This window comes from Croceicoccus pelagius (assembly GCF_001661915.1).
Lineage (GTDB): Bacteria > Pseudomonadota > Alphaproteobacteria > Sphingomonadales > Sphingomonadaceae > Croceicoccus > Croceicoccus pelagius.
Window position 1 is genome coordinate 278,467 of record NZ_LYWY01000006.1, and the last position, 49,224, is coordinate 327,690.

Here is a 49,224-nt window from a genome sequence, read left to right on the forward strand (position 1 = left end):
AGCGCACCCGCCGATCCGCAGACACAGGCCGCGGTCACCGAGATGCGCGCCGCGGTTGCCGAAACGCGTGCGGTCGCGGCGAAACAGGGCGAACTTGAAACCCGTGTCGCCGCGGTAGAGACCTCGGACAAGTCGGGCTTCCACATCGGCGATACGAAGGTCACGCTCGGCGGCTATGTAAAGATGGACGCGATCACCGCGCGCACCAGCGCAGGCCAGCTTGGCGGCGACACGTTCCTTCGCGACTTCCTGGTCCCCAGCACCGTGCCCGTGGGCACCGGCGCCGGTTCGGGCTGGGATACCGACTTCAGCGCCCGCCAGACCCGCTTCGCCATCAAGACCGCGACGCCGGTTGGCGGCAAGACGCTGGGCACGACCATGGAAATGGACTTCATGGTCACCAGCGGCGGCGACGAGCGTATCACCAATTCCTACACGCCGCGTCTGCGCCATGCCTTCGTAACTTACGACGGTTGGACCATCGGCCAGACCTGGGGCACGTTCTTCAACGTGGGCGCCCTGCCCGACACGCTGGACTTCATCGGCACGACGCCGGGCACCGTCTTCGTCCGTCAGCCGCTCGTCCGCTATACCACGAAGAGCGGGCTTTCCATCGCGGTCGAACAGCCCGAAACGACTGTCACGACCGCAACTGGTGGCCGCGTGACGCCGGGCGACGATGCCCTGCCCGATGTCGTGCTGCGCTTCGACAAGAAGGCCGGCAAGAGCGCGTTCTCGATCGCCGCGATCGGTCGCCAGCTAAAGGTCGCGAATGACGACTTCGGTCTCGGCAGCGACAGTACGCTGGGTTACGGCGTTTCGGTGTCAGGCACGATCGGGGTCGGCGCGAAGGACGACTTCCGCTTCATGGTCAACGCGGGCGAAGGTCTGGGCCGATACATCGGTCTCAACATCGTCAACGATGCCGCGATCGATCCGGTTACCGGCGATCTCGATGCCATTGCCAGCTACTCGGGCTTTGCCGCCTACCGCCATGTCTGGAGCGACAAGCTGCGCTCCACCATCGCGGGCAGCTATTTCAAGGCGGACAACCCGGTCGCGCTGACGTCGGCGTCGCCGACCGACACGGTCTGGAACGCGCTTGCGAACGTGATCTACACGCCCGTCCCGAAACTCGATCTGGGCGTGGAGTACATGTACGTCGAACGCGAGAACGAGGCGGGTCTCGACGGCAATCTGCAGAAGGTGCAGGTTTCCGCCAAGTACAGCTTCTAGGGCACTTTGGAACAAGCAGCGGTACCGCTGATTGTGCCATGATGACGGGCCATGGGGCGTTCGCGGATGTCGGACGCCCCATCGGCCATTACGAATCGACACGTCTTGAGGGAGACTCCAGGTGGCATACGAAAAGGCTTTCGAAACGGCAGACCGCGATCCGCAAGGATTCTGGATGGACGTTGCGAAAACGCTGGACTGGGACGTTGCCCCATCCACCGCCCATGACGAGGCTACCGACGGTTGGTTTCCCGATGGCAGGATGAACACTTGCGCCAACGCGGTCGATCGCCACGTCGCGGCAGGACGCGGCAGCCAGCAAGCCCTGATCTACGAAAGCCCGATCACCGGAAAGTCATCGACCTACACGTTCGACGAACTGCTTAAGCGCGTGTCGCGGACCGCGGGCATGCTGGTGCAAGCTGGCGTGAAAACCGGCGACCGGGTCGTCATCTACATGCCGATGGTGCCCGAAGCGGTCTTCGGCATGCTCGCCTGCGCGCGCATCGGTGCGATCCATTCGGTCGTCTTCGGCGGGTTTGCAGCGCCGGAACTGGCCAAGCGCATCGACGACTGCAAGCCTGCCGCCGTTCTGTCGGCGTCCTGCGGGCTGGAGCCGGGGCGCACGATTGCCTACAAGCCGCTGCTCGACAAGGCGATCGAACTGTCCTCGCACAAGCCGGACGTCGCCATCATCCTCCAGCGCGAGGAACTTCACGCCGATCTCGTCGCCAATCGCGATATCGACTGGCAGGCAGCCTATGATGCGGCCAGCCCCGTCGATCCTGTTCCGGTGGCGAGCACCGATCCGCTTTACATCCTCTACACCTCGGGCACGACCGGCACGCCAAAGGGCGTCGTTCGCGACAACGGCGGCCATGCCGCGGCGCTGTCGTGGTCGATGAAGAACATCTACGGGATCGAGGCGGGCGACGTCTTCTGGGCCGCATCCGACATCGGCTGGGTCGTGGGGCACAGCTACATCGTCTATGGCCCGCTTCTGGCCGGCGCGACGACGATCCTGTTCGAAGGCAAGCCCATCGGCACGCCCGATGCGGGCATCTTCTGGAACCTGATCGACAAGCACCGGGTAAAAGTCCTGTTCACCGCCCCCACCGCGATCCGTGCCATCCGCCGCGCCGACCCCGATGGCGAATTCATTGCCAAGGCCAGCCTCGCCAGCCTGACCGCGCTGTTCCTTGCTGGCGAGCGCGCCGATCCCGACACGCTGCTGTGGATCGCGGAGCAGCTGGGCAAGCCGGTGATCGACCACTGGTGGCAGACCGAACTGGGCTGGCCCGCCATCGCCACGTGCTTCGGCCTTGGCGAAACCCATATCAAGCCGGGCAGCGCAGGCCGTGCGGTTCCGGGCTATCGCTTCAAGGTGAAGGACGAGGCAGGGACCGACGCAGAACCCGGAAAGGTCGGCACGCTGCTGATCGAACAGCCGCTGCCGCCGGGCAATTTCCGTGCGCTGTGGAATAACCCCGAAAAGTTCGCGTCCGGCTTCGTCGACTTCCCCGGCCACTACACCACGGGCGATGCGGGCATGATCGACGAGGATGGCTTCATCCATATCATGGGCCGCACCGACGACATCATCAACGTCGCCGGACACCGGTTGTCGACCGGCCAGATGGAAGAAGTCGTCGCCAATCACCCCGCAGTCGTCGAGTGCGCCGTCGTCGGCGCGGCGGACGAGCTGAAGGGCGAGATGGCCGTCGCTTTCGTCATCACGCGTCCGGGCGCCGAAGACCTGCCCGCCGTGAAGAAGGACATCGTTCGCACCATCCGCGAGGATATTGGCCCGATCGCATCCCCGCGCGACGTGTTCTTTGCCGATGCCCTGCCCAAGACGCGTTCGGGCAAAGTCCTGCGCAACCTGCTTCGCGCGATCCTCAACGGAGACGAGATCGTCGTGCCCCAGACCATCGAGGATCCCTCGGTTATCGAAGGCCTGATAGACCTTGCCGCGCCTCAGCCCGCAGAGGGCTGAGGCGTCGCGCCCTCCGGCTTCGGCCGCGACAGGATCCGCGAGTAGAACCAGCCGATCCCGATCAGGCTGAAGCCGAGGGCAAGGAAGCTGCCGATGCGGGCCAGCCCGTCCAGCACGGCGGCATCGACGATGAACACCTTGCCCACCGCAAGGATCATCAGGACGAGCGATCCGATGCGCCACGTCCGGTCCTCTGCCCGCGCGCCCCACAGCAGGTAACCGATGGCCAGCACGATCCCGGCGAGCGAGCGGAGCAGGTCCTCGCCCTGTCCCATCGGCACGGCGGTCAGGATCGGTCCGCTGAACCCCTGCCGCAGCAGCGTGATCGCCAGCAGCGGCAGAAGCGCCATGATCGCGATATCCGCCGCGCGTCGCCAAGCCGCATTGCCCAGCGGTTTCAGCACAGCGAGCGCCGCAACTGCCACCGTATAAGCCGCCAGCGCAAGGTTCGCGACCGGCACCGGGCCCACGGCCTGCGCGTTCCAGAGCGGGTTGTGCCAGAGCAGCGTGAACCACCCGAAATGCGCCAGCGCCGCGCCCAGCATGGCAATCGCCGCCGCGCGGGCCGCTCCAAACCGGCCCTGCACTTGCGTCAGCGCGAAGGCGGCAGCGACAAGCAGTGCTTCCCAACCGGTGCGTTCGGCAAGGCCGTAGTTCATAAAGCGGGTGTAACCCTCAATCGCGAATCCCAGCTTGTAGAAGCTGTGCAGTGCGATCACCGCCCCTGCCCCGCCCAGCGCCGCGAGACCGCGCACGACATGGCGCGAACCGATCCCCGCCTGTCGCCACGCGAGGACGAGAAAGGCCAGCGCGCCGGGAACGAGGTAGCGCAGGGTGTCGTCCCAGCGCTCCAGATCGGACAGGTAGAACGGTTCTCCGGCAATGGCGTCGAGGCCGCTGTCGAACCACGCGATCAGCGGGAAGACCGCAAAGACCGCTGCCACGACAGCGAATGTCCGCGCTGCCGCGACACGCCCCGGCAGGCCGAGCGCGAAGCCAATGGCCGCCGTCGCGCAAGCAATCGCACCCCAATCGTCGTGCAGGACCTGCGAGAACGCGACCACGGTAGTCATCGCAGCCAACGTCTCCAGCAGCCAGACTTTCCAGCCCTCGTCAGGCGCAAGGCGCGACGCGGCGAGCGCGGGCAACGCAGCCAGCGCCAGCGACACCGCACCCAGCACCGGCAGGAAGTCATGGAAAACGTCGCCATATTGCCACGTCGCGGCCAGCGCGAGGCCCGGTGCGAAGCAGGCGACCTGCACGACGTCGGCGCGAAAGCGCTCTCCCCGCCAGATGTGGAACAGCGGGACCACGGCAAAAATTGCCGCCATGGCCGCGCCGATCAGGGCGAACTCGGCCTCTTCCGGGTTGGGCCAGAATGCCAGCATGAACACGGCAATCGCGGCGGCAAGCGCCTGAGGATCGCGCAGATCTGGCTTTTTCCATGCAAGGAAGGCCAGCGCGCCGCCAAGCAGGACGTAAAGCCCCCACGCCAGCAGCGAGTATCCGCCCTGATCGATCAAGATCGCCATCTGCAGCGCGGCAAAGGCCCCTGCCCCTGCGCGCAGCCAGTGACGGAACGGCACTTCGCCCAGCGCCGTCGGCAGCACCGCGCCGACACCGATAAGGTAGAAACCAACGAAAAGCTGGTCGGCAAAGGTCAGGTCCTGCGAGTACAGCAGCAGCAGGCCCCACAGCAGACCGCCCCCCATCGCCGCCGCGCCAAGCCAGGGACGCTGCTGGCGATTGCCGGTCAGTACCAGCCCTGCCGAAACAAGCGCGAGATAGATCGACAGGATCGGCAGATTGGATTCTTCTGCCGACACCATCATCGGCGCGGCAAACCCGCCCAGCAAACCCAGCACCGCACAAGGCAATCCGAACCGGAACGACAGGTAGATCGCGCCAGCCGTTACGGCGGCAAGCCCTGCGAAGGCGAACCCCGCCCCGATCAGGCCATATCCGGTGCCCGCAAGGTAGAAGCAGGCATAGAGCGTCGCGATGCCTGCACCCGCCAGCGCCTGCGGCACGCGGATGTCGGCAATGCGCTCTTCCATCTTCTCGGCCACGAAAGCCCCGCCGATCAGCAAGCCGCCGAAGACGAAACCAAGCAGCACGCGCACGGCGGGCGACAGCAGGCCCAATTCGATCGCGTACATGACAAGGAAAAAGCCCGCGATGGCGAGCGTTATGCCGCCCGCCCAGATCGGCAACTGGCGACCGAACAGGTCTTCGAAGTTGAAAGCGATACCCGCCTTTTCACGCGGTGCGTCGTCTGTCGCGGAAGGCGCGGCGATGGCTGTAGCAGCGCCGGTCACGCGGGCAACGGCGCGTTTGACGCGTGGCACCGCGCTTGCCACCGCCGGTTCTGGCGGCGCGGATTGTTCTGCGACAGGCTCGGCCACGGGTGCGGAGGTTTCCTCGACAGGAACGATTGGGCGGCGGCCCAGCATTTCCTGCATCGAGAGCCTTTCCTCCAGCCGCTCGACCCTGCGCCACAACTGGTACAGCGCCACGGCCAGCCCGATGATGACAATCCATTCCATCGCGAATGTCCTTCCCCTTCGTCGCGGCGGAGATAACCGATTACTGAACGGTGTTCAATATATTTATTGGACAGTGTTCATTTGTTCGATTAAACCACCCTTCATGGGACGCAGGTCAGATCATACGCGAGAGGAATTGCGCGCGCTTTTCATAGGCGAAGGTCACGCCCATCTGGCGCAGGTGGGGTTGGCGAAGTTCTCTGGCCGCGAAGTCGCGAAGCGCGTCGGCTATTCGGTGGGCACGATTTCCAACCTGTTCGGATCGGTCGACGGGCTGATTGTCGCGATCAATTCGCGCAGTTTCGAGCTCTGGGCGCAGATCCTGCGCGACAGGCTGGAAAGCGCAACCGATGACCGCATCGCCGCGCTCGTTGATGGCTATTTCGCCTTTGCCGAACAATCGCCTGAACTATGGTCCGCGATATATGCACACCGTCTGCCCGAAGGACTGGACCTGCCCGAAGAGGACAAGGCCCGCCGCGCAGGCCTGACGCAGATCGTCGAGGACGAGATCCGCACCGTTCTGCCTGCGGACACCGATGCCGATGTCGTGCGCCTTGCTCGCTCGCTCGTCGCGGTCGTGCACGGGCATTGCAGTTTCGTGGTTTCGGGCAGCTTCGCGCTGCTGGAAGAACCCGATCCCCAGGGCGCCGCCCTCGCCCGCGTGCGAGAGAGCCTGGCGGCGCACGGGTATTGCGCTGAAGATTTCAGGTCGGATTCGGGTCTGGGCGACAGCGAAAATCGTGGATCGCTGTGACCCGGAGCGCAGCGTACTTCAGTACGTGAGCACCGGAAGCGCATCGATCCGCAATTTGCAGCCGAGCACAGGCCCGAAGGCGATCTGAAATTAATATCCCATCAGGGACAGCACTTCCTTCCGGCTGCGCTGGTCTTCAAGGAACGTGCCCATCATCCGGCTGGTCGTCATCGCGACACCGGGGGTCCGCACGCCGCGCGCGGTCATGCAGGCGTGGCTTGCCTCGATAACCACCGCAACGCCGTGAGGTTTCAAGTGGTCCCAGATGCACTGCGCCACTTCGGCGGTCAGGCGTTCCTGGATCTGCAAGCGGCGGGCATAGCCATGAAGCACGCGGGCCAGCTTGGAAATCCCGACGACATGATCGCGCGGCAGGTATGCAATCGCCGCCTTGCCGATGATCGGGGCCATGTGGTGTTCGCAGTGCGACTGGAAGGGGATGTCCTTCAGCAGGACGACCTCGTCATAGCCGCCCACTTCCTCGAAAATGCGGGACAGGTGAATCGCGGGGTCTTCCTGATAGCCGACGCAATATTCCTTCCACGCGCGCGCCACGCGCTTGGGCGTGTCGAGCAGACCTTCGCGTTCCGGATCGTCCCCTGCCCAGCGGATCAGCGTGCGGATCGCGTCCTGCACATCCTCGGGCACGGGCGGTTTACCCAGCGGGTTATCTTCGTCAGGACCTACGAGGCTGCTCATTCATCTTCTCCCTTTCGGCCCGTCAGGTAGGGACGATTTTCCCGCTGCGCCAGTCGTTCAGCCATTGGGGTGATAGAAATCGAATATCTGCCGCGCGACCGCAGCGGAAACGCCGGGCACGCGGCGCAAGTCTTCCAGCCCTGCCGCACGCACTTTTCCGGCCGTGCCGAAATGCAGCAGCAACGCCCGCTTGCGCGCAGGGCCAATGCCGGGAATTTCATCCAGCGGGCTGGCCTGAATCGCGCGGCTGCGCTTGGCGCGGTGGGCGCCGATGGCGAAGCGGTGAACCTCGTCCCTCAGGCGTTGCAGATAGAACAGCACCGGCGAATTGGTGGGCAGCGTCTTTTCACGCCCGTCGGGGAAGTGAAACACCTCGCGCCCGTCGCGGCCGTGGTGCGGCCCCTTGGCGACGCCGACGACGTTCACGTCCTCGATCCCCAATTCTTCCAACGTGTCCATCACGGCTGACACTTGCCCTTTCCCGCCGTCGATGAGCACGAGGTCCGGCCACATACCGTCACCCTTGCCCTGCGTGGCGCGATCGGGGTCCTCCTTCAGCGCGCGGGAAAAGCGCCGCTCCATAACTTCGCGCATCATGGCGAAATCGTCATTCGACTGCGCCTTCCTGATGTTGAACTTGCGGTACTGGTTCTTCAAATACCCTTCCGGCCCGGCAACGATCATCGCGCCGACCGAATTGGTCCCCTGTATGTGCGAGTTGTCGTAGACCTCGATCCGCTGCGGAATGTCCGGCAGATCCAGGAACTCCGCCGTTTCGCGCATGGTCGCGGCCTGCGTGCTGGTTTCGGCCAAGCGGCGCTCCAGCGCCTCTACCGCATTGCGGCTGGCCTGTTCGAGCAAGCGGCGACGGTCGCCGCGCTGTGGCACGCTGATCGCGACGGCCCGGCCCGCGCTTTCGCCGAAGGCTTCTTCCAGCAATTCGCGGTCGGGCAGTTCGCGGTCGACAAGGATGGTCTTGGCGGGCGGCACTTCTTCGTAGAACTGAGCGAGAAAGGCGGAAAACACGGCCTCTTCCTCCAGCCCCTCGGTATGGCGCGGGAAGAAGGCGCGGTGGCCCCAATTCTGCCCGCCGCGGATGAAAAACGCCTGTATCCCGACCTGACCGCCCTTGGTCGCCATGGCGAAAACGTCCGCATCGCCGACGCCTGCCGCGTTGATGGCCTGGCTGCCCTGGATAAAAGTCGCCGCGCGCAGACGGTCGCGCAGGATCGCCGCGGTCTCGAAGTCGAGCGCTTCGGCGGCCTGCGCCATCTGCTTCTCGATCTTGGCCTGAACCGCGCTCGACTTCCCCGCAAGGAAATCCTTCGCCTCGCCTACGAGTTCGGCATAGCCCGCCTCGTCGATGCGGCCCACGCAGGGGGCCGAACATCGCTTTATCTGGTAGAGCAGGCAGGGCCGGTCGCGGCGTGAGAAGAAGCTGTCGGTGCAGGACCGCAACAGGAACAGTTTCTGCAGCGCATTGATCGTCGTGTTGACCGAACCGGCGCTGGCGAAGGGGCCGTAGTAATTGCCCTTGGCCCGCCGTGCACCGCGATGCTTCATGATCCGCGGGAAAGAATGATCGGACCGCAGCAGGATAAAGGGGAAGCTTTTATCGTCGCGCAAAAGCACGTTGTACGGCGGGCGATAGCGCTTGATCAGCTGCGCCTCTAACAGCAGCGCTTCCGCCTCGCTGTTCGTCGTTACGATCGTCATCGAGCGCGTCTGCGCGACCATGCGCTTCAGGCGCATCGGCAGGCGTTCGACCTGCGTATAGTTCGCAACCCGGTTCTTCAGCGCCCTCGCCTTGCCGACATAGAGCACGTCGCCTCGCGCATCCTGCATCCGGTAGACGCCGGGTTTCGGCTTCAACGTGCGCTGTACTTCGCGGATGGCATTGACGCCTGCCTCGATATCCGGCTGCGACCCGCGCACGGCGGCAGTCGCCTTCTCTTCCAGAAAGCGTTCGCTGCCCGTGGGTGTGGGCGGGGTTCCGGCCTTGGTGCGCGACATGGTCGTTCCAGATAGGAATCGCGCGGGGGAAAGGGAACAGTCGTCGGCCGGTTTCGCCCCGTATTTCAGCGACGAGGACCGGTTTCGGGCCGACCTCCTGCTGCGAAGGGCCGTTGCGGGCGGTGGCTGTTGCCTGATGGCCGCGTCGCCGGTTTCCTGACCAGAGCACTTGCCGGAGGCCCCCATGACCAACAGACCGCTTGCCCTCACCCTTTCGCTGGCCGCTCTGTTCGGCGCGGTCCCTGCCCTTGCCGCACCCGGCCTTGGCGGCGCCGCGTCGGGCGCGAACGTAGAGGAAGGCGAGATCGGCGTGCTGGCCCGATGGGACCGGCTGGTCGGCGATGACCTTGGCGGCGAGGACGTTCTGCGCGGAGAGCTTGGCTATGGCGTCACTGACAGGTTCGGTGTGACCCTTGCCGCCGACTTCGTGCGCGTGCCCGGTGAAGGGCGCGATGCCGATGCCGTGGCCATCGAAGGCGTTTACGAACTCGGTACTCTTGGCAGCGTCGATCTTGCGATGAAGGCCGAATACGTCGCGGTCCTGCATGGCGCGGACGCGACCGCGCTCTCGCTATTGCTGGAGCACGAAAGCGGGCCGGTGGCAGTTCTGGTCGACTTTGTTGCGGCCAAGGATCTTGCGGGCGGCGAACCGGTTGCTTTCGGCTACGCGGTGCTGGCCGACTACTCTGCAAGCGATAACCTGCGGCTCGGCTTCGAGGCGTTCGGCGATCTGGGCTCGACCGGCGATTTCCTGGTCGATGACGCCCATTTCGCCGGCCCTGCCGCGACGCTGGCCGTCGGTGACAGCCTCGAAGCGACGCTCGGCTTTCTGATCCCGCTTTCCGAGTACGAGGCTGACGGGATGGTCCGCGTCAGCCTCGGCGCGGCGTTCTAGAACCGCTTGCGGAAATCGAACTCGATGAAGCGACCCTTGGGGTCGGTGAAGTCAGGCAGATAGCTGACCGGCACGACGCCGAATTCGTCGGTCACCCGCTGCTGTGCATCGAAGATGTTGTCGACGCGGATCGAAAAGCGGCTGCCCTTGAGGAAATCGACATCCTTGAACTGGCGCTCGAGGTCCACGAACAGGCGCGCATCGAACGTCGCGTAATCGTGGAAGTCGAGCGAGGTCGAACCCGCCGACGTGCTGCCGTCGACACTGGAACCGCCGTAATAATTGCCCGACAGGCGCAGGCCGATGCCGTTGTAGAAGACGCCGCCCTGAAGCTCGATCTCGTGCCGCGCGGTCGGGCTGCTGGTCAGCGAATCGCCGTCGAGCAGGTCGAGCGACGGGCCATCGGCGCTGATCAGCACGTCCTGCTGAAGACGCCACGTGTGGTAGAGCGCAACGTTCCAGCGCCCGCCGCTGCGACCACCGGGCGGGCCCATGCCCGGACCGCCGCCGCCGCGTCCGCGACCGCCGCCGCGCGCGCCTTCTTCCTCCTTGCCCGCAATGCGGTCCGAAATGTCGAAGCCATAACGGATACGCTGGCCATTCTCGCTGGCGAAAGTCACCGGGCGCTGGTCGATGGAAACGAGATTGCCGTCGCTGTCGCGCACCACCCGGTCGGGGAAAGCCGTCTCGATCGCAGGCGTCAGGACGGGGAAGGACGATGACACGTTGGTCGAGTTCTCATCGTAATATTCGACGATGAAGCGCGAGCGTTCGAGTACCGGCAGGTCCCAGTTCAGCGAGAACTTCCAGTCCTTCTGCTTTTCCGCGACGAGATCGGGATTTCCGCCCGACAGGATGTCAACCAAGACGGTCTGGCCGGTGGTGAAGTCGTAGACGGTCGAGCCCGTCGTGACGACCTGCGGCGCGCCGAGCTGGCTGAGGCTCGGTGCCGCCTCGCGGTAGATATAGCTCGCCTGCAGGTCGAGTTTCTCGGTCACCCCCCAGTTCAGCCCCGCGCTGCCATCGAATAGCGTGCCGAAGTCGGAGAGGTGATTGACCCCGCCCGACAGGTCGAGCGTCAGATCGCCGATGGCCGAGAGGAAACCTTCGCGGCGGCTGGCGATGGGCACGCCGACGGAAAAGCCGCCGCTGGCATCGCCGCGGGTCAGCTTCGCATCCCTAAGCGGATTGCGCGTGTCGGAGCTGTCGATGCCGTTCCAGTCGTATCCGGCCTTCAGCACCAGCGACAATTCGCCTGCGGGCAGCACTACGGGGTGCCCCGTCACCGTGACGAGCGATGACACGGACTCTGTATTGGTGTCGGCCCGGTAGGTATCGCGAGCCTCGACCAGACCGCTCGACAGCAGGGTCGCGACCGGCGCGTCGTAAGCGATCGTGCCTGCTGCCACCGCGTCTTGCAGCGCGGCCGTATCCGCGCTGGCGTCGGTGAAAGTGCGGGTCTCGTCATGCGCCCAGTTGGTCGTTGCCGTCAGGCCCCAGTCGCCCAGCCGCGTGTCGTAACTCACGCCCAGTTCGAAGCCCTGGCTCTTCGTATCGCGAATGCGCGGGCCGAACCCTGAGTCCTCGTCATAGAGCGTGCGATAGGCGCTGTTGCCGCCTCCATCGGTCAGCGTGACGGCATCCAGCCCGCGCCAAGAAAGGTTGTCCGAACGCGTGGCGGTGGCGCTCAAGGTGATCGCCCCGCCAAGCCCGCCTTCGCCAAGGCTCTTGGTCCAGTTGGCGTTCAATTGCAGGTCTCGGCTGTCCGCCACGAGCGAGCGGTAGGCCGCCGGATCGGCATCGCCGGTCAAAGGCGTTGCGGAAACGGAAGAAACGTCACGCTCCGCTTCGGTCAGCATGGAGCTGTCCTCGGCCTCGAACGCGATGTTGAGCCGGTTGTCCCCGTCGATACGCAGGAACGACCCCTCGATCTCGTTGGTCGAATAGCCGCCGCCAGAGGGAAAGCCGTATTCGACATCGCCGCTGACCGAGACGAAGTTGTCCTTCAAAATGAAGTTCACGACACGCTGGTCGGGCCGGAAGCCGTAACGCAGCGCCACTTCCTCTGGCAGGATCTCTACGCGGCGGATCGCTTCGGGCGGATAATTGCGCATTTCGCGGAAGCCGTTGACCCGCCGCCCGTTCACCAGAAACGCGGGCCTGCCGCCGCCGCGACCGCGGGCCGAACCCGTCTGCGGGGCCAGTTCGTCGATCAGTTCGGCAAGGGATGCGACGCCGTAGCTGGCGATCTCGTCCTCTTCCAGAACTGCGATCGGGGCCTGAGGCGCCTCGACCTGGCCGCGGATGCGTTCGGCGGTGACGACGATCTCGTTGTCTTCCATGCCGGCGACAGGGTCTTCCTGCGCGAAGGCCGGGGCTGCAGAGGCGGCGAAGGCCAGCACTGCGCTGCTGGCCAAAAGGGGGCTGAATTTCATGGCCACATAGCTGGCAACCGAGCCTTTGGCTCACAAGTCGCGCCAGGTATCATTTTGTCGCATCGCGCTGTGATTGCGGCGAATTGGGGGCAAATCGCGCGATGTAGGGATATGCCCAAATTGAAAACGCGGCTTGGGCTTCCCATTTCCCGCAGGTGCGGCTAAAGGCGCGCGCACGTTTTTCATTAACAAGACGAAGTGAAAGGAAGGGCGCAAGCAGCCCCTTATGGCCAAAGAAGAACTCCTCGAAATGCGCGGCACGGTCGTCGAACTGCTGCCCAACGCGATGTTCCGGGTGCGGCTCGAAAACGATCATGAGATCCTCGGCCACACCGCCGGCAAGATGCGCAAGAACCGCATCCGCGTGCTGGTGGGCGACGAGGTGCTGGTCGAACTCACGCCGTACGACCTTACCAAGGGTCGCATCACTTACCGCTTCATGCCCGGTCGCGGCGGCCCCGGGCCGCAGTAATCCGCGGCCATGGCGCCCCCGCGCCTCATCCTCGCCTCTGCCAGCCCGCGCCGCCGCGATCTGATCGCGCGGCTTGGGCTGGAACCTGACGGCATATCCCCTGCCGACATCGACGAAAATCCGCTGAAGGGCGAATTGCCCCGGCCCTATGCCACGCGCATGGCGCGCGAAAAGGCGCAGGCGGCAACAAGCGATGACGCGCACGTCCTTGCCGGCGACACTGTTGTCGCCGTTGGTCGTCGCATCCTGCCCAAGGCGGAAGATGCCGATACCGCGCGCGAATGCCTGGCGCTCATGAGCGGGCGGCGCCACCGTGTCCTGTCCGCCATAGCCCTGCGCGCACCCGACGGCACGATCCGCGAACGGCTGTCCGAAACGATCGTACGTTTCAAGCCGCTGCACGCGGAAGAGATCGAGGCCTACATTGAAAGCGGCGAGTGGGAAGGCAAGGCCGGTGGCTATGCCATACAGGGCCGTGCCGAAGGGCTGATCGCGTGGATCGAGGGCAGTCATTCGGGCGTCGTCGGCCTGCCGCTGTTCGAGACCCGCGCCCTGCTCAAATCCGCAGGTTTCCCGATTGGCTGAATGGCTGATCGAGGACGGGATCGGCGAGACCCGCGCGATCCGTGTCGAGGCCGGCGAAATCGTCGCTGCAAAAGTCGCATGGCCGGGTGAACTGGCCGCAGGCGCGGTGGTAAAGGCAAAGCTCGCCTCGCGCAGCGCCGGATCGAAGCGCGGCACGGCAAGGCTCGATGACGGCACCGAGATCCTTGTCGACCGCCTGCCCAAGGAGGCCAGCGAAGGCGCATCGATCCGCATCGAGATAACCCGCGCCGAAATCGGCGAAGGCAGCCGCGTGAAACGCGCGCAAGGCCGCCCGAGCGACAAGCCGCTGCGCCCTGCCCCGACGCTGGCCGACATTCTCAAGGCAGAGGGGCACTCGGTCCGCACCGTCCATCGCTTCCCGGTCGAAGGCTGGGACGAACTGGCCTCCGACGCGCTGGAAGGCGCGATTTCATTCGACGGCGGATCGCTGCTCCTGTCGCCCACGCCTGCCATGACGCTGATCGACATCGACGGGGTGCTTGCGCCCAAGCCGCTGTCGCTGGCCGCCGTGCCCGCGATTGCCGACGCGCTGCACCGCTTCGACATCGGCGGATCGATCGGCATCGACTTCCCTACGATCGAGGCTAAGGCTGATCGCCGCGAAGTGGACGAGGCGCTGGAAAATGCGCTGTCCACCTTCCCGCACGAACGCACCGCGATGAACGGGTTCGGTTTCGTTCAGGTCGTCTCGCGCCTTACCGGCCCCTCGATCCTTCACCGCTATCGCCGCCACCGCATGGCCTCGCTCGCGCGGATACTGGCGCGAAGGGCCGAGGGCGTGACCGAACCGGGAACGCTGGTGCTGCACTGTCATCCCGGCGTTGCCAGCTTCATTTCGGACGATTGGCAAGCGCTGCTCGCCCGCCGCACGGGAAGGCAGGTGCGGATCGAATCGGATGGCGGTCTTGCACCTCACGCCGGATTCGCGCAGGCGGTCCAGCCATGACGACTGCGAAGAAATGCCCGATGTGCGGCAAGCCGCGCAAAGAGGAACACACCCCCTTCTGTTCGCCCCGCTGCCGCGACCGCGACCTCGCGAAATGGCTGGACGACGGCTATGCGATCCCCGGCGAACCGGCCCGCGTGCCGACCGGCGAAGAGGATGAAGAATATTGATGAAATAGGGGCTGGACAGGCGGCGCGGCTTTGGCCATATGCGCCGCTCCCGTCGCCGGACAGCATGGTTGTCCCTTCCGCGACGCGGCCTGCCGCAAGGCAATGCCCGGGTAGCTCAGTTGGTAGAGCATGCGACTGAAAATCGCAGTGTCGGCGGTTCGACTCCGTCCCCGGGCACCACCTCTCCAAATCGGAAAAGTCGGCCCCTTCGCGATCTTCGTCATGCGGCAATTGCTGCGAACGCAAGGGCGGCTCATCCTTTTATATCAAATGCTAAACCGCTATGCGTGACGGCATGCGCTTACTTGCTACCGTCCTCGCCCTTGTTGCAGGCCTCTCGCTCTCCGCTTGCGGCAAGGACCCGGCTCCGCGCCCGCCGCTCGTGCTTGCGGCGGCCAGCACGCAAGAGGCCATGACCGAAGCGGCAGAGGCATGGGCGGCGCAGGGCCATCTCAAGCCGACACTATCCTTTGCGGGCAGCGGCGCGCTGGCCCGACAGATCGCGACGGGCGCGCCTGCGGACCTGTTCGTGTCGGCGGATTCGCGCTGGATGGACTGGGTCGAGGGCAACGTCTCGCTACGTCATGGGACGCGCGACATCGTGGCCACCAACACGCTCGTACTGATCGCACCCAAGGACAGCGACGCAGCCTTTCCCGAAGGCGGTGACTGGGCAAAAGCCCTCGACGGCGGCCGTCTCGCCATCGCCGATCCGGTGGCGGTGCCTGCAGGCCGTTACGGCAAGGCATCGCTGATCTCCATCGGCGCATGGGACGAAGTGAAAGACCATGTCGCGCAGACCGCCGACGTGCGCGCCGCACTGGCGCTGGTCAGCCGCGGCGATGCCCCGCTCGGCATCGTATATGGCAGCGACGCGATAGCCGATGAGGGCGTGAAGGTCGTGGGCCGCTTCCCCGATGAAAGCCATGCACCGATCACCTACCCCATTGCCATCCCCGACCGTTCGACGGCGACCGACGCGGAAGGTTTCCGCAAATTCCTGCTCTCACCCGAAGGACAGTCGATCTTCGAGAAATACGGATTCGGTCCGCCGCCGCTCTCTGGCGAGCCTCATGAAGCCGGCGACGCCGCTTCCGGGGACGAAGAGCCGGAGGCCTGATGCTGTCGCCTGCCGAATGGGCGATCGTCGGCCTTTCCTTGAAGGTCGCGGCCGCCGCGATCGTACTGACGCTTCCGATCGCGTTTGCGCTGGCCTGGCTGCTGGCGCGCAAGCGGTTCTACGGGCGGATGCTGCTCGACACGCTGGTCCACTTGCCACTGGTCCTGCCGCCGGTGGTGACGGGCTGGCTGCTGCTGCTGTTCTTCGGTGCGGGCGGATGGGGCGGACGCACTCTCCAGGCGCTGTTCGGCACGACGCTGATGTTCCGCTGGACCGGCGCGGCGCTGGCGGCGGGCATCATGGCCCTCCCGCTGATGGTGCGGGCAATCCGATTGTCGCTTGAGGCAATCGACACGCGGCTTGAAACCGCCGCCCGCACGTTGGGCGCGTCGCCCCTGCGCGCATTCGCCTCGATCACCCTGCCGCTCGCCCTTCCCGGCATCGCCGCGGCGGTCGTGCTGGGCTTTGCACGATCGCTGGGAGAATTCGGCGCGACGATCACGTTCGTGTCCAACGTGCCGGATGAGACGCGGACCCTGCCGCTGGCCATTTACACCGCGCTTCAAGTGCCGGGCGCAGAGGCCAGCGTGACGCGGCTTGCCATCGCCTCGGTCGTGCTCTCGCTCGCCGCCCTGCTCGTGTCCGAATGGCTTGTCCGCAAGGGAGGGCGCAGCTATGTCCTTTGACATCGACCTGTCGGTTCCGCGCGGACGGCGCACCATATCGGTCCGAATTGCGCCGGCGGCGGGCATTACCGCCCTGTTCGGCCCGTCCGGCATCGGCAAGACGACGGTTCTGGACGCGGTTGCGGGTCTGGTACGCCCGACATCGGGCCATGTCCGCATCGGCGAAGCCACCCTGTTCGACGCCGCTGCCGGGATCGCGCTGCCGCCTGAAAAGCGCGGCTGCGGTTACGTCTTTCAGGACGGCCGCCTGTTCCCGCACAAGTCGGTGCGCAACAACCTGCTCTATGGCTGGAACCTCGTGCCCGAAGACCGTCGTTTCATAAACCTTGGCGAGGCGACCGAGTTTCTCGGCATCGGCGCTCTGCTCGATCGGTCGGTCCGGCATCTTTCGGGCGGAGAAGCGCAGCGCGTCGCTATCGGGCGGGCCTTGCTGTCCGGACCGCGTGCACTCCTGATGGACGAGCCGCTATCTTCGCTCGACGCGGACCGGCGCGACGGCATTTTGCGCGTGATCGAACGGATCCGCGACGATCTGGCCCTGCCGATTCTCTACGTCAGCCACGACCGCGCCGAAGTCGACCGCCTCGCCTCGCAAGTTGTCGAGCTTTCCTAACCCCGCTTCAGCATGATCCAGCGCGCGGCCATCGCAGGCCGCTCGACGCCCTCGACCTCGATTTCGACATCCATCGCACAACGCGTGCCCAGCTTCACCCGTTCGCGCCCCGCCTCGCGGAAATGTGCGCGAATGCGGCTGCCGCTCGGCACCGGCGCGATAAAACGCAGGCTGTCGAAGCCATAGTTCAACAAGTTCGGTGTGTCGCCCAAAGGGTGCCCGCTATCGGACAGCAGCGGCGCCAAAAGCGAGATCAGCAGGAACCCGTGCGCGATCGTACCCGGCAGGCCCGATGCGCGGGCAGCGTCCTCGTCGACGTGGATCGGGTTCCAGTCCTCGGTCAGGTCGGCGAACTGTTCGACCAAATCTGCGCCGACTTCCATCCAGTCGGTCACCCAGACCTGTTCTTCCGCCTCGTCCATGCCTGCCCGGTCCATTCACCCTACGCCCCTTGCAACCCTGCCGCGCAGGTTAAGCGGGGCTAACCGCCGCGCACAAGCGGCATCGGCTTTGCTTTTGCACCTCGTTCGCTTATAGGGCGGGCAAGATGCCCCGGCAGTTTCCGGCAGACGCTTTTTCGAAACGCGGCCGGCAAGGCCGGGGCTTGGTTTTTGGCAAAGAAAGTCCAGCCCATGTCGCGTCGCCGCCAGATCTACGAAGGCAAGGCCAAGATCCTTTACGAGGGTCCCGAACCGGGCACCATCATCCAGTACTTCAAAGACGATGCCACCGCGTTCAACGCCCAGAAAAAGGGCACGATCAACGGCAAGGGCGTGATCAACAACCGCATAAGCGAGTTCGTGTTCACCCGCCTGTCGCACATCGGCATCCCGACGCACTTCATCCGCCGCCTCAACATGCGCGAACAACTCGTCCGCCAGGTCGAGATCATTCCGCTCGAAGTCGTGGTGCGCAACGTGGCGGCCGGTTCGATCTCCAAGCGGCTCGGCCTTGAAGAGGGCGAACCGCTGCCCCACACGCTGATCGAATATTACTATAAGGACGACGCGCTCGGCGATCCGCTGATCGCGGAAGAACACATCGCGTGCTTCGGCTGGGCCTCGAACGAGGAGATGCAGGACATGTCGTCGATGGCGATCCGCATCAACGACTTCCTGTGCGGCATGTTCGCCGGTGTCGGCATCCGGCTCGTCGACTTCAAGCTTGAATTCGGGCGCATCTGGGACGGCGACTATTCCCGAGTGATCCTTGCAGACGAGATCAGCCCCGACGGCTGCCGCCTGTGGGACATGGCCACGAACGAAAAGCTGGACAAGGACCGGTTCCGCCGCGACCTTGGCGGGGAAGAGGATGCCTATCAGGAAGTGGCGCGCCGCCTTGGCGTGTTGCAGGAAGATGGGCCGAGTGAAGTCGCGGACATCGCGGCGCACCGGAAGCTCAGAGGAAAGAAATAATCACGATACAGCGCGTTACGGGAGCCTGGGTCGCACTAGCAGCCCTTCTGCTGACATCCTGCACCACGGCGACGGGCGACGCTGACGTCGCCGTTGTGCAGCCGGCCGCCGCACCCGATGCGGCGATCCCGGCCAGCGCGCGACCATCGCAATCCGGCCTGCCGCCTTACGAGGCGATACTGGCCGCAAGCGACCTTCAACCCGATCCCGCACTGCGGATCGGGCGTCTGCCGAACGGCATGACTTACGTCATCCGCCACAACGAGACCCCCGCAGGCACTGCTGAAGTGCGGCTGCGCTTCGACACCGGCTCGCTGGACGAAAGCGCCGCCGAACAGGGCTATGCCCACTATGTCGAGCACATGGCGTTCAACGGATCGACCAACGTGCCCGAAGGCGAAATGGTCGCCCTGCTCGAACGCAAGGGACTGGCCTTCGGCGCGGACACCAATGCGTCGACCGGTTTCGATGCTACGATCTATAAACTCAGCCTGCCGACAAATACGCCCGACCTGCTCGACACGGCGTTGATGCTGATGCGCGAAACGGCGGGTGAGCTGCTGTTCGACGATGAGGCGGTGCAGCGCGAAAAGGGCATCATCCTGTCCGAACGGCGCGATCGCAGCACCTACCAGTTGCTCGATCTTGTCGACCGGTTCGCTTTCGAAGCCCCCGACGCGACATATCCCGACCGCCTGCCGATCGGCACGCTGGAAACGCTGAATGCCGCCAACGGCAAGGCTTTGCGCGCCTATTGGGAGCGCAATTACCGCCCCGAACTCGCCGTGCTGACCGTCGTGGGCGACTATCCGGTCGATGCGGTCGAGGCGCAGATCAAGGCGAAGTTCTCCGACTGGCAGGCCAAAAGCCCGTCGGTCCCGCAACGCGCATACGGCACGGTGGACCTGACCCGCGCACCGGCAGAGGACATCTATATCCACCCCGCCCTTCCCGAGCGCGTAACCGCGACGCGGCAGGGGCAACCGCAAGTAAGCGCGGATACGTCCGCCTCGCGCCGCAAGGACGTGCTGCGCTGGATCGGCTATGCCATCGTCAACCGACGCCTGAAGCGTCTGACGCGGCAGGACGATCCGCCTTTCAAGTCGGCCGGAATCGGCACCAGCGACATGTTCCGCATGGGTCGCATCTCGCGTCTCGTCGTCGATACGCCCGAAGGCCAGTGGAAGCGCGGGCTGGAAGCTGCAGTCGCCGAATACCGCCGCGCGCTTGCCGGCGGGTTCAGCGAGGCCGAAGTCGCCGAACAACTCGCCAAGCTGATGACTGCGCAGGAAGATGCCGCCGCCGGCGAAGCCACACGCACGAACGCCGCGCTGACGGGCGAGATCCTGAACCTGTTCGAAGAGGGCGAAATCCCGACCCTGCCCAGCGCCAGCCTCGAACGCTTGCGCGCGATGCAGGCCGAAATCACGCCCGACGCCGTGCTGGCGGCACTGAAGGCGGAAATGGTCCCGCTCGACGATGCCATGCTCCGCTATTCGGGCCGGACCGAGCCGGAAGGCGGCACCGCCGCCCTGCGCGCCGCATGGAACGAGGCGATGGATGCCCCGCTGGCCGACACCGCGCCGCCCCAAGTGACCGAGTTCGCCTATACCGATTTCGGCCCCGCCGGAACGGTGGTGAGCGACGAGCGCGACCCCGTCTACGACATCCGCCGCGTCACGTTTGCCAACAACGTGCACCTCAACATCAAGCAGACCGATCTTGCCGAGGACCAGGTGATCGTGCGCGTCTCGCTCGACGGGGGCGACCTGCTGAACACGCGGGAAAATCCGCTTGCCACGGAACTGGTGTCGAGCCTGCCTGCGGGCGGCCTTGGCGAACACAGCGCGGACGAGCTTGAGACGATCCTTGCCGGACGCAACGTGGGTGCAAGGCTGGGCGCATCGGGCGAAGTCTTCACGTCCACCCGCACGACCACGCCGCGCGATCTGGGCCTGCAATTGCAGCTGATTGCTGCCTATCTCACCGATCCGGGTTACCGGAGCGAAGCGATCTCAGCATATCGCCGCCAGTTGCCGGACAGGTTCGCCCGCATGGACGCAACGCCCAACGCGGCGCTTGCCACGCGGCAAATGGAAATCCTGTCGGACAAGGACCCGCGCTATACGATCCAGCCGATCGAGGCTTACGAAGCTCTCGACTTCGCGGACTTGCGCGAAGCCGTCGCCGACCGTCTTGCCAAAGGCGCGATCGAAATCGGGATCGTCGGCTCCATCGACGAGGACGAAGCGATAGCAATGGTGGCCAGGACCATCGGTGCCCTGCCCGCCCGCGAACCGGCCTTCCTGCCCCGCACCGATGCCCGCCAGCGCACTTTCACCGCCACGCGCGGCCCCGTCTTCGTGCGCCACGGTGGTCAGCAAGACCAGGCCGTCATCCGTTACTTCTTCCCGACGACGGACGACAGCGACGCAGCCCTGACTGCGCGGCTGGAACTGTTGCAAAGCGTGGTCGACATCGCGCTGACCGAGGAACTGCGCGAACGGCTGGGCCAGGCCTATTCCCCGGGCGTGGCATCGTCGATGAGCCAGACCTACCCCGGCTTCGGCATCTTCCTGCTTAACGTGGGCGTCGATCTATCGCAGGTCGCGCCCTCGGTCGAAGCGATCGAGGAAACGATGCGCAAGCTGCGGGATGAACCCATCCCCGCAGATCTCGTGCAGCGTGCGCGCCAGCCGATGCTGGACAAGTACGACAACGCGCTGAAATCCAATGCGGGCTGGCTAGGCCTCGTCGACCGGGCACAAAGCCGGGGCGACCGGCTTGCCCGCTTTGCGGCCTATCGCGGAAGGCTCGAATCGATCACGCCGGCAGAGCTTCAGCAGGCAGCGCGCAAGTGGCTCCCTGCGGGCGGCGCGGTCGAGATGATCGCCATTCCCGAGGGAGTGTCAGAGCCGGATCTGTGAAGCCATGAAGAACAAGTGAAAGTCTATCGCAATTATACTTGGCAATAGTACTTTTGCTTGTTCTCCCGATTCACATGATTGGGCTTACCGCGCCCACAAGTAAGCCCCTTGCTGCTACTTGTTCAGTCTTTGCGTCCATTTGGACTTTGCAGATATTAAGTGTTCGTTCATGACACGATAACGGTTCATCGTACGCAGAGAACGCTTCGCGGTAACCGTCCTTGCGGGCTGATGGCCTGAACCGACACAAGGCCGCCGGATCACCCAAACGGAGATACTTGGACGATGAAGAAATTCCTCGCTGTTGCGACGCTGGCCGGTGCCCTCACCGCTGCTCCCGCACTCGCTCAGGACGAAGCTGCAGCCGAAGCGCCCGCAGCCGAAGCACCCGCCGCTGCCCCCGCTGAAGAAGCTGCCGCTCCCGAAGCAACGCCCGTCACCGATGCCGACCTCGACAAGTTCGCGGCTGCTGCCATCAAGGTGAACGAAGTCGCTCAGGATGCGACGCTTTCGGCTGAAGAAAAGCAGGCCGCCATGGTCGCTGCCGTAAGCGGTTCGGGCCTCGACCCGCACATGTTCAACGACATCGCGACCAAGTCGCAGACCGACGAGACGATGAAGGCCCGCGTTGCCGAAGCTTTCGCCCGCCGCCCGGCCCCCGAGGCCCCGGCTGCTGCCGCGACCGCCGAAGCCGAAACCGAGACCGAAGAACAGGTCGGCGGCTGATCGCCTTACCGCGATAAGCACAAGATCGAGGCCCCGCCCGCAAGGACGGGGCCTTTTTCGTTGTCTCGGGGGGCGGCTTGCTTGCGGGCGCGGCACAATCACGGCATAGGCGCACCACGAATCCCAAGTCAGCCATTTCGAAAGGCCCTTCGATGAAGGTCAACGTCCACGTCAGCCTCAAGTCCGGTGTGCTCGATCCGCAGGGCCGCGCGATCCATCACGCGCTCGAGGGACTTGGCTTTTCCGGCGTCAACGACGTACGCGCAGGCCGCCTGATCGCTCTTGACGTCGCCGACGACACTAGTGACGAGGCACTGGACGAAATGTGCCGCAAGCTTCTCGCCAATATGGTGATCGAAAACTACCGCATCGAGAAGGTGGGCTGACCATGGCCTTTACCGCCGGCGTCATCACCTTTCCCGGCTCCAACTGCGACCGCGACATGGCGGTTGCGATCGAAGCGGTATCGGGCAAGCCCGCCACCCGTATCTGGCACGGCGATGCCGCGCTTCCCGATGGGCTCGATTTCATCGCGGTTCCGGGCGGGTTCTCCTATGGCGATTACCTGCGTTCGGGCGCAATGGCCGCGAACAGCCCGGTGATGCGCGCCGTTGCCGAGGCAGCGGAGCGCGGCGTGCCCGTGCTGGGCGTTTGCAACGGCTTTCAGATCCTTACCGAAACGGGCCTGCTGCCTGGCGCTCTCATGCGCAACGCCGGCATCCACTTCGTCTGCCGCGAAGTGCCGCTGATCGTCGGCAACGATACCTCGCTGTTCACCGCGAAGTATTCCAAGGGTCAGGAAATCGTCATCCCCGTCGCGCACCACGACGGCAACTACTACGCCGATGACGAAACGCTCGACCGGCTGGAAGGCGAAGGCCAGGTCGCGTTCCGCTATGCCGAAAATCCGAACGGCTCGGCCCGCGATATCGCAGGCGTGCTGAACGCGAAGGGCAACGTGCTGGGCATGATGCCCCACCCCGAACGCATGATCGAGGCCGCACAGGGCGGCGACGATGGCCGCGCCCTGTTCGAAGCCGTTTTCGAAGGACTCTCGGTCGCGTAAACCGGTCGCCGGTATGCTGGACCGGCTCAAGATCTGGGCAAAGGCGCTGAAACGCGATGTGGTCGCGCTATGGCTCGCCGCGCGAGATCCGCGCGTACCGCTGGGCGCGAAAGTTCTGGCCGGCGGGGTAGCCGCCTATGCGCTTTCGCCGATCGACCTGATCCCCGATTTCATTCCGGTGCTGGGCCTGCTGGACGACCTGCTGATCGTTCCTGCGGGCATCTGGCTGGCACTGCGCCTGATCCCTGCGCCGTTAATGGCGGATCTGCGCGCACGGGCAGAAGCTATGGCGAAACCGCGCTCCACCGCAGGGCTGATCGCGGTTATCGCTATCTGGATCGCGCTGGCGGCGGCGCTTTACCTCATCTTGATTTGACCGGCCGACGGTCTGGGCTATGGCCCTGACAATGCGCCTGTTCGCCCACCTGCCCTGGATTGCACCGCTGCTTGCAGTCGCGGTCGTGGCTCTCTCGCTCGCCGGCCTATCGCCCGTGGTGCTGACAGGGTTGGTTCTTTGCGGCACGGTCATGGCGGCAGTGCACCACGCAGAAATCATTGCACACCGTCTGGGTGAGCCGTTCGGCACCCTGATCCTTGCGCTGTCGGTGACTGTTCTCGAAGTCGGGCTGATCGTAACGCTGATGCTGGGTTCAGCGGAGGGCGCGGCAACGCTTGCGCGCGACACGGTCATTGCCGCGGTCATGATCATACTCAACCTACTTGTCGGGGTCTGCCTGCTGATTGGGGGCATCAAACATCACGAACAGTCATTTCAGCAGACCGGCGTCAGCGCCGCGCTGGCGACGCTCTCGGCACTGACCGTCCTCAGCCTGGTGCTGCCGAACTATACGGTCAGCGAGCCGGGGCCGGTCTATGCGACGCCGCAATTGCTGTTCGTCGCCGTCGTCTCGCTCCTCCTCTACGGGACTTTCGTGATGGTGCAGACCGTGCGCCACCGCGACTATTTCCTGCGCCCCGAAGGAGCAGATGCCTCTACCGACGATCACGCCGAACAACACGTCTCGCAACGCGACGCGCTGATTTCCCTGGCACTGCTGGTGGTCAGTCTTGGCGCAGTCGTGCTTCTGGCTAAGGCGCTGTCCGGTCCGCTTGACAGCGCGGTTGCCGCCGCCGGGCTGCCCAAGGCGCTTGTCGGCGTCGTCATCGCCGCGCTGGTTCTTGCACCCGAAGGCATTGCCGCCACGCGGGCTGCACTTGCAAACCGCTTGCAGACGAGTCTCAACCTCGCGCTCGGCTCGGCGCTGGCGACCATCGGCCTCACCATCCCTGCCGTTGCCGTCGTGTCGATCATGATCGACCTGCCGATCGCGCTCGGGCTGACGGGCAAGGGTACGGTCCTCTTGCTGCTCACGTTGCTGGTGACGACGCAGACGCTGGCGACGGGGCGCACCACTGTCCTGCAGGGCGTGGTCCATCTGGTGATCTTCGGCGTTTACCTGTTCACGACAGTCGTGCCCTGAAAGCGAAACAGGTTTATCAGCCTATATCGATGACCGCGGCCGTCACGGTCATCATCGCGCAGGTCTTTCCGTCAGGCGATTGCAGACTAGCCTCCAGAACGGCGGTGGTCCGGCCCAGCTTGATGATACTTGCCTCGCCGAACACGGTCCCCACCGGCGTCGGGGACAGGAAGTTCACGGTAAAGCAGAGCGAGGGCACCGCCTTCGTCAAGGGCAGCGAAAGTTTTGCCGCCATCCCCGCCGCCTCGTCGAGCATGGCCGTGACGTAGCCACCGTGCAGGTTGCCAAGGATGTTGGTAAACTCGGGCAAGGCCTCGAACGAGAGGGTGACTTTGCGCTCATCCGCGTCGTAGGCGATCAGTTTCGCGCCCAGCGTTCGGCCGCCGGGCGATAGAACCTTGTCGAAGAGCTCGGAAATCGGATCAGTGTCAGTCTGCATGGCGTGACGGTAGCGGGGCGCCCGTTTTCACCGAACTGACCCTATGGGCAGGGTTTTGCTGTCCTACACGGGCAGGTGCCGCCATCCTGCACATCGCTATTTCAAATCGTCGGTCTCCGCCCCCGCGCAATCTGTCACCCTGACGCATCAGGATGAAAGGCGCAGAAATACTGGTGTCTTGGCGTGTTGGACTTGGGTGACAGAGTGTCACTTTTGTCACCCAGAAAAGGCGATCGAAACTTTATCGACCGCGATAAGGCTCGCATGCGATGCCATCACCATCTCCGTCCATGCCTTCCCGATATCCCGGTTCGCCAATATAGATCGGTGCAGTACCAGCGGCTTTCGCCGCATTACATCCCGACCAATAATCGCCGGCTTGCGGTTCCCGTGCTCGTACAAATCCGCCGCTGACACCGACTGCACGGGCGCGACTGGCAATCGTGCCTTCCGCCGTCGGATCGAAAATATAGGTACCCGCGCCGATCAGCAGACCTGCACCAGCCGCCAAACCGATAATGTTGGGCAACTGCCAGCCAGAATTCCGCGATCTTCGCGCCCGGTATGGATGATACCTGACCTTACGCAATCTTGCGGTCCGCGTCCCGTGCCAGCAGCGCCGCCGCCTCGATCGCGCCCATGGGTCGGCCGAACAGGAAGCCCTGGATCTTGGTGCAGCCGAGCTGGCGGATGCGGTCGAGTTCGCGTTCGCTTTCGACGCCTTCTGCCGTGGTCGTCATGTCGAGTGCGTCGGCCATGGCAACGACGGCCCGGATGATGGCCAGCGATTCCGGGCTGTCCTTGGCCGCGCCCTGCACGAACGAGCGATCGATCTTGATCGTGGTGAAGCGGTTGTTGCGCAGATATCCCAGCGACGAATAGCCGGTGCCGAAGTCGTCGAGCGCAATGCCGCAGCCCAGCGACTGGATCTGCTGCAGCGTGTTCTGTGCCGCACCGCCATCGCGCAGGAAGATCGATTCGGTGACTTCCAGCTCCAGCCGCTCTGCCGCGAGGCCGCTGCTGGCAAGCGCCGAGACGACGGTGCTGGCAAAGCTGGCGTCCAGCATCTGCTCTGCCGACACGTTCACCGCAATGCGAATGTTCGAGGGCCAGCGCGCCGCCTCTTCACAGGCGCGGCGCAGGGCCCATTCACCGATCGGAACGATCAGGCGCGTGTCTTCGGCGATCGGGATGAACTTGGCGGGGCTGATGGGCCCAAATTCCGCCGAATTCCACCGCAACAACGCCTCGAAGCTCATCACCTGTTCGGTCTCGGCATGGACGACGGGCTGGAAGGCCAGCGTCAGTTCGTCCCGCTCAAGCGCATGGCGAAGCGCGAATTCGAGCTTGCGGCGTTCTTCCGCGTGGGCGTGCATCTGCGGTTCGTAAGCGAAGTGGCTGCCGCCCCCCTCGTCCTTCGAACGATAGAGCGCCAAGTCGGCATTGCGCATCAGCGTTTCGACCGTGCGGGCATCGCGCGGACCGATGGCCGAACCGACAGACGCGCCGACGTAAAGCGTGTGGTGGTCGACGTCGTAGGGCTTCGACAGCACGTCGATGATGGCATGGGCCATGCGGTCGACGGCGTTGCGATCGTTTACGTCGGCCATGACGACGGCAAACTCGTCACCACCCAGGCGTCCGCACGTATCGTGCTGTCCCATCAGGACGCGCAGGCGGCGCGAAACCTGGGCCAGCAGTTCGTCGCCGATCTGGTGTCCCAGCGTATCGTTCACGGCCTTGAAGCGGTCGAGGTCGATCATCAGGAAGGCGCAGCGCGTGCGCCACTGTTCCGCCCGCTGCAGCGCGGTACCCAGCGCCTCTGTCAGCATCATGCGGTTCGGCAGGCCGGTCAGCTGGTCGTAGCGGGCCAGCTGCGCGATCTTCTCGGCGCTCTCGCGCTGTTCTGTGACGTCAGAGCCGACGCCGCGGAAGCCGGAGAACTGGCCGTGTTCGTCATGCTTGGGCGTCCCGGACAGTTCCCACCAACGGCTGCGACCGCCGACGTTCACGCGGACCATGAGGTTGGAAAAACTCTCCCGTCGCTTCAGACGCTCCGCCAGGTCGCGCAGCGACGACGGCAGCGAACCGCTTTCCCATCCGTCGCCCGCAATCAGGCGGAGCAGCGGCTGACCGTCGGCCTCATGCGGGCCCATCTGCAAGGCATGCGCGAACCGCGGGGAGACACCGCGAACTCGGCGGGAACTGTCGACGCTCCACAGCCAATCGGCGCTGTTTTCTTCGAACTCGTGAAGCAGGAGCGAAACGGTTTCGGCCTTTTCGGCAAGGCTCGCCTCGGTAAGGCGCAGGCGCAGGTAAAGGCGTGACAGAGCGAGCGCACCGCCCGCGATCGTGCCCGAAAAGGCAAGCTGCGCGATCACGGCGACCCAGTCGCCACGGATCGCGGGGCCGATGGCCCCGCCGATACCGAATGTGCCGATGAAGACCATCGCCGCCGTCGGCACGACCGAGAGCGAAAGGACGAAGACACCGATCAGCATGACCATCACCGCGTACTGCGCCGCGTTGCCGGTGCTGAGCACTTCGGGGAAGATCAGCATCGGCGCGACCCACAGCCCACCGGCAAGGCCGACGGTGGCAAGGTGGGTGCGAAGTTCGTCAGAGCCGAGCTGGCGTCGTTCGGCGTCGGTAAAAGTCCGCTCGATCCGCATCATGGCCAGCGCCATCATCACGACGAGAGCGAACCAGCCGCCGACGATCATTCCGCCCGCAGCCGCCTTCCAGACGACCATGGCAGGAAGCGCAGCGGCGATGAAGATCGCAAAGCGCAGCCAGGCACCGCGTGCCAAGGCGCCATATTGCAGGCCTACAAGGCGTGAGGGTATTTCCTCGCCGCGGCGAAGCTTGCCCATGACGCGTTTCGCCATGCCATCGCGCGACTCGGGCACGAAAGCGTCTTCGCTCGCTGATGTGGGCGCCGAATTGCCGCCCTTGCGCTTGAATACAGACCCCAACATGACATCAGGGGTACCGAAACAGGGTTGATAACAGGTAAACGCCGCGTCCGTGCCGGACAGCTTTCAGCGGCCCGAAACGGTAGCGCTCACTTAACTATGAAAGTGCCCGTTCAACGGTCGAAAACGACGGTCCGATCGCCATTGAGGAACACGCGATCTTCGAGGTGCGCGCGCACCGCGCGGGCCAGGACGCGGCGTTCGACGTCACGGCCGCGGGCGACCAGAGCTTCGGGCGTATCGGCATGGGACACCGCTTCCACGTCCTGGGCGATGATCGGCCCTTCGTCGAGGTCGGCAGTCACGTAATGACTGGTTGCGCCGATCATCTTCACGCCCCGCGCGTGAGCCTGGTGATAGGGCTTCGCGCCCTTGAAACCGGGGAGAAACGAATGGTGGATGTTGATGCACCTGCCCGACAGAAACGCAGCCATGTCGTCCGACAGGATCTGCATGTAGCGGGCCAGCACGACCAGCTCTGCACCGGTTTCGTTGATGACCTTCTGGACCTGCGCTTCCTGTTCGGCCTTGGTGTCCTTCGTGATCGGCAGGTGATGGAACGGCGTATCGCCCAACAGCGTCACCGCCAACGCTTCCTGCGGGTGGTTCGAGATCACCGCGACGACATCCATCGCCAGTTCGCCGATACGGTTGCGATAGATGAGGTCGCCAAGGCAATGGTCGAACTTGGAGACCATGAGCACGACCTTCTTCCGCTCGTCGCGGTCGCGCAGGCTCCAGTCCATGCCCGCTTCCCTGGCCAGCGGCGCGAAGCCGGTGCGGTAGGCGTCGAGCGTTACGTCAGCCGGATCGAACTCGACCCGCATGAAGAAACGCTCGGTATCGGGGTCGTTGTACTGCTGCGCGTCGGTAATGTTGCCGCCCTGCCCGGCAAGAAAACCGGCCACTCCGGCGACGAGACCGGGACGGTCCTGGCAAGACAGGCTGAGGACGAAACGTTTCGCCAAGGGTCGCATCTCCATCGGGCGCGAAAGCCGCGCGCCGTGGCGCTTTAGGCAGGAACGCCGCCGTCCTCAACCGGCCATTGGGCGTCGCGGGTCAGAAGCGTTCCAGCGCGATGGCCGTCGCCTCGCCGCCGCCGATGCAGATGCTGGCCACGCCGCGCTTCAGGTTGCGGTTCTCAAGCGCGCCCAGAAGCGTCGTCATGATGCGCGCGCCGGATGCACCGATCGGGTGGCCCAGCGCACAGGCGCCGCCGTTGACGTTGAGGCGGTCCCGCTCGATACCCAGATCGCGCTCGGCGATGAGGGCGACGACGGCGAATGCCTCGTTCACTTCGAAAAGGTCGACATCGTCCATGCCCCAGCCGATCTTTTCGAACAGCTTCCGGGTCGCAAAGACGGGCGCGGTCGTGAAGCGCGCCGGTTCGTGCGCGTGACTGGAATGGCCGACGACGCGGGCAACGGGATTCAGCCCCATCCTTTCGGCGGTGGATGCGCGACACATGACGAGTGCGGCGGCACCATCCGAGATCGAGGAGCTGTTCGCCGCCGTCACCGTGCCGTCCTTGGCAAAGGCGGGACGCAACGAGGGGATCTTGTCGACATTGGCCTTGGCGGGCTGTTCGTCGGTGTCGATCGTGACGTCGGCCTTGCGCGTCTTGACCATAACGGGCGTAATCTCGCGGTCGAAGGCGCCGGTCTCGCCCGCCTCGCGCGCAAGGGTCAGCGAACGGATCGCGTATTCGTCCTGCGTTTCGCGGGTGAACTGGTATTCCTGCGCTGCGTCCTCGGCAAAGGCACCCATCAGGCGGCCGGGATTGTAGGCGTCTTCCAGACCGTCGAGGAACATCGAATCCTTCACGACATCGTGGCCCAGCCGCGCGCCGCCGCGATGCTTTGGCAGCAGGTAGGGTGCGTTGGTCATGCTCTCCATCCCGCCCGCGACGACGATATCGGACGATCCGGCCAATAGCGCATCATGCGCCATGATCGCGGCCTGCATGCCAGACCCGCACATCTTGTTGATGGTCGTCGCCGTAACGTGTTCGCCAAGACCTGCAAAGATCGCGGCCTGGCGGCCAGGGGCCTGCCCCTGCCCCGCCGGAAGGACGCAGCCCATGACGATCTGGTCGACGTCCGCCCCCTTGATCCCTGCACGCTGGACCGCGGCGCGAACCGCTTCGGCACCCAGCGTCGGCGCGGTGACTTCCGAAAAGACGCCCTGCATTCCGCCCATAGGTGTGCGGGCGTAGCTGGCGATGACGATCGGATCGGTGGTCATGTCACTCTCCTTGTCCGGCGATTACCGGGTATCTCGTATTCTACGTTCGGGGGCTCAGCCCCTGCATCAGGAATTCGACGAGCTGGCCCGCGATCTCTTCCTTTGACAAGGCACCATCGGGATCGTGCCAGCGCGCAGGCCAGTTCAGGGCACCGGCCATCGCGAAGACGGCCAACTTTTCGTTCTCGCAAGCGACGGAGCCGTCCTTCACGGCCTCGTGCAGGAATTCGCCCATGGCTGCGTCGATACCGCGCTTCATCTCACGATATTCGGGCATGCTTTCGGACTTCAGCTGCTCGACGCCTGTACGGATCACGCAGCGGCCGAAATCGTCCATCGTGATCACAGCATAGCGGCACAGGAAATAGGCCAGCCTGTCCCGCCCGCTTCCCTCGCGGCTGCGCGCCTCGTCCGCCGCGTCCAGCAACTGCCCCAGCCCTTTCTTCAGGCATTCGAGCAGGACCCGGTCCTTGGTCGGATAATAGTGATAGATCGTGCGCTTCGACACGCCCAGCTGCGCCGCAACGTCATCCAGCGAAGTATTGGCAAAGCCGCGCTCGTTGAACATCCGCGCTGCCGCCGACAGCACGGCGTCACGCTTGGCGGCGCGTTCGGCCTCTTTCTGCTCGGCCGTTCTGAAGGGCGATGCGTCGGTCATCTACAGCCCCTCGATTGACAGAACACGGCGTAGATAGCAATACACTCATGCGTTTTCATCGGTCCCGCAAGCATTGCCGGCCGCAAGGAAAGAAGGATAGCGAGATGGAACTGAAGGACACGGCAGCGATCGTCACCGGCGGCGCGTCGGGCTTGGGCAAAGCGACCGCGACGATGCTGGCAGACGCTGGCGCAAAGGTCGCAATCTTCGACATGAACGAAGAAATGGGCGAAGCCGTTGCCAGGGAACTGGGCGGGATCTTCCAGAAGGTCGACGTAGCAAGCGAAGACAGCGTCAAGGCAGCCCTTGATGCCGCCGAAGATGCACACGGCACTGCGCGCGTCCTTGTCAACTGCGCCGGCATAGCGCCGCCCATGAAGACCGTGAACCGCGACAACGAGCCTCACCCGCTTGGCGCATACCGCAAGGTAATCGAGGTCAACCTCATCGGCACTTTCAACATGATCGCGCAGTTCGCGGCCCGCCTCGTCCTGCTAGATCCTATCGGCGAAGAGCGAGGCGTAATCGTGAACACCGCCTCGGTCGCGGCCTTTGAAGGGCAGATCGGCCAGGCAGCCTACGCATCTTCCAAAGCCGGAGTTGCCGGCCTGACGCTTCCCGTGGCGCGTGATCTGTCGCAGCACCAGATCCGCGTCATGACGATCGCACCCGGCATCTTCTGGACCCCGATGCTGGCGGGTCTGCCCGAAGCGGCGCAGGAAAGCCTTGGCAAGCAGGTCCCGCACCCCAGCCGCCTTGGCCGCCCCGAGGAATACGCGATGCTGGTCCAATCGATCGTGGCGAACCCGATGCTGAACGGTGAAGTCATCCGCCTCGACGGCGCGATCCGCATGGCTCCGAAGTAAGGGGCACCCTGCTCGGCGGCGTAGTTGTTCCGCGTCTGGACACCATCCAGACTGGCGGAAAAACGATTTGTTAAAGGCTGATGGTTACCTGCAGGGTAACGTTATGGAACAGCTGCGCGCCTTTTTATGCATATTGGGCACCGGCCTCGCCTTTGCGGGGCTGCCCGGTATTGCCCGGGCGCAAAGCGAATCGACGACGATGTCCGTCGGGGCCGAAGTGGCAGAGGCCTGCTCGATCGAGGCAACCACGATGGCATTTCCCATCACCACGCCCGGCGGCGGCGGCAATGCGACGGCAACGGCCGACATCACGCTTAATTGTTCACCCGGCGTCGACTACGACATCGCGATGGACAACGGGCTTCATGTCCAGGGCCAGACCCGCAACATGTTCGACCCCGTTCTCGGCACTTACCTGCCCTACGAGGTTTACCGGAACGCGAAGATGACTGCTCAGTGGGGCGATCGCAGCGGCATCAATACCGTCAGCGGCCGTTCGCGTCGCGGCGGTGCCACCGTGATCACCGCTTATGGCAAGATTAAGTCAACGACGCAGACCGCGCGCAGCGGCAAGTATTCCGACTACGTCGTCGTCACCGTCAATTTCTGATCCGGTTCGGCCCGTATCTACCGGCACCCCGGTGCCGGAGGGGTTACTGCGCGCTTGCCCGCTACCCCTTTCAAAATGTGTGCAATTACCAAAAGGTAAATGTGCAATTTACGAACAATACAGGTTTTCCCCCTAGATGGCTGTTTACCCTTTTCGGGTCAGCACAACAGGGAGACCACCCCATGAAGACCATCCTGAAGATCGGCGGCGTCGCTGCGGCGCTGATCGCGGCACCGGCCTACGCCGGCACCGACGACACGACGATGCCGGTCACGGCAGAAGTGCTCGACGCATGTGAAGTCAGCGCAACCCCGATGGCATTCGGCACGATCCCCGTGCTCGGTTCGCAGGACATCGACGCGTCGGCTACCGTTTCGCTGCTCTGCACCGTCGGCGCCAACTACGATGTTGCAATGGACGTCGGCCTCAACTCTGCTGGCGGCGGTCAGCGCTACCTCGGCAACTCGGCTGGCGCAGCAGACGTGATCCCTTACGAGATCTACACTGATGCCGCACGCAGCTCGATCTGGGGCAACACGGCGGGCAACACCGTCGGCGGCGTCGCCACCACAGGGCTCGTCGACATCACCGCCTATGGCCGCATCCCCGTTTCGGCCGTACCGGTCGTTGCAGGCTCCTACGAAGATACCGTGACCGTCACGGTCACTTCTGATCGGCGCGATCTGACAATGCGTAACGGTGCCATCGCCCTGCTCGCCCTTCTGGCCGCTACCAGCCCCTTGGCAGCGGAAACGTCCGACGCACCTGCATCCCCGGCGGGCGCGGCTTCGGACAGGGGTGCGAACATCTCGGTGGCACCGCTGCGTCTCGAACTCGACGGTGCCCAGACCGCCGAGATCCTACGCCTGCGCAACCCCGCCACCCGCAAGATCGGCGTTCAGGTCCGCATTTTCGCGTGGGACCAGGTGGACGGCAAGGACGTCTACTCGCCCACCACCGACGTTACCGTCTCCCCCTCGATCATCCAGATCAAGCCGGGCGACACCCAGGTTTTCCGCGTGGTCCGCACCACGCAGCCGGGCGAAACAGAGAAGCGCTATCGCGTCGCGATCGACCAGCTTCCCGATCCCTCGCTCAACCGGCACGGCGAGTTTACGCCGCGCCTTCGTTTTACGCTTCCGCTTTTCGTCGACCGGCAGACAGCCCAGCCCGCTCAGCTGGCCTGGCAGGTCGCAGGCAACAAGCTCCTGCTCGACAATGCGGGTGGCCAGACCGTGCGTATCGCCGCCGTTGCCATGAACGACGGCACCGGCGAGACGCTGCCGCTCGACCGCAGCGGACTGCGCTATGTCATGGGCAGCACGAGCGCGGAATGGACCATCGGCACCGGATGCCCGTCCGGCCCGATCGAGATCGCGGCTCTCGTCGACGGGGAAGAAACCCGTGTCCAGGCGCAACCGAACTGCGGCTGATCTCCTCGCTGCGACGTTTCTGCTGATCGCGGCGCTGGCCGGGTCGATCGCTCCGGCTGCGGCGCAATCGGCCGATCCTTTCGCGCTACCCGGCAATGTCACGATTGCCGATGCCGTGGACCTGTCCGGCCCCGGCCTTTCCACGATCCGCATCGACGGCAAGGATCAGGAAAACCTCGTCCGCCTCGCGTGGATCGACGGCACGCTCCACATCGATGCAGACGACGCTCGCATGGTTGGTCTGCCCGTTTCCGAAGACACGAATGACACAGAAACGGGCGGTTACGTTCCGCTCGACAATTTCATTCTGGCGAAATGGGATTTCAGCCAGCTCGACCAGACATTGATCGTGAAGAAGTTCCGCAAGAGCGATGGGGTCAATTACAAGGACATGGGCCGCCCCATGCGCGATCCGGCGGAATTCCGCCCGATGGCCGCGTTCCTGATGGACTACGACCTCACCGCCTCGGCAGGGGCCAGCGGAAGCTATGCCGCAGGATCGTTCGATGCGCGTCTTGCCCGCGGCGACGAACGGTTAGGCACGAATTTCCGCGTGCTCTCCGACCCGGCGACCGGCTACAATACGGTCACGCGCCTCAACACCGCGCTGCAGATGGCAGACCGCGCGCGGGGCGTGACGATCACGGTGGGCGATCACATCACGGTCGGCAGCAACAGCCAGCGTCCGCTTCGCTTCGGCGGCATCCAGATCGCCAGCGATTTTGCGCTGCGCCCCGGCATCGTTTCCTACCCCCTCCCCGCCTTCGACGGACAGGTCGCGGTGCCGACGGGCATCGATCTCATCATCAACGACAAGCGGTTTTCGGCAGGCGAACTGGAAGCAGGCGAGTTTGCCGTGCGCAACGTACCGGTCAGCCCGGGGCGCGGCGAAGTGTCGGTCGTTCTGCGCGATGAACTGGGGCGCGAAGTCGTGCAGACCACCAAGCTCTACGTCTCGCGCGAATTGCTGCGCAAAGGGCTTTGGGACGGCGGCGTGAACATCGGCACGATCCGCCGCAATTTCGGCAAACGCAATGCCGACTATCACGACCTTGCCGCGACTTTCCTTGCCCGCCGCGGGCTTTCCGACACGCTGTCGCTGGGGGCATCGGGTGAATTGGGTGCAGGGATCGCAAACCTTGGCGCACACGGCGAAGTCGCGCTGGGCGGCGTGGCGCTGGCAACAGCGGAAGTACGCGGCAGCACGGGTGGCGGCTCGTCGGGCGCGCTTGTCCGCATGGGTGTCGAATCCTTCGGGCGCGGGCTTTCGGGCCGGATCGAAGGCGTGTTCCCCACCAAGGGCTACCGAGACCTGGCGGCGGCCTCAGGGGACGCCCTGCCCGTTTCGCAGATCAACGCGATGGTTAATTTCGACCTAAGGCAATACGACGCCCGCTTCCTCGTCAGCGCCAGCCGGATCACCCGGCAGAAGGACCCCCGCTATTCCACGCAAACCGGCAGCACCACGATCCTGCGCGCAAATGCCCGAAAGTCGCTGGCCGAGCGCCTCGACGTCGGGCTCGACCTCGCTTGGCGCAAGAGCGACAACTCGCGGATCAGCGCGATGATCGGCGTCATGTACCGCTTTGGCGAGCGTACGCAGGCCATGGGCAATGTCTCGCGTAACGGTTCGCGGACGTCGATGCAGGCCAGCCTCCAGCGCCCTGACGTCCAGCCGGGCGACTACGGCTATGCGGTGGAGGCGACCCACGCGATCACCGACCGGTTGAGCGGGCGCGGCAGCTATCGCACGCCGAACACCCGCGCCGAGATGCAGGCCGAATACGTATCGGGCCGCATCGCCGCACGCACCGGCGTTCGCGGCACCCTGATCGCGACGGGCGGCACCGTTTTTGCCCGTAACCAGACCGGCGGGGCCTATGCCTTCGTGCAAACAGGCAATGTCGGCGGCGGCACCGTGATGCGCGAGAACCGCCTTGCCGGTGTCTCCGACGAACAGGGCCGCGTGCTTGTCGAACAGGTCACTCCGCTGGTGCCGACGCAGTTCGATATCGATCCCGACGAACTGCCCGCAGATGTCATCACCGGATCGACCTACCGCCGCGTCGCTGTTGCGCGCGGTTCGGTGGGCCGGGTGGAAATGGACATCAGCGCGTTCCGCTCGCTCCCCGTCCGCGTGATCGATACGAACGGCAAGCCGCTGCCGCTGGGCATGATGCTGCAGTCGGGCAGGGGCGAAAGCTACATGGTCGGCTATGACGGACTGATCGACTATAACGCACTGTCCCCGGCCAAGACCCTTCGCGGCGAGGTGCGCCAAGGGCAGGCCTGCACGATCACCGTGCCGGACGGCATTGCCGCGATTCAAGGCATGGCGGAGATCCGTGCCGAGTGCAGTCAGACGGTCATTGCGCTGGCCGACTGAAGCATCGACCTAAACGAAATCCTCGGTGTCGATCGTCTCGCGCATGGTCTCGCCATCGCGATGACCGGCGACGGTCTGCTGGTTCACGATCTCGCCCGCCTTTTCGGGGCGTGCCATAGGCCCAGGCCACGTCCATGCAGCCGAGGCCAACTGCATTCACCTCGCGTCCGGCAAGCTTTCTTGGCATTTACGATCAGCCATCCTGTTTCTCGAGGTTGGGGGCGAGTGCGTCGATCACGCGAGAGCAGTCAAGCGCACTGGTAACCGTACTGCCCTTGGATCATGCCGCCCAGATTTCGCTCCCCTCGATGCCGATATCGCTGCATACCACTCAGCCTGATATCCAGCACAGGACGTCGCCGCATGATCGCCGCATCCGCACTCGACTACCGCGAACTCGCCCGCAGGCGCCTGCCGCATTTCCTGTTCGAATATATCGACGGCGGCTCCTACTCCGAAGTTACGCTCGAGCGGAATGTCGACGACCTGAAACGCGTCGCCCTGCGCCAGCGGGTGCTGCGCGACGTGTCGGACCTTAACCTCTCGACCGAAATCTTCGGGCAGAAACTGGCGCTTCCCGTCGCGCTCGCCCCCATCGGGCTGGCCGGTCTCAACGCCCGGCGCGGCGAGTGCCAGGCGGCGCGTGCGGCGGAAAGTGCGGGTATTCCTTTCACGCTTTCGACCGTGTCGGCCTGCAATCTAGAGGAAGTCGCCGCCGCCGCGACCAGCCCCTTCTGGTTCCAGCTCTACATGATTCGCGACCGCGCCTTCATGCGCGACCTGATGGCCCGCGCCCGCGCTGTCGGGTGTTCGACCCTCGTGTTCACGGTCGACATGCCGGTGCCGGGCAGCCGCTACCGCGACTATCACTCCGGTCTTGCAGGCGCCGAAGGGCTCAAGGGCGCGCTCCGCAGAACCTTGCAGGGCGCCCTGAAGCCCGACTGGGCATGGGATGTCGGTGTGATGGGCCGGCCCCACTCGCTGGGCAATGTCGCACCGGTACTGGGCGACCAGTCGGGGATCGAGGATTTCTTTGCGTGGATGCGCAACAACTTCGATCCTTCCATCAACTGGAAAGATCTGGATTTCATCCGCGCGGAATGGGGTGGCCCGCTTATCATCAAGGGCCTGTTGGACCCTGACGACGCACGCGAGGCGGCCGAACTGGGCGCGGACGGGATCGTCGTGTCGAACCATGGCGGAAGGCAGCTCGACGGCGTACTGTCCACGGCTCGTGCCCTACCCCCGATCGCCGATGCCGTGGGCGACCGGCTGACTGTGCTCGCCGACGGCGGCATCCGTTCGGGCCTCGACGTTGTCAGGATGCTCGCGCTGGGTGCCAAGGGCGTCCTGCTGGGCCGGGCGTGGGCCTATGCCTTGGGCGCACGCGGACAGGCAGGCGTAGAACACGTACTGAAGCTAATCGACGCGGAAATGCGCGTTGCGATGTCGCTCACCGGCGTGACCCGTATTGACGAAATCGACCGGTCGATCCTCGCCGTCACATGAGCCCCGCCTGACGGTCCTGTCAGGCGACCGGCAAGCGGATCTCGAAGCAACTGCCCTCGCCCGGCGCACTGCGCTTCAAGGATATATTCCCGCCATGCATCTCGACCAGTTCCTTGACCAGCGCGAGCCCGATGCCGAGCCCGCCGCTTACGCTTTGCGACACCGATGCGGCCTGGCCGAAGATCTCGAAGATCCTCTCCTGCTCTTCAGGTTCAATCCCTATGCCGTTGTCGCTGACCGCGATCACGGCATGCTCGCCGACCTGTGATACCTCGACCGAAATCCTGCCACCATCAGGCGTATAGCGGGCCGAATTGCCGACAAGGTTGCTCACGATCTGGATGATCCGCGCCGGATCGGCATCAAGCGTGATCGGTCCCTCGGGGATGCTGACCGTCAGCTCGTGCCCTGCAGAATCGATCGCCTGCGTATTGTGGTCGAGAGCCTGTGGGATGACGGTTTGAAGCGTCATCAATTCCTTTCGCAGGGATATCTTGCCCTGTTCGATCCGCGCGATGTCCAGTAGGTCCTCGACCAGCCGCGAAACGTGGGCGAGGTTCTGCCGCATCGCGCTGCGGACCTCGTCCTCGTTGATGCGTCCGTTCGCGCGTTCAAGGATGTTGAGACCCGAGCCGAGCACAGCAAGCGGATTGCGCAGCTCGTGCCCGAGAACGGCGAGAAAGCGGTTCTTCTGCTGATCCGCGTCGCGCAGCGCCGCAGTCAGGCCAGCCAGCTCGTCTCGCTGCGCCGCGATCTGACGGCGCTGATCGTACAGGTTCAGGAAGACTTCGGCCTTCGAACGCAGCACGTCCGTCTCGATCGGCTTCTGGATGAAGTCGACCGCGCCTGCCTCGTATCCGCGGAAACGGCGGGCCGTGTCGCCCGATCCCGCCGTCACGAAAATGATCGGGATATGCCGCGACCGTTCGTTGGCGCGCATGAATTCCGCCAGTTCGAACCCGTCCATGCCCGGCATCTGAACGTCGAGCAGTGCCAGCGCGTAGTCGTGCTGCAGCATCAACTCCAGCGCCTCGTCGCCGCTGCGGGCGGTGTGGAAGTTGACGCCGTCGCGCTTCAGCAATGCTTCCAGCGCGAGGAGGTTTTCCTCCAGGTCGTCGACCAGCAGGAAGTTGATGGGAGTTTCTGGCGCGGTCATGGCTCCACCATATCGGCAAGGTATGCTGCGATTTCGTCCAGCGTGAGTATTTGCGCGCCCTCGCATGCCTGGGCGGCGGCTTCGGGCATGGCCGCCATTTCGGCCGTCGCGGGATCCTGGATCAGCGCCGTCCCTCCCCTGCCGGCGATGGCCTGCAAACCGCTTGCGCCGTCATGGTTGGCGCCGGTCATGATGACCCCCGTCACGTCGGGGCCGAAGGCATCGGCGGCTGTTTCGAACAAGACATCGATGGCCGGACGCGAATGGTTGACCGGCTCTTCCGTCGACAGGGCCAGCGTGTGATCGGTCTCGACCAGCAAGTGATAGTCGGGCGGCGCGAAATAGATCGTTCCGGGCCGCAAGGGTTCCTTGTCCTCGGCCTCCTTCACCCGCATCCGGCATTTCTCGGAAAACAGCTTCACCAGTGCGTTTTTTCTGCGCGGCGGAACGTGGACGACGATGGCGATGGCGCGGGGATAATCGGCTGCGAGCATCGGCAGAACGTGCGACAGGGCCTGAACCCCGCCCGCCGAAGCACCGATCGCCACCAGTTCGCAGGTCATCGGCCCTTCCTCCGGTAGATGCGATCTTCGCGGGCGTGTTCGGTGAAACGGTCCGCGTGCGAGGAAAAGCGCAAGCTCTCCTTCGATCCGATGCCAAGAAAACCGCGCCGTGCCAGCGATTCGGCGAACAGGCCGATGACCCGTTCCTGCAGTTCCTTGTCGAAATAGATCAGGACGTTGCGGCACGAAATCAGATGCATTTCGGCAAAGGCCGCATCGGTGACGAGGCTATGGTCGGAAAAGACCGTCCGCGCGCGGAGCGACTTGTCGAATACCGCGCGCCCGTAGTCGGCACTGTAGTAGTCCGAAAGCGAGGAGTGCCCGCCCGAAAGCCGGTGGTTTTCCGTGAATTGACGGATCCGGTCGAGCGGATAGATGCCCGCTTGCGCGGCCTTCAGCGCCGCCGGATTGATGTCGGTCGCGTAGAAGATCGTCTTGTCCAGCAAGCCTTCCTCCCGAAACAGGATGGCGAGCGAATAGAGTTCCTCACCGTGGCTGCACCCTGCGACCCAGACTTTCAGCGAAGGATAGGTATGGAGGTGTGGCACGACCTTTTCGCGAAGCGACTTGTAGTAGGATGGGTCGCGGAACATCTCGCTGACCTGCACCGTCAGGTAGTTCAGCAGGTTCGGGAGCATCGTTTCGTCATGAAGCACCGCAGACTGCAAGGCCGAGATGGAATCGAGCCCGAAATGCCGCTGCGCCTGCAAGAGCCTGCGCTTGATCGAAGCCCGGGCATAGTGCCGGAAATCGTAGTGATACTGGCGATAGAGCGCGTCCAGCAACAACTGGATCTCGAGCTCCTCGACGGTTTCGCCTGTCATCTCGGCATCCATACGCGCACCAGCGAAAGCAGTTTGTCGACGTCGATGGGCTTCGACATGTAATCGTTCGCGCCTGCATCCATGCACTTCTTCTGATCGTCGGGCATGGCCTTGGCGGTCAGCATGATGATCGGCAGCTTACGCCACTGCGGGTCTTCGCGGATTGAACGCACTGCAGTCATGCCGTCCATCACAGGCATCATCACGTCCATCAGGACAAGATCGATCGCCTTGTCCGCATCGCCCGCGGCATCGGCCAGTGCGTCGAGCGCTTCCTGCCCGTTGCGCGCGATGCGGGTAACTGCGCCGCGCGGTTCGAGCACGCTTGTCAGCGAATAGACGTTCCGCACGTCGTCCTCGACGATCAAAATCCGCTTGCCCTCAAGTGCGGCGTCGCGGTGGCGGGCCTTCTCGATCATCTGGCGCTGCTCTGGTGGAAGCTCCGACACGACCTGGTGAAGGAAAAGGGACACTTCGTCGAGCAGGCGTTCGGGCGACTTTGCGCCCTTGATGATTATCGAGCTCGAATAGCGGCGAAGGCGCTGTTCCTCGTCCGCCGACAGGTCGCGCCCGGTATAGACGATCACCGGTGGCAAGGCCTGCGGATGATCCTCACTCAGCGTTTCGATCAGCGAGAAGCCCGATGCATCGGGAAGCGAAAGGTCGAGCACGATGCAGTCGTAGCCGCCCTCCTCGATCTCCTTAAGGCAATCAGCCGCGGTCCCCACGCCCACCGTTTCGACATCGCGCGATGCCAGGAGCTTGCCGACCGCTTCACGTTGAACCGGATCGTCCTCAACGATCAACACGCGCCGCATGCGGGCGGTGAGTTTCTCTTGCAGGCCCTCCAGCACGTCGGCCAGTTGTTCGCGCAGCGCCGGTTTACCGAGGAAACCGACAGCGCCCAAAGCAAGCGCGGTCTTGCTCTGGTCCTCGCCAGAGACGACGTGGATCGGGATATGCCGCGTTTCGTCCTGGTGTTTCAGGCGGTCGAGAACGGTGAGCCCCGACTGGTCGGGCAACCCGATGTCGAGCACGATGGCGTTGGGCCGGTATTCGCGGGCAAGGTCCAGCGCGTCCTGCGCGCTGCCGGCGACGATGCATTGGAAACCCATCTGGCGCGAAAGCTCGCAAACGATGGAGGCGAAATTGGCATCGTCCTCGATCACCAGCAGCAGGCGCTTGCCGTCGGACAGGTTGTTCCGGTCATCATCGACCGAGTAGGATTTCGAGGGCGTCCTTGCAGGTGCCTCTTTCGACCTGCCCACGGGCACGACGGTATTGGTGCGCGGCTCTCTCGGGACGTCCCTTTCCGCCACCTTGCCCGGATCGTATTCCACGGGAACGTTGACGGTGAAAGTGCTGCCCTTCCCCACTTCGCTGTCGAGACGGATCGAACCGCCCAACAGACGCGCCAGTTCGCGCGAGATCGAGAGGCCGAGACCGGTGCCGCCGAACTTGCGGCTGATCGTGCCATCGGCCTGACGGAACGCCTCGAAGATCGCATCGCGCTGTTCGGGAGAAATGCCGATACCGGTGTCGGTAACCGAGATGTCCAGCGTATCGCCATCGCCCGGCGCAATCGTGAGTCCAACGCCGCCCTGCTCGGTGAACTTGAGGGCGTTCGACAAAAGGTTCTTCAAAACCTGTTCCAGCCGCATCCGGTCCGTCTCGATCGACTGCGGCGCGTCGGGCGCGATATCGATCTTAAGCTCCAGACCGCGCTCTCGCGCCACTTGCTCGAACAGCTTGCGCATGTCGGCAGCCAGTCGCTCGGTCGAAACCGGCGCTGCGTCGATCTCGACGTGCCCGGCCTCGATCTTCGACAGGTCGAGGATATCGTTGATGAGCGTCAGCAAGTCGTTGCCCGATGACTCGATGGTCCGCGCGTACTTGATCTGGTCATCCGACAGGTTGCCGTCGGCATTGTCGGCCAGAAGCTTGGAAAGGATGAGCAGCGAATTGAGCGGGGTGCGAAGCTCGTGGCTCATGTTTGCGAGGAAGTCGGACTTGTACTGGCTCGCCTGCTCCAGTTCGCGCGCCTTCAACTGCAGCGAAGCGGCAGCGCGGCCCAGTTCGTCGCGCTGGTTTTCCAGCGTCTGGGCCTGTTCCTCCAGTTGGCTGTTCGTCTGCTCCAGCTCGACCTGCTGAAGCTCCAGCCGGGCCTGCGATTCCTTGAGAGCGTTGCCCTGCTCCTCAAGCTCCTCGTTCGAGACGCGCAGCTCCTCGCTCTGCGCCTGAAGCTCGCCTGCCTGACGCTGTGTTTCCTCCAGCGCGTCCTGCAGCTTCTCGCGGAAACGGGCCGAGCGCAATGCGATGCCGATCGAACCGGCAACGCTGTCAAGCAGTTCGAGAACCCGGTCGTCGACCTCGTCCATGAACCCCAATTCGATCACGGAATTGACGACACCGTCCATGTGGGCGGGCGCGATGACGAGATGGCGGGGAACGTCGCTGCCGAAGGCCGAGCCGACCGTCAGATAGCCTTCGGGAACATCACGAAGCAGCACGGGCTCGCCATCGCTTGCCACTTTACCCAGCAATCCGTCGCCCCTCTCGAAGGTGATCGGCATCTCGGCATTGGCCGGGACGCCAAGAGTCGCGACGCGGTTGAATGTGCCGCCCTCGCCCTTAAACATCGCTCCGGCACTCGCATGGACGTGCTCTGCCAAGAAGCTCAGGATGTCGGATGACAGCTCCGGGATCGTCTTGTCGCCACGCATCTTCTCGGCAAGTCCGACTTGCGCGGTCTGTAGCCACTTCTGGCGGTCGCGAACGCGGTTTGCACGCGTGGTCATAACGTAAATGGCAAGCGCGAGGACGACGCCGATAATACTGCTCACGATCGCGCTCAGCACCGCCTGCTGCGAAGCGGCGGCAAGTTTGGCGACGCTTTCTTCGCGCACAGCCAGTTCTTCGCGGCGAAGGCGGGAGAGTTGCTCGCGGATGCCGTCCATCGCGATCTTGCCGCGATCGGTGTTCATTTCGGCCAACGCGGTATCGACGGCACCGCTACGGCGCAGTTCGATGATCCGCGACATTTCCCGGCGCTTGATATCAACGGCGATGCGAAGCTGCGCGAAACTGTCCCGCTGAAGTCCGCTTTCGCTGGTCGCGACCTCGAGATTGTCGAGCTTGCGCTGAAGTTCGGCAACGCCCTCGACGTAAGGCGCAAGATAGGCTTCCTCGCCGGTCAGCAGGTAACCGCGTTGCCCCGTCTCGGCATCAAGACCGGCGATCAGCACACCGTCGAGCGTGCTTAGCACCTCGTGCGTATCGCGTATGCGTGCCTCGCTCGCCCGCATTTCCAGCAGGTTGGCATATGCCGCAATGGCAGTGACGATGAAGAAGCCTATGGCGAGCGCAAGCCCGCCCAGCGCCCACCAGTTGACAGCGTAGCGTAGCCCTTGCGCGCCAGATGCGTTTTTCAAAACTCGGATACCCTCGCAAGTCGACCCGCGGGGACTAGCAGAGACCCCAAACCCGAACGCAACGACCCTTATGGTCCGGAAGCGTTCCGCTACAACGAAGACGCGCACCGTTTGGTTCCGCACTAATTCTTTCCGCGCGAAACATTTCTGCGCGCCCGGTGATCAGTACGAGAAAGGTGGTTTCCGCTACACCAAACTGGCAGACGCGAGCGCTGAGGATAGACGTGCCCGGACGAGAGGTTGCTGAGCCTTTCCTTGGTATGTTTGAAGCTTTGCGAACCAACCGTTCGACAAGTCCGATCCAAATGACGCCCGTCGGCAGCCATCGTTTTTCGCAATCCGCTTCGCTACACTGCGCTGCTTGAAGATTGCCGCCACATGTTGTGCAGGGATCATGTTCCGACCGCCCCGCGGATCGGTAACTGCCCGCTCTGGCACCGATAAAGGAGCGCCACCATGAATGCTACCCGCCGTGAGACCGACAGTCTGGGCGAGATCGAGGTGCCAGCGAGTGCCTATTGGGGGGCGCAAACCCAACGCAGCATCGAGAACTTCCCGTTCGGCGAAACGGAACAGATGCCGATCGAGATTATTCGCGCCTTGGCACTGGTCAAACAGGGTGCGGCGCAGGTTAACCGACGCCATGGACTGGACGCGAAACTGGCAGACGCCATCGATGTCGCGGCGCGCGAGATTGTCGCAGGCCACCATGACGACCAGTTCCCTCTCGCCATCTGGCAGACGGGAAGCGGCACGCAGACCAATATGAATGTTAACGAGGTAATCGCTGGCCGTGCGAACGAATTGTTGATCGGAAGGCGTGGCGGCAAAAGCCCTATCCACCCAAACGACCACGTCAACAAGAGCCAGTCCTCTAACGACAGCTTCCCGACGGCGCTGCATATTGCCACCGCGCTTGCCGTCCATCGGAATCTCTTACCAGCCATCGACCGGCTGCACGCTGCCTTACGAGCCAAGTCGGAAGAATGGAGCAGCATCGTCAAGATCGGCAGAACACACTTGCAGGATGCAACGCCGCTGACACTGGGGCAGGAGTTCTCCGGCTACGCCCAGCAACTGGTTCGCGCGCGTCAACAAATTGTCGCCGGAATGGAAGATGTGTTTGCGGTTGCGCAAGGCGGGACAGCCGTGGGCACCGGGCTGAATGCGCCGAGCGGTTTTGCCGAAGACTTCGTGGCCGAGTTGAAAGGATTGACCGAACTCCCGTTCCGTAGTGCACAGAACAAGTTTGAGGCACTGGCAACCCATGATGCGCTCGTCGCTTTGTCCGGCACGCTCGCTGGGCTGGCTGTGGCGCTAACCAAGATTGCGAACGACATCCGCCTTCTGGGTTCGGGGCCGCGTTCGGGTTTGGGAGAGCTTGAACTGCCGGCAAATGAGCCGGGAAGCTCGATCATGCCCGGCAAAGTCAATCCCACGCAATGCGAGATGCTGACCATGGTCGCCGCTCAGGTGATCGGTAATAACCAGGCAGTCACGATTGGCGGGTTGCAGGGGCATCTTGAGCTGAACGTGTTCAAGCCGGTGATCGGAGCGGCGGTGATGCGCTCGATCCACCTGCTTGCCGTCGGCATGGAGAGCTTTGCGAGCCGTTGCGTCGATGGCCTTTCGCCCAATGAAACACGCATCGCCGAGTTGGTCGAGCGATCGCTGATGCTCGTCACGGCGCTTGTGCCCGAGATCGGTTATGATGCCGCCGCGCAGATCGCCAAACATGCACATGAGTGTGGCATCACGCTCAGGGAAGCCGGACTCGCACTGGGATTGGTTGATGCGGCGACGTTCGACCGGTTGGTCAGGCCAGATTCGATGGTGTGATCGGAAACACTACTTTCGGTCAGAGCCCGTATTTCCAGACCAGCAGCACAGAAAGCGTGCAGATCATCAGCAGAACGAGAGGCAGTCCAGCGCGCACGTAATCCCGGAAATGATACCCGCCCGCGCTCATTATCAGGATGTTCGTCTGATAGGCGATCGGGGTGGCATAGCAAAGGTTACACCCAAACAACACGGCGAGAACCAATGGCTCTGCCGGTATGGCAAGCTGTTCGGCCAGGCTCACCGCAATGGGTGTGCCGACGGCAGCCGCCGCCGTGTTTGACGAGAAATTCGTAATCAGTGTCGCAAATGCCATCATGGCTGCGACCACAACCGCGGCGGGGAGTCCCTGCATCCCTAGCGCCATTGAACTGCCGAGCCACTCTGCCGCTCCCGTTTCCAGAAGCGCTCGTCCAAGCGCAATGCTTGCCGCGACCAGCACTATGACTTTGGCGCTCAACGCCCGTCCCAGCCGGTCGAATTTTACGCAGCCCGTCGCGAGCATCACGATACTGCCGGTAAGCGCAGCAATTGCGATCGGGACAAGATGCAAGGCCGCGAGCAGGACAACTCCTGCAAAAATGAGCAAGGCAAGGCTTGCCTTGGCCGTGCGCGGTATTTCCACCGCGCCCTCCAGCATCATCACCCCTTCGCCGATCTGGATTTGCTCCAAGGCCGGGATACTGCCCCGCACCCACAACACATCGCCTATCTCAAGACGATCATTGTCGGTTCGCAGTCGTTGCGGGAATATGTCCTGGACCGGATGATGAACTCCCATAACAGCGATGCCGTAACGATCGAGAATCTGAGCAGAAATTATCGTTTGGCCTATCAAGGCGGAGTCGGCACCAATGACCAGTTCCGCAGTGACGTGGTCGCCGCCATCGTCCTGTGCAAACGCCTTCATCATTTCCTGCGTTGCGGCACGCAGAAGAGGAATTTTTATCGCGGAGCCAAAATCCTCCACTTGTGTGCTCGTGCCCTCGACCTCGATGGAGTCGCCGGATTGCACGATGTACTGGGGATCGGTTTGCAATCTGCCCGTGCGAATGGCTCCGGCCACATCCAGCGTGTCGCCAGCCTTCTCTCGCAATTCCAGCAACGAGAGGCCGATTGCCGATGACGTTTCTGTCGGGATGAGGATCGAACGGAACCGACGGGTCAGCTGTTCGTCAGTCGCGCTATGAGCAGGCAGCAAGTGCGGCATGACGAGCCAAAGATAGGGCAATGCAACCAGCGCGGCGAGAAGCGCTATCTCGGTAAAATGGAAGATACCAAATCGTGGAAGGCCCATATCCTCTGCGATGGAAACCACCAGCAGATTGGTGGAGGTTCCGATCGTTGTAGCCATCCCGCCGATCAGGATGGCACAATTCATCGGCATAAGGGTCTTTGATGCAGGAACGCCGGCCCGGATGGCCAGGTTGATCATGATCGGCATCGTCAGGACCAGCACTGGTGTGTCGTTCACAAACATGCTCATCAAACCGCCCATGACGAGCGAAAACAGGAGTCCCAGCAACTTGCTGAAGTTCCATAACCGGATGAGTATACGTGCAGCCGGTTCAAGTGCGCCTGTCACGACCAGTCCGCGGCCAAGGATCATAAGGGAGCAAATGGCGATCAGCGCTTCATGGCTGAAGCCGCCAAAGGCTATTTCAAGTCCGCTGTACGATCCCTCGTGCTCGATCGGGAAGAAATAGACGCCGATCGCAAGCACCGCGATCAGGACGAGAGAGACGATCTCGATCCGGACGCGGCCGCGCGCAAAGAACCAGAACGCCATCATCGCGATCAGCATTGCCCCGATGGCATGTGGCGATGGTGGGATCAAAAGGTTCTCCTTGCCGCAATCATCCTATAGCACTTGAACGAGGAAATCTCGTTCGGATGAAACTGCGGTCGGCCATCGTGGCGCTGTCATTTGTGGATGGCCCCTGCGCTGCAAGGGGTAAATTGAGTTGCTGATATGATCTGTCGGGTGCGGTCATCTGTCCGGCCTGTTCGCGCGGCACATGATGACCGCTGGCCCTGATGGTGTCCGCTGGCCGGTTCCCTCTTAGTCTAGCGAGCACGAAGCTCCGACAGCACCTCGGGTTGTCCCGGCCCATGCGGCCGCGTTCAGATCGTCATCAGCAATCCTCGCTCTGCCGATGCCAGGCCAGAAGGCGTCGGTTGAGCGCCTGGATTTGCGCGACCAGCGCTTCGAGTTGTTCCGCCAGAAGCATGACCACACCTCGTGCCACCTCCGGCAGGGTCGAGTTATCGGCCTGCACAGTCCGCTCAACGAGATCACGGGCACCGCGCGCGCCTTGCGCTGCAATTAGGCCGAACTCGGCGCAATGGGCACGAATAGCATTGATGAGCATGGTACGCTGACGGACCAGGAGCTCGCGCGAGCGGTGCAGAACCAGGACGGCTTGCCGCTCCGCGCTCTTGACCGGTACGAAGCGCATGGTCGGGCGCCGCACCGCTTCGCAGATCGCCTCGGCATCAGCCGCGTCGTTCTTTTGACGGCGGAGATTAAGCCTTCACGTAAGCCGGCGGCATAAGCCGGACTTCGTGGCCCAGAGCCGAAATCTCGCGCGCCCAGTGATGGGCTGTGGCGCAAGCCTCCATCCCGACCAGGCAGGAAGGAACCTTCGACAACGTATCGAGCAGGGCTGCTCGCCGAACCTTCTTGCGCCATACGACAGCGCCCTTGGCATCGACAGCGTGAAGTTGGAAAACGGACTTGGCCAGATCAAGGCCGATCATGGTAATCTCCATGGTGGATGGTCCTTTGTACGGGTTGCTTCGACAACAGCCCACAATACGACTCACCATCGTTGGACACAGGGGCCATCCACCTCATCGGTCAAACCGCAACTCGTCTCAGAATGACGCGGCGATCCCTGGAAGCAGCAGGTCTTAGCCCACGAGCTTCTGCCACTCGGCCAAAGCGGCCGAGCGGCGGGTCTTATAGGTCTGTCGATCGACGAGGTGGCGTTCGGAATTGAAGTGGTTGTGAAAAGAGGCATGAACCGAGGCGAATTTCTGGAGGGACTTCATTCGCCGAAATCGCTGCATCGCTCGCTCTCTTCGTCGGAATGGCAGGTGTGAATTCTCGGCGCGATTGTTGAACCACCTTCCCATCTCGCGGCGTTCAAGATTTCCAAGTTCCCGCATAGCAGCAGGGTACGAACGCATCCCATCCGTGACGATTGTCTCAGCTCTTCCGTGCCGCTTCAGCGCCTTCTTCATGAACTCCAGAGCCGCAGCCTTGTCCCGTCTCTTCGTGACGAAGCTCTCCAGCACTTCACCTTCGTGATCGACGGCGCGCCAGAGGTAATGTCGCTCACCGTTGATCTTCACGAAGACCTCGTCGAGGTGCCAGCGCCAATGCCTTGAGCCCTTCATTCGGCTGACACGTTGCATAGGAATATCCGCGGCGAACATCGGACCGAACCGGTTCCACCACATCCGAACCGTCTCATGGCAAAT

41 protein-coding genes, 1 tRNA gene and 1 pseudogene (1 of these 43 only partly in view) are annotated in these 49,224 nt (G+C 63.6%); 25 read left to right on the top strand and 18 right to left on the bottom strand.

Going from position 1 to position 49,224, the window contains the following annotated elements; genetic code table 11:
- Positions 1-1,236, top strand: the 3' portion of a protein-coding gene (locus A9D15_RS01700; protein ID WP_066761145.1) for a DcaP family trimeric outer membrane transporter. 171 nt of this gene lie to the left of the window's left edge; the window shows 1,236 of its 1,407 coding nt (coding positions 172-1,407); its start codon lies off the left edge, out of view; its stop codon occupies positions 1,234-1,236.
- A gap of 121 nt (positions 1,237-1,357) precedes the next feature.
- Positions 1,358-3,232 (top strand): AMP-binding protein, encoded by a 1,875-nt coding sequence (locus tag A9D15_RS01705; protein WP_229660354.1) that lies wholly within the window; start codon positions 1,358-1,360, stop codon positions 3,230-3,232.
- On the opposite strand, the gene A9D15_RS01710 is transcribed toward A9D15_RS01705, so the two are convergent.
- Positions 3,214-5,778 carry a DUF2339 domain-containing protein gene (locus tag A9D15_RS01710; protein ID WP_066761147.1) on the bottom strand — a complete coding sequence of 855 codons (2,565 nt, stop codon included), beginning with the start codon at positions 5,776-5,778 and terminating at the stop codon, positions 3,214-3,216. The genes A9D15_RS01705 and A9D15_RS01710 overlap by 19 nt on opposite strands.
- 103 nt (positions 5,779-5,881) lie before the next feature.
- On the opposite strand from A9D15_RS01710, the gene A9D15_RS01715 reads away from it, so the two are divergent.
- Positions 5,882-6,535, top strand: a complete 654-nt coding sequence (locus A9D15_RS01715) for a TetR/AcrR family transcriptional regulator (protein ID WP_156521602.1) — start codon at positions 5,882-5,884, stop codon at positions 6,533-6,535.
- A gap of 90 nt (positions 6,536-6,625) precedes the next feature.
- Here the strand turns inward: A9D15_RS01715 and folE are convergent, their stop codons facing one another.
- Both folE and uvrC read right to left on the bottom strand, forming a co-directional pair.
- Positions 6,626-7,234 (bottom strand): GTP cyclohydrolase I FolE, encoded by a 609-nt coding sequence (gene folE, locus A9D15_RS01720; RefSeq protein WP_066761151.1) that lies wholly within the window; start codon positions 7,232-7,234, stop codon positions 6,626-6,628.
- A 57-nt stretch (positions 7,235-7,291) separates the two neighbouring features.
- Positions 7,292-9,247 carry an excinuclease ABC subunit UvrC gene (uvrC, locus tag A9D15_RS01725; RefSeq protein WP_066761153.1) on the bottom strand — a complete coding sequence of 652 codons (1,956 nt, stop codon included), beginning with the start codon at positions 9,245-9,247 and terminating at the stop codon, positions 7,292-7,294.
- Between the two features lie 184 nt (positions 9,248-9,431).
- Here uvrC and A9D15_RS01730 point away from each other — a divergent pair, with 184 nt between their 5' ends.
- On the top strand, positions 9,432-10,142 hold the full coding sequence (locus A9D15_RS01730) for a hypothetical protein (RefSeq protein WP_066761155.1): 711 nt from the start codon (positions 9,432-9,434) through the stop codon (positions 10,140-10,142).
- Here the strand turns inward: A9D15_RS01730 and A9D15_RS01735 are convergent.
- Entirely contained in the window at positions 10,139-12,577 is a 2,439-nt protein-coding gene (locus A9D15_RS01735) for a TonB-dependent receptor domain-containing protein (RefSeq protein ID WP_066761157.1), read from the bottom strand. The genes A9D15_RS01730 and A9D15_RS01735 overlap by 4 nt on opposite strands.
- Before the next feature lie 226 nt (positions 12,578-12,803).
- On the opposite strand from A9D15_RS01735, the gene infA reads away from it, so the two are divergent.
- From infA to A9D15_RS01775, 8 genes are all read left to right on the top strand, one after another.
- Positions 12,804-13,049 carry a translation initiation factor IF-1 gene (gene infA / locus A9D15_RS01740; protein WP_066761159.1) on the top strand — a complete coding sequence of 82 codons (246 nt, stop codon included), beginning with the start codon at positions 12,804-12,806 and terminating at the stop codon, positions 13,047-13,049.
- Positions 13,050-13,058: 9 nt separating this feature from the next.
- Positions 13,059-13,634: a Maf family protein gene (locus tag A9D15_RS01745; RefSeq protein ID WP_066761160.1), complete on the top strand. Its 576-nt coding sequence runs from the start codon at positions 13,059-13,061 to the stop codon at positions 13,632-13,634.
- Positions 13,627-14,601, top strand: a complete 975-nt coding sequence (locus tag A9D15_RS01750) for a ribonuclease E/G family protein (RefSeq protein WP_066761161.1) — start codon at positions 13,627-13,629, stop codon at positions 14,599-14,601. Before A9D15_RS01745 ends, A9D15_RS01750 begins: the two co-directional genes overlap by 8 nt.
- Entirely contained in the window at positions 14,598-14,771 is a 174-nt protein-coding gene (locus tag A9D15_RS01755) for a DNA gyrase inhibitor YacG (protein WP_066761162.1), read from the top strand. The genes A9D15_RS01750 and A9D15_RS01755 overlap by 4 nt, the downstream gene beginning before the upstream one ends.
- A 104-nt stretch (positions 14,772-14,875) precedes the next feature.
- Positions 14,876-14,951, top strand: a tRNA-Phe gene (locus A9D15_RS01760).
- A 115-nt stretch (positions 14,952-15,066) separates the two neighbouring features.
- Entirely contained in the window at positions 15,067-15,891 is an 825-nt protein-coding gene (modA, locus tag A9D15_RS01765) for a molybdate ABC transporter substrate-binding protein (protein ID WP_082924194.1), read from the top strand.
- On the top strand, positions 15,891-16,577 hold the full coding sequence (modB, locus tag A9D15_RS01770) for a molybdate ABC transporter permease subunit (protein WP_066761165.1): 687 nt from the start codon (positions 15,891-15,893) through the stop codon (positions 16,575-16,577). The genes modA and modB overlap by 1 nt, the downstream gene beginning before the upstream one ends.
- On the top strand, positions 16,567-17,190 hold the full coding sequence (locus A9D15_RS01775) for an ATP-binding cassette domain-containing protein (RefSeq protein WP_066761166.1): 624 nt from the start codon (positions 16,567-16,569) through the stop codon (positions 17,188-17,190). Before modB ends, A9D15_RS01775 begins: the two co-directional genes overlap by 11 nt.
- On the opposite strand, the gene A9D15_RS01780 is transcribed toward A9D15_RS01775, so the two are convergent.
- Entirely contained in the window at positions 17,187-17,627 is a 441-nt protein-coding gene (locus A9D15_RS01780; RefSeq protein ID WP_082924180.1) for a MaoC/PaaZ C-terminal domain-containing protein, read from the bottom strand. The two genes, A9D15_RS01775 and A9D15_RS01780, sit on opposite strands and share 4 nt — an antisense overlap.
- A 195-nt stretch (positions 17,628-17,822) precedes the next feature.
- On the opposite strand from A9D15_RS01780, the gene purC reads away from it, so the two are divergent.
- From purC to A9D15_RS01815, 7 genes are all read left to right on the top strand, one after another.
- On the top strand, positions 17,823-18,605 hold the full coding sequence (purC, locus tag A9D15_RS01785; RefSeq protein WP_066761167.1) for a phosphoribosylaminoimidazolesuccinocarboxamide synthase: 783 nt from the start codon (positions 17,823-17,825) through the stop codon (positions 18,603-18,605).
- A gap of 95 nt (positions 18,606-18,700) precedes the next feature.
- A complete protein-coding gene (locus A9D15_RS01790; protein ID WP_082924181.1) occupies positions 18,701-21,532 on the top strand; it encodes a M16 family metallopeptidase in 2,832 nt (943 codons plus the stop codon).
- Between the two features lie 285 nt (positions 21,533-21,817).
- The gene (locus A9D15_RS01795) at positions 21,818-22,258 is read left to right on the top strand and encodes a DUF4168 domain-containing protein (protein WP_066761171.1); all 441 of its coding nucleotides are present in this window, start codon (positions 21,818-21,820) and stop codon (positions 22,256-22,258) included.
- A gap of 152 nt (positions 22,259-22,410) precedes the next feature.
- Positions 22,411-22,644, top strand: coding sequence for a phosphoribosylformylglycinamidine synthase subunit PurS (gene purS, locus A9D15_RS01800; RefSeq protein ID WP_066761173.1), 234 nt, complete (start codon positions 22,411-22,413; stop codon positions 22,642-22,644).
- A 2-nt stretch (positions 22,645-22,646) separates the two neighbouring features.
- Positions 22,647-23,324 (top strand): phosphoribosylformylglycinamidine synthase subunit PurQ, encoded by a 678-nt coding sequence (gene purQ, locus A9D15_RS01805; protein ID WP_066761177.1) that lies wholly within the window; start codon positions 22,647-22,649, stop codon positions 23,322-23,324.
- A 13-nt stretch (positions 23,325-23,337) separates the two neighbouring features.
- Positions 23,338-23,700: a YkvA family protein gene (locus A9D15_RS01810; RefSeq protein WP_066761178.1), complete on the top strand. Its 363-nt coding sequence runs from the start codon at positions 23,338-23,340 to the stop codon at positions 23,698-23,700.
- A gap of 19 nt (positions 23,701-23,719) precedes the next feature.
- On the top strand, positions 23,720-24,805 hold the full coding sequence (locus tag A9D15_RS01815; RefSeq protein ID WP_216634367.1) for a calcium:cation antiporter: 1,086 nt from the start codon (positions 23,720-23,722) through the stop codon (positions 24,803-24,805).
- A 16-nt stretch (positions 24,806-24,821) separates the two neighbouring features.
- Here the strand turns inward: A9D15_RS01815 and A9D15_RS01820 are convergent, their stop codons facing one another.
- The 6 genes from A9D15_RS01820 to A9D15_RS01845 all read right to left on the bottom strand — a co-directional run bounded on the left by A9D15_RS01820 (position 24,822) and on the right by A9D15_RS01845 (position 31,121).
- Positions 24,822-25,244, bottom strand: coding sequence for a PaaI family thioesterase (locus A9D15_RS01820; protein ID WP_066761179.1), 423 nt, complete (start codon positions 25,242-25,244; stop codon positions 24,822-24,824).
- 241 nt (positions 25,245-25,485) lie between these two features.
- Positions 25,486-25,773, bottom strand: coding sequence for an excalibur calcium-binding domain-containing protein (locus A9D15_RS16030; protein ID WP_229660355.1), 288 nt, complete (start codon positions 25,771-25,773; stop codon positions 25,486-25,488).
- 52 nt (positions 25,774-25,825) lie between these two features.
- The gene (locus A9D15_RS01830) at positions 25,826-28,132 is read right to left on the bottom strand and encodes a putative bifunctional diguanylate cyclase/phosphodiesterase (protein WP_244881964.1); all 2,307 of its coding nucleotides are present in this window, start codon (positions 28,130-28,132) and stop codon (positions 25,826-25,828) included.
- Positions 28,133-28,332: 200 nt separating this feature from the next.
- Complete coding sequence (gene purU / locus A9D15_RS01835; protein WP_066761286.1) at positions 28,333-29,187, bottom strand: formyltetrahydrofolate deformylase; 855 nt, start codon at positions 29,185-29,187, stop codon at positions 28,333-28,335.
- Between the two features lie 91 nt (positions 29,188-29,278).
- Positions 29,279-30,463 (bottom strand): acetyl-CoA C-acyltransferase, encoded by a 1,185-nt coding sequence (locus tag A9D15_RS01840; RefSeq protein WP_066761183.1) that lies wholly within the window; start codon positions 30,461-30,463, stop codon positions 29,279-29,281.
- A 40-nt stretch (positions 30,464-30,503) separates the two neighbouring features.
- A complete protein-coding gene (locus A9D15_RS01845; protein WP_066761184.1) occupies positions 30,504-31,121 on the bottom strand; it encodes a TetR/AcrR family transcriptional regulator in 618 nt (205 codons plus the stop codon).
- Positions 31,122-31,225: 104 nt separating this feature from the next.
- Here A9D15_RS01845 and A9D15_RS01850 point away from each other — a divergent pair, with 104 nt between their 5' ends.
- From A9D15_RS01850 to lldD, 5 genes are all read left to right on the top strand, one after another.
- Positions 31,226-31,987 (top strand): 3-hydroxyacyl-CoA dehydrogenase, encoded by a 762-nt coding sequence (locus A9D15_RS01850; protein WP_066761185.1) that lies wholly within the window; start codon positions 31,226-31,228, stop codon positions 31,985-31,987.
- 103 nt (positions 31,988-32,090) lie between these two features.
- Positions 32,091-32,597 carry a Csu type fimbrial protein gene (locus tag A9D15_RS01855; protein ID WP_066761187.1) on the top strand — a complete coding sequence of 169 codons (507 nt, stop codon included), beginning with the start codon at positions 32,091-32,093 and terminating at the stop codon, positions 32,595-32,597.
- A gap of 182 nt (positions 32,598-32,779) precedes the next feature.
- Positions 32,780-34,030, top strand: a complete 1,251-nt coding sequence (locus A9D15_RS01860; protein WP_066761189.1) for a spore coat protein U domain-containing protein — start codon at positions 32,780-32,782, stop codon at positions 34,028-34,030.
- Positions 34,002-36,416: a fimbria/pilus outer membrane usher protein gene (locus A9D15_RS01865; RefSeq protein WP_066761191.1), complete on the top strand. Its 2,415-nt coding sequence runs from the start codon at positions 34,002-34,004 to the stop codon at positions 36,414-36,416. The genes A9D15_RS01860 and A9D15_RS01865 overlap by 29 nt, the downstream gene beginning before the upstream one ends.
- Positions 36,417-36,779: 363 nt before the next feature.
- On the top strand, positions 36,780-37,925 hold the full coding sequence (lldD, locus tag A9D15_RS01870) for an FMN-dependent L-lactate dehydrogenase LldD (protein ID WP_066761193.1): 1,146 nt from the start codon (positions 36,780-36,782) through the stop codon (positions 37,923-37,925).
- A gap of 19 nt (positions 37,926-37,944) precedes the next feature.
- On the opposite strand, the gene A9D15_RS01875 is transcribed toward lldD, so the two are convergent.
- Genes A9D15_RS01875 through A9D15_RS01890 form a run of 4 tightly spaced genes read right to left on the bottom strand, consistent with a single transcriptional unit; the run spans position 37,945 to position 43,773 of the window.
- Complete coding sequence (locus A9D15_RS01875; RefSeq protein ID WP_066761195.1) at positions 37,945-39,081, bottom strand: hybrid sensor histidine kinase/response regulator; 1,137 nt, start codon at positions 39,079-39,081, stop codon at positions 37,945-37,947.
- Positions 39,078-39,644, bottom strand: a complete 567-nt coding sequence (locus A9D15_RS01880) for a chemotaxis protein CheB (RefSeq protein ID WP_066761197.1) — start codon at positions 39,642-39,644, stop codon at positions 39,078-39,080. The genes A9D15_RS01875 and A9D15_RS01880 overlap by 4 nt, the downstream gene beginning before the upstream one ends.
- Positions 39,641-40,468, bottom strand: coding sequence for a CheR family methyltransferase (locus A9D15_RS01885; protein ID WP_066761288.1), 828 nt, complete (start codon positions 40,466-40,468; stop codon positions 39,641-39,643). The genes A9D15_RS01880 and A9D15_RS01885 overlap by 4 nt, the downstream gene beginning before the upstream one ends.
- On the bottom strand, positions 40,465-43,773 hold the full coding sequence (locus tag A9D15_RS01890; protein ID WP_082924196.1) for a response regulator: 3,309 nt from the start codon (positions 43,771-43,773) through the stop codon (positions 40,465-40,467). The genes A9D15_RS01885 and A9D15_RS01890 overlap by 4 nt, the downstream gene beginning before the upstream one ends.
- 582 nt (positions 43,774-44,355) lie before the next feature.
- Between A9D15_RS01890 and fumC the strand changes: the two genes are divergently transcribed.
- Positions 44,356-45,738, top strand: coding sequence for a class II fumarate hydratase (fumC, locus tag A9D15_RS01895; RefSeq protein WP_066761203.1), 1,383 nt, complete (start codon positions 44,356-44,358; stop codon positions 45,736-45,738).
- A gap of 19 nt (positions 45,739-45,757) precedes the next feature.
- On the opposite strand, the gene A9D15_RS01900 is transcribed toward fumC, so the two are convergent.
- The 3 genes and pseudogenes from A9D15_RS01900 to A9D15_RS01910 all read right to left on the bottom strand — a co-directional run.
- Complete coding sequence (locus A9D15_RS01900; RefSeq protein WP_066761204.1) at positions 45,758-47,542, bottom strand: SLC13 family permease; 1,785 nt, start codon at positions 47,540-47,542, stop codon at positions 45,758-45,760.
- Positions 47,543-47,882: 340 nt separating this feature from the next.
- A pseudogene (locus tag A9D15_RS16870) lies at positions 47,883-48,510 on the bottom strand (IS110 family RNA-guided transposase); the annotation flags it as partial.
- 141 nt (positions 48,511-48,651) lie between these two features.
- Positions 48,652-49,224: IS6 family transposase (locus A9D15_RS01910; protein ID WP_082924151.1), on the bottom strand; the 573-nt coding region annotated here is incomplete at its 5' end.

Bases quoted from the DNA above. Each gene is read 5' to 3' on its own strand.
- A9D15_RS01710 (WP_066761147.1), bottom strand. From the start codon at position 5,778: ATGGAATGGATTGTCATCATCGGGCTGGCCGTGGCGCTGTACCAGTTG.
- A9D15_RS01715 (WP_156521602.1), top strand. From the start codon at position 5,882: ATGGGACGCAGGTCAGATCATACGCGAGAGGAATTGCGCGCGCTTTTC.
- folE (WP_066761151.1), bottom strand. From the start codon at position 7,234: ATGAGCAGCCTCGTAGGTCCTGACGAAGATAACCCGCTGGGTAAACCG.
- uvrC (WP_066761153.1), bottom strand. From the start codon at position 9,247: ATGTCGCGCACCAAGGCCGGAACCCCGCCCACACCCACGGGCAGCGAA.
- A9D15_RS01730 (WP_066761155.1), top strand. From the start codon at position 9,432: ATGACCAACAGACCGCTTGCCCTCACCCTTTCGCTGGCCGCTCTGTTC.
- A9D15_RS01735 (WP_066761157.1), bottom strand. From the start codon at position 12,577: ATGAAATTCAGCCCCCTTTTGGCCAGCAGCGCAGTGCTGGCCTTCGCC.
- infA (WP_066761159.1), top strand. From the start codon at position 12,804: ATGGCCAAAGAAGAACTCCTCGAAATGCGCGGCACGGTCGTCGAACTG.
- A9D15_RS01745 (WP_066761160.1), top strand. From the start codon at position 13,059: ATGGCGCCCCCGCGCCTCATCCTCGCCTCTGCCAGCCCGCGCCGCCGC.
- A9D15_RS01755 (WP_066761162.1), top strand. From the start codon at position 14,598: ATGACGACTGCGAAGAAATGCCCGATGTGCGGCAAGCCGCGCAAAGAG.
- modA (WP_082924194.1), top strand. From the start codon at position 15,067: ATGCGCTTACTTGCTACCGTCCTCGCCCTTGTTGCAGGCCTCTCGCTC.
- modB (WP_066761165.1), top strand. From the start codon at position 15,891: ATGCTGTCGCCTGCCGAATGGGCGATCGTCGGCCTTTCCTTGAAGGTC.
- A9D15_RS01775 (WP_066761166.1), top strand. From the start codon at position 16,567: ATGTCCTTTGACATCGACCTGTCGGTTCCGCGCGGACGGCGCACCATA.
- A9D15_RS01780 (WP_082924180.1), bottom strand. From the start codon at position 17,627: ATGGACCGGGCAGGCATGGACGAGGCGGAAGAACAGGTCTGGGTGACC.
- purC (WP_066761167.1), top strand. From the start codon at position 17,823: ATGTCGCGTCGCCGCCAGATCTACGAAGGCAAGGCCAAGATCCTTTAC.
- A9D15_RS01795 (WP_066761171.1), top strand. From the start codon at position 21,818: ATGAAGAAATTCCTCGCTGTTGCGACGCTGGCCGGTGCCCTCACCGCT.
- purS (WP_066761173.1), top strand. From the start codon at position 22,411: ATGAAGGTCAACGTCCACGTCAGCCTCAAGTCCGGTGTGCTCGATCCG.
- purQ (WP_066761177.1), top strand. From the start codon at position 22,647: ATGGCCTTTACCGCCGGCGTCATCACCTTTCCCGGCTCCAACTGCGAC.
- A9D15_RS01810 (WP_066761178.1), top strand. From the start codon at position 23,338: ATGCTGGACCGGCTCAAGATCTGGGCAAAGGCGCTGAAACGCGATGTG.
- A9D15_RS01815 (WP_216634367.1), top strand. From the start codon at position 23,720: ATGGCCCTGACAATGCGCCTGTTCGCCCACCTGCCCTGGATTGCACCG.
- A9D15_RS01820 (WP_066761179.1), bottom strand. From the start codon at position 25,244: ATGCAGACTGACACTGATCCGATTTCCGAGCTCTTCGACAAGGTTCTA.
- A9D15_RS01830 (WP_244881964.1), bottom strand. From the start codon at position 28,132: ATGGCGAAACGCGTCATGGGCAAGCTTCGCCGCGGCGAGGAAATACCC.
- A9D15_RS01840 (WP_066761183.1), bottom strand. From the start codon at position 30,463: ATGACCACCGATCCGATCGTCATCGCCAGCTACGCCCGCACACCTATG.
- A9D15_RS01845 (WP_066761184.1), bottom strand. From the start codon at position 31,121: ATGACCGACGCATCGCCCTTCAGAACGGCCGAGCAGAAAGAGGCCGAA.
- A9D15_RS01850 (WP_066761185.1), top strand. From the start codon at position 31,226: ATGGAACTGAAGGACACGGCAGCGATCGTCACCGGCGGCGCGTCGGGC.
- A9D15_RS01855 (WP_066761187.1), top strand. From the start codon at position 32,091: ATGGAACAGCTGCGCGCCTTTTTATGCATATTGGGCACCGGCCTCGCC.
- A9D15_RS01860 (WP_066761189.1), top strand. From the start codon at position 32,780: ATGAAGACCATCCTGAAGATCGGCGGCGTCGCTGCGGCGCTGATCGCG.
- lldD (WP_066761193.1), top strand. From the start codon at position 36,780: ATGATCGCCGCATCCGCACTCGACTACCGCGAACTCGCCCGCAGGCGC.
- A9D15_RS01875 (WP_066761195.1), bottom strand. From the start codon at position 39,081: ATGACCGCGCCAGAAACTCCCATCAACTTCCTGCTGGTCGACGACCTG.
- A9D15_RS01880 (WP_066761197.1), bottom strand. From the start codon at position 39,644: ATGACCTGCGAACTGGTGGCGATCGGTGCTTCGGCGGGCGGGGTTCAG.
- A9D15_RS01885 (WP_066761288.1), bottom strand. From the start codon at position 40,468: ATGACAGGCGAAACCGTCGAGGAGCTCGAGATCCAGTTGTTGCTGGAC.
- A9D15_RS01890 (WP_082924196.1), bottom strand. From the start codon at position 43,773: ATGCGGGCGAGCGAGGCACGCATACGCGATACGCACGAGGTGCTAAGC.
- fumC (WP_066761203.1), top strand. From the start codon at position 44,356: ATGAATGCTACCCGCCGTGAGACCGACAGTCTGGGCGAGATCGAGGTG.
- A9D15_RS01900 (WP_066761204.1), bottom strand. From the start codon at position 47,542: ATGCTGATCGCGATGATGGCGTTCTGGTTCTTTGCGCGCGGCCGCGTC.